The organism is Oxynema mangrovii CENA135, assembly GCF_016632315.1.
Classification (GTDB): domain Bacteria; phylum Cyanobacteriota; class Cyanobacteriia; order Cyanobacteriales; family Laspinemataceae; genus Oxynema; species Oxynema aestuarii.
In genome coordinates, this window is record NZ_JAEOXH010000001.1 from 2,758,707 (window position 1) to 2,816,377 (window position 57,671).

The window sequence follows — 57,671 nt, forward strand, 5'->3', positions numbered from 1 at the left end:
CGATCTGTTGCATGATTAGGGGAAATCCCCCCAACCCCCCTTAAGAAAGGGGGGCTTTCGATAAACAGGGTTAAATTTTTAACCGCAATAAGGTTCCTGGGGTGACGGGATTCTCGATTTTTGCTGCCGCGACTATGCCATCGCGGGATAAGACCCGTACTTGTCCCGACCCGTCAACGGCTGTAAAAATCGTGCCTGTTTCGACTTTTCGCAAATCTACGCTGCCCAACCACAGCCGAGCTTCGCCACGGCTCACTTGAGTGACGACGGCTTGGGCTGGAGTTTGGGGATTGTCGATGAAGTAAGGAGGACTGGAATCGTAGGGACTGCCGGGTTTGATTTCGTAACGCGGATTTTGATTGAAACCTTTGGGGATTTCGAGGACGATGTCTTGGAAAAGCTCCTCAACATCGGGCTGTTCTCTCCAGAGATAATAGGTCAAAATGTAGGTAAACAATCCGGCATGAAAACCGTTGATGACTGCTTCTCTGGCTAATTGGTCGGGGGCGGTCGCGGCTAAGACGACGCCTTTGGCGACGCCGCGACGATAGCCGTTGACAAATTCCGATGGCGACATCTGCAATCGGGACAACCACTGTTGCTGATAGGTCTTTTCATCGCTCGATACGAGGATGTTACTGCCGCCACTGCGGGAGCGCACTCTCGCTTCTCTCGTTGCGCCTCCCGCAAAGCAGCTATCTAAAACGACCGTGACATTTTCGGTTTTGAGGGCCGACATTAACAGGAATAGGGTATGACCCATAATATCTTGCACGGAGCCGCCTTGTTCGGGATAACCCGCAGGTAACTGACTGTCCACGGGGACAAAGGTGCCGTTTAATTCTCGGCGGCGTTCCGGTTCGGAGAGGATGGGGTTGGGGTCGGCGATGCGCGAACCATGTCCGGAATAGTGGTAAACAACAACGTCGCCGGGTCGAGCTTGTTTGATTAAATGCTCTTCAAAGGCAGTTAAGATCCCGGTGCGTGTCGCTTCACGATCGCCCACCACTAAGATATCTTTGGGGTTGAAGCCAAAGCGGTGTATTAACAGGTGACGTTGCAAGTCTACGTCGTTGAGACAGCCTTCGAGGGGTTGGTCGGGATATTGATTAATCCCGACGAGGAGGGCTAATTTACGCGGGGTACTTTGCGCGAGGACTTGGCCGTAGCGACGAGCCTGATGTTGAAATAAGGCACAGTTGAAGCCTAAAGACCCTAGGCTTAACCCTGCGAATTTGAGGAATTGACGGCGATTGAAAGGAGTCATGGGCAGTTAACTGGAGACTAAGGTAGAAGTTTGGCACCTCAGCCAGGTAGATGACGGATGATGAGGATCTATTCAGTTTTATCTAAGCTACTCGATGAATTGGGGAATGTCGAGGGGAATGTCGAGGGGAATGTTGACGTGAGCTGAAGGGGTTGGGGGGTTAAATATAGGGTGGCTCGCGGCAATGGATGAGGGAGAATCGCTCTCATTCCTTCCTAAGAAAGTAAGAATGGGGGACTTGAGGAAACGGTTCGTGATGTAGCCGACTCACGTTATTTATTTCCGGTCGAAATGGTTCGAGGGGAAGGCCGATCGCCAAACGATCGCCAAAAGTGCAGTACAAAATACTGACAAACAAAGAACAAAATACAGACAATTTTTACGAACCTATGTCATTACATGTGTAGTGAAATTTTTGAAATTGGTTCGGGATGTGGTATTTTATTTTAAATTGCTATAGTTGTATCTAATTCCAGCAATTTTCAAGGATTCCGAAATCGCCCCAGCGCGGCAAACCCTAGAAATTAGAGGCATTGAAGGCGATCGCCCTTCCGGAACTCCTCTGGGGAAGCCGACGGAAAAGCCCCCCTCTCGCGACACGAATTTTTTTCCCGGTTGTTAGGGGCGATCGCGCCGTTCGATCTCACGCAATTTTAGCTCGATCTGCAGCTCGATCTACAGTTCAATCTAAATTTAATTCCGGCATTGTTTTCTTCCAGGGCAACCCCTGATTGATCGCGTCAATTTGCATCTGTTCCATCGCGTTGACCTCCTTGAGATAGGGGCGTAGGATGTGGTCGAGACGGGCGTTATAAAAGCGGTGGAGACTGTGATTTCCGGTAGCGGGGAAACCGCGCCGTTTTTTATGCTGACCCCCGGCGCCCGGGTCGAAACTTTGAATGCCGCGATCGATCGCCCAGGCGATCGGGGTGTAATAACAGGCGTCGAAATGGAGACAGTCGATCTCGCGATCGCAGCCCCAATAGCGCCCGTAGAGGCGATCGCCCTTGGTCAGACAAAAAGACATGGCGATCGGGTCGCGCGGGTCGTTCTCGTCGTAAGCGGCCACCAAGAGCACCCGATGGCGAAAATTGTGGTACAGCTGCTCGAAAAACAGCTTATTCAGATATTTACTCCCCCACCAACCGAAGCGATCGCAGTGGTCGCTATAAAAGCGGTACATGCGCGAAAATAAAACATGGGGAATATCATCGCCGTGGAGCGTTTTCACCTCAATCCCCGCTTTGCGAACTGCCTTGCGTTCCCGCTTAATATTGCGGCGCTGATTGGCATTAAATGCCTGTAAATAGTCGTCAAAACTGCTAAATCCGCGATTTTGCCAAATATAACTGTGATGCAACCAGGGGGTGAAGCCGAACTTTTCGAGGGTGGGTCGCCAGTCCGGATCGACATAAAGGAAATTGCAACAAGAAATCTGGTGGCGATCGCAGAAGCGATCGATCGCGTTGACCATCACCCCGGTCAAATGCTCCTCATCCTCCCCCGGAGCGATTAAAAAACGATATCCCGTCGCCGGAGTCACCGGACTCATCCCCAGTAATTTCGGGTAGTAGTCGATGCCGAGACGGTGAGCCAAATCCGCCCACTGGTGGTCGAAGACAAACTCGCCGTAACTGTGACCCTTGAGATATAACGGCGCTGCCGCCACCAACTCGCGATCGCGCCAGAGTGTCAAATGGTTCGGCAGCCAGCCACTTTTGGCCGTAATGCTGCCGGAGGCTTCCATGTTGTGCAGCCAATCCCATTCAAAAAACGGCGTTTTCAACGGTTGCGCCAAAGCATCCCACTGTTGCTGGGGGACGTTGCCAATTTGGTCGAGCCAACGGACGGAAAGAGGGGCGATCGGTTCCACCATGAGACGAGTGTAAAGGTAGAGCGTGTCAAATTGTTTCTTATTTTAGGGATTTTTAGCGATCTCCGCCGCGATCGTCCCCAGACGGCTATTCGGTCTTCCGTTTGAGGCGATAGTGTAGAAACAATTCCCCCTCAACCTGTCGTACGTCGAGCAACTCCAGCCGTTTCGCCTCCGTCGCGAGCAATCCTTCCCCGTCCACTGGGGTCGGCGCCGCCATCCCGCCGACGAGTAAGGGGCAAACGGTGAGCCAGAGTTCGTCCAAAACATCCGCACTGAGGAGAGAACCGACCAATTGACCGCCGCCGAGGACGGCAAGACGTTCGATTCCCAACTCCGCCATTGCTGCCAGGGCGATCGCCCAATCGATCTCGCGATCGCTGCCTTCGGCGACCAAGAGGCGATCGAACCCGGGGCGATCGCGCCACAAGGTCGCCCCCGCTTGAGTGGAGACCAACCATCGCGGAATGGGCTGTTGGAAAAAGGGTAAATCCGGGTCGATCTTGCCACTGCCGGAGGCGACGATCTGCACGGGTTGGGGTGGTTTCCCCCGGGATTGGCGTTCGTCGAGTAAATCCGGGTCGAGTACCCGCATCGCCGTTCCTCCCGTTCGCAAGGTTCCGGCGCCGCCTAAGACTGCATCCGCCAGGGCCACTTGCCGTTCTAGATGGGCTTTGTCGTGAGGCGACCCGAACAGGACGGGCGATCGTCTGGCGTCGGCGATTTTACCGTCGGCACTCATGGCTAAAACAACGGTGGTGTGGGGACGTTTGGGGTGGGGTTGGCAGGTCATGGAAAGGCGGTAGGGGAAGGATTGTATAGAAATCAAATGATAGAGGTCAAAGCGGCGATCGCGATCGATCGCGATCGCCCCCGACTGAGATCCGCACGGCGATCGCCTGTTGCTCGTTTTCAAGTTATTGTATCGAACCTGTCTCCAGCCCCAACGATCGCCCGAACTCGCTAAAATACACTCGATTCACAACTCGATTGACAACAACAGGGAAGGAACCGACCATGGCACGAGATCCGGAAAAAGACACGATCCGACTGGGACAGTTTTTAAAGTATATAGCGATCGCCGGCACCGGGGGACAGGCGAAACTGATGATTCAAGGTGGAGAAGTCTCGGTCAACGGGGCGATCGAAACCCGGCGGGGTCGTCAACTTCACCACGGCGATGTTGTGACCGTCGGAACCCAAAGCTTTACCGTCGATTTAGAGGCTTTGTAAGTGCTTGCCAGTGCTTCTAAGTGCTTGCCAGTGCTTCGGCCAAGTTAACCGGGGGACGAACGCACCGCCTTGACCGGAAGGGTAATTTTAAATTCGGTCCGTCCCGGTTGCGCCGAGGTACATTCCAACTGTCCGCCGTGTCCTTCCGCCACGATTTGATAACAGGTGGACAAACTCAACCCCATCCCTTTTCCGACGGGTTTCGTCGTGAAAAAGGGATTGAATAATTGGTTTAAATATTGTTCGGGAATTCCCGGACCGTTATCGGCGATCGCAATTTCAATCCAGCCATTGTTTAACTGATTCGCCGTAATCTCAATTTTCGGCTCTTCCGCGATCGCTTCCCCGTTCTTTTTCAAGTTGTTTTCTAAGTGATTTTCTAAGTGTTTATATTTCTCCTGCAACGCATCGATCGCGTTCGTCAAGATATTCAAAAACACTTGATTGAGTTGACTGGGATAGCATTCTATTTTAGGAATTTCATCGTATTTCTTAATTACTTGAATATCCGGCAAGCCTTCGCCTAAATGCAAGCGACTTTGTAAAATCACTAACGTACTGTCCAACCCCTCATAAATATCGGCTTGGTTGAACTCCGAGCGATCGAGTTGAGAAAAGTCGCGCAAACTGGATACAATTTGACGAATTCGGCGGGTTCCATTTTTCATCGAATCGAGTAACTTCGGCAAATCTTCCCGAATAAAGTCTAAATCTTCTTGTTTTTCCTCCCAATCTTCCCCGGGGCGATCGACCAACTCAATCAACTCGCGCGCGTAATCTTCCACGTGATCTAAATTGCCGTGAATGAAACTGACCGGATTGTTAATTTCGTGAGCAATTCCGGCGACCAACTGACCCAAACTCGACATTTTCTCCGATTGAATTAACTTCGCCTGAGTTTGCTTTAACTCAAGGAGCGATCGCTCTAAAGCTGCTGCCTTTTCTCGTTCGCTTTCCGAGAGACGGCGCAAAGTTTCCAAATGACATAACTGAACTTGAGTGCGGATGCGCGCCAGCAATTCTGCTTTCGCAATCGGTTTGCTCAAATAATCGTTAGCGCCGGATTCCAAACCCATGACCACATCCGCCAGGCGATCTTTAGCGGTGAGCATAATAATCGGTAATTCGTCGAGACTGTAGCGTTCGCGAATTTGCTGACACACTTGATATCCGGTCATGCGCGGCATCATGACATCGAGTAAGATTAAATCGGGTTTAAACGAAGTCGCGAGCAATTCTAAGGCTTGAACCCCGTTAGAGGCGATCGCCAATTCGCACTCGTATAACGACAAATAATTGACCAGAACCTGACAGTTAATCGGTTCGTCATCGACGATCAAAATCTTCAAATCCCGACCGTCAAACTCGATTTCCGAGGGATGCGAGGGGTCGGACAGTTCCGCCGGAACGAGAGCATCACTCGTAGAAGTGGCGGCGACGGGGCGATCGCGATCGCCCCAGATCGGCGCCGCCAACACCGCCGGAGTCGAACCGTCGCGACTGGCAGGTAAGGTAAAGGTAAAGGTAGAGCCGACCCCAATTTGGGACTCTACCGCAATCCGACCGCCGTGGAGTTCCACCAGTTGCTTGGTGACCGCCAATCCCAACCCGGTTCCGCCGTATTCCCGGGCGGTGGACCCGTCCGCTTGCTCGAAGGATTCAAAAATCCGGTCTAATTTATCCGCCTCGATGCCAATTCCGGTATCGCGAATGGCGATTTCGACGGTTTCGGGATCCGAAGGATCCGGCGATCGCGCGCTGACGACGATCTTACCCGCGTCGGTGAATTTAATCGCATTACCAATCAAGTTATAAAAAATCTGTTGCAAGCGGTTTTCATCCGCCGCCACCGGGGGCAAGTTTTCGGGGAAATCGGCGACCAATTTTAACGGTTTGGCGCCAATTAAGGGGCGGATGAGAACGAACACGACCTCGACTAATTCGCGCAAGGCGATCGATCGCACTTGTAATTGCAAGTTGTTATGTTTGAGTTTGGCAAAATCGAGGATGTCGTTGACTAAAGTCGCCAGTCGCCGACCGGAGGCGACGATCGTTTCTAAGTTGCGCCGAGTCGCTTCGGGGAGTTCTCCGGTGGCGCCGTCGAGGAGGGATTGAGTAATGCCGATGATGCCATTTAGGGGGGTGCGCAGTTCGTGAGAGGTGTTGGCGAGAAATTCGTCTTTGAGTTTGTCGAGTTGCTGTAACGACCGATTCGCTTGTTTGAGGGCGCTTTCGCTCTCGCGCAAGGCTGCGGTTGCGCGTTCTACGGCGGTTTTGAGGCGCATGGGGGTGCTGACGAGGACGAAAGTGAGAGATCCGGCCACCAGGGCTAACAAGCCGCCTCCGAGCCATAAATTGCGGGAGATCGGGGCGTTCTCGGGCCATCCGCCGATCGGAACGGCGGCTAATTGCCACGAGCCGTTCGGCAGGGTGACGTTTAAAATGACTGGGGAGCGATCGAAGATCTGCGGATTGCCGAAAAAGACCTCGCCTTCGGCCCCGCGTCCATCTTTTCCGCGCAGGCTGTAGAGCAGTTGCTCGTCCCATTTGAGTAGTCCGGCTTCTCTAAATAAGATATCGCGATCGATGCCGATACTGACCATTCCCCAATAGGGACCGCTTTCGGGAGGGGCGCCGGGTGGCGTCAGGAAAATGGGGGTGCGGGTGATGAATGCCATGCCTCCTTTGACGAGTTGGACCGGCCCGGCGAGGACGGTGGATCGGGTGGCGATCGCCCGCTCGAATGCCTCTCTCTCTTCGGGGACGTTCATCGGATCGAAGCCGAGAGCTTCTTCTTGTCCTTTCAAGGGATAGAGATGGGTGGCGATGCTATTTTTAAAGAGCGCGGCGCTGGGAATCCCAGGACTTCGAGCGACCAAAACCCGCGCCAGTTCTTCAAAGGTGGGTTGGTCGATCTCGGGGTTGACCGTGCTGACGTAGGTGACGATCCCCCGGCTGAGAAAAATACGCTGGTTGAGTTCGCCTTCGAGACTGGCCCTCAAGGCGCTCAAGCGATTGAGAACGTCGGTGCGACTCCGTTGGATGAAGCGTTTTTGCTCCGATCGCTCTAACAGCGCTACGGCACTGAGAACGATGGCAACGGCACAACAAGCGGCAAGTGGGGGTAAAGTTCGGTTGGGAAAACGCGCCATAAGTTAAATCGAGCAGTCCAAGTTAGGGTTCCCAGCTTGCAGATGCCAGTTGACAGGTTCTACACAATAGTTAAGTAGTAGAGTTATGCTAACGAACAAGCAATGGCCACAGATGTTTGGGTGACTTCCTCCTCTAACTCCAATTCGCGATCGACCCATTTTCGGCGAAAAGTTAAGCGCTTAGAACGGGATATTTTACGCATGGGCGCCTTAGTCGAGCAATCTTGCCGTCTGAGTCATCAAGCCCTCTTTTACCGCGACTTATCCTCAGCTCAAGCCATTGCTTTGCTCGACAAACAAATCGATCGCTTCTACAAAGAAATTGAATCGGATTGCGTCGTCTTAATGACGTTGCAAGCTCCTGCGGCGATCGACTCTCGCCTGATCGGCGCCTTCATGCAACTGGTCAGAGATTTAGAACGCATTGGCGATTACGCCCAAGATATTGCCGAACTCGCCGTCAAACTCTTCCCCTATCCGACTCACGAATGTATGCTTCAAATTGAGGAAATGGCCCATCAAGTGCAGGCAATGTTAGCCGCCAGTCTCGTTGCTTTAGCGGATTTGGACGCCGAAAGTGGGAAGCGCATCAAAGAACTCGATACGATTGTCGATGAGGCTTACGATCGCCTTTACGACCGCCTCGCCCATCAACGAGATGTCAAAGGTGTTGTAGAACCTCTGTTATTATTAGCTTTGGTGATTCGCCATCTCGAACGCATGGCCGATCACGCGACCAATATCGGCCAGCGCGTCGCCTATATTGTCAACGGTCATCGGTGATCCCCGTTTGACTCGATCTCGATCGCTTGCACCGTCGATTGGCTCGAATGGCGATCGGCGATGGCGTTCGGTTGGCCGAAATTCTGTTTGACTGTGGCGTGGTTACAACTTCCCCTCTCAAACAACTTTTATTCTAATTTTTCAACCCTTCCTCAAAAGATAAATCTCTTCAAAATATTTTGAACAAGAGTTGCGACACCATAACGCTCTCGCCAACTTTCACGGCTTTAAAAATGCGTCCACCCCCCATGAACCCGTCAATTCTCTAGGAGAAACCCGGCGCTCTCCCGTTCTCATCGAGCATCTCTGCTACAACTTTACTAGGCGATCTCTTGAATGGTTCCGACTTTAACCCCTATTTTTCTAACTTTTTAAGTCGATCGATTCTCCCCCATCTGACCCCCGTAAAATCACAGTAATTTTCAAAAATGGCGCGAAAATCTCCGAGCGATCGCCAACCATCCTCAATCGATAAATTTAATAAAACCCCAAATAAATATAAAAAATACCCCTAACTTAACCCTTCCATTACTAAAGCTTTACCAAACCATAAGAAAAATAAATTATAACATTCATGATATTTTATTGAGTTCTATAAAGCCTCGAAAAACATCCTCAACCCTTGCCCTCTAGCACTAGAAACCATTACCGATTCGTGATAAGTTTCAGTAAGTTGCAGGTTAAAATTCAAATTAGCGTCGAGCGATCGCAGCTCATTGAAAAACCAGCAACAGTTCAACCCAAAACTTTTAGTGAAGGTGTGAGGATCGACTTATGTCAAGAGTGCTTTGGCAAGCTCTCCGACTAGGTTCGACAGCGATGAGTGCCGGATTTTTGCTGTCCGCCCCGGTTTTAGCCCAAGAGGTCTCAGCCGTAGGCAACCCCAGTCAGCCCAACCCCGCTTCCAGCCGGGAGTCTAACAACGTACTGCAAGAACTCAATCAATATTCCCAAGTCAATTTAGACACAGGACCGCTCGAACGGATCAACTCCGTTTCCAACTTGCAAGACGTCTCACCAACCGATTGGGCCTTCCAAGCGCTCCAATCTTTGGCCGATCGCTACGAATGTCTGCTCGCCTATCCAGACGGCACCTATCGCGGCAATCGGGCGATGACCCGTTACGAATTCGCCGCAGGCTTGAACGCCTGTCTCGAACGGATTCAAGTCCTGATCGACGAAAATCTCGCCAACCTCAATCCAGAGGACTTAGCCCGCTTACGGCGTCTGCAAGAAGAATTTAGTGCCGAACTGGCGACCTTACGCGGACGGGTAGACGCCCTGGAAGTGCGCACCGCAGAATTAGAAGCCAACCAGTTTTCCACCACGACCAAACTCGATGGCGAAGCACTGTTTGCCCTGGTCGATGCTTTTGGCGATCGTGGCGTCACCACCGCAGGGGGAGAAGACACCGAAACCTCCTTTGGCTATCGGGTTCGCTTGACCTTAGACACCAGCTTCTCCGGCAAAGATCGCTTGAGAACCCGTCTGCAAGCCGTCGATACCGCCCGCTTGGATGGCACCACCGGAACCGTCATGAGTCGCTTGGGGTTTGACGGCGAAGGCGGCGGAGTCTTGGAACTCAACCGCCTCGAATATCGCTTCCCCGTCGGCAATAATGCCCGCTTCTGGCTGGCAGGGGCGGGGATCGACCAAGACCACATTATCTCCCCGATCAACCCCTTATTTGAAAGTAGTGGCGGGGGTGCATTGTCCCGCTTCGGACGCCGCAACCCGACCATTTTCAGACAACCTGCAGGGTCTGGATTTGGGGTCGAAGTTAAAGCGGGAAATCTTCTGACCATCTACGGCGCCTACCTCGCAGACAACGCCGGAACGCCGACATCCCGCAATGGCTTATTTGACGGAGCCTATAGCGCCACCGGACAAGTGGTTGTCTCTCCAGTAAGCGGTCTTGACCTCGGCGTGGCCTACTCTCACAGCTACTTCCCCTCTGGAGAAGTCAACGTCTCCGGCAGCACCGGGAGTAATAACGCCCGTCGTCCATTTAGCAACGATGTCGCCACCAGCAGCAATAACCTCGGGGTACAAGCCAGTTGGGCACTCAGTCCCGTAACCATTTCCGGTTGGGCGGGCTGGTCGTTTGCGGAAGCTCGGGTCAGTGATGGGGCCGTTTCCGAAGGCGATACGGCAACGATCTTCAACTGGTTAGTGAACGTCGGTGTTCCCGATATCGGTAAAGAAGGTAGCCTCTTGGGCGTCCTCGTCGGTCAACCCCCCAAAGTGCTCGATAACGATGTTGACGGGGCTGAAGATGAAAGTACCTCTTTACATATCGAAGCCCTTTACAGATATCCGGTGACGGATTGGATCGATATTACCCCTGGGTTTTTCGTGATTACCAATCCCGATCACAATGACGACAATGACACGATTTGGGTCGGTACGATCAGAACTCGTTTCAAATTCTAAGTGAGCTGGCGAGTCTGAATAGAAAAAAGGGAACTCATTACGTTATTGTCGTGAGTTCCCTTTTTTCTATTCAATTTAAAGCCAAATTGAAACAACCCAAATTGAAACCCATAAATGCTTATCTAGCCCAAGCAGTACCCCGCCAAATCATTAAGAACAAAACGGCAGAAATAATAGCTGCTAAAATCCACTTGGTCGAACTTTCAAGTAATGCCAACCGTCGGTTAGATTGTAGTTGTCGAGCTTGCTGTTGGACTTGCTCTCGGGCTTGTGGAATTCTAGCGAGAACCTCGCCGCGCAGTTGTTCCGGATTGGTAGTATCGACAGGTAATCCGAGACGATTGAGTTCCGTCGCCAAGTTTTGCAAATCGGCTTGACTCCCCCCGCCGACTTGCTGTTCGATTTGTTCGAGTTGGGCGAGTTGGCGATCGGCTTGTGCGGCAATTTCTTGAGTATTTTGATTGTTGACGCGGACAGAATCGACAATTCCCAGAGGAACGAGTAAAAAACACAAAATTGCCAGCAGGAGAGAAAGCCAAGATAAAACCTTGACCACGAGGCTTTCTAAACCACTTCGGTTGTAATCTTCGCCAAAGAATACCAAACCGAGACCGAGCAAAGGAACGGGGATTCTTTCCATCAGTGCGCCCATTGTTTGCAATTCCCAAGCCGCATTCATAAATTGGGGTGGAATCACGGCTTGAAAGAAATCAAATAGGGCTAAGAGTAATAACCCGTAACCAATCAAACGAATGCGGGAGATAGATCTCAGTTGATCCGCACTAAAACGGAGGAGTTCATCAACCGATCGATTGATGTCATAACCTTCTGATTGACTCATAAGAATAGCACCTTGGGGTGAGGTGAAACAGACTGACAAAAATTTAAGAGGAAGGAAAAAGAGGTCGCCACTGTTGGTACCAGGAAAACCAAACGTTTTCTAAAGTTGAATAGGTTTGTTCGAGAGACTCTGGGTCAGTTGTGGCCGATAAAACTGTCCAAAGACAAGTAAAATCTCGGAGTTCCTGTTGGCCGATCAGCCATAGTAGAATCCGAGGAGGGGTTAAGTCATGGCTATTACGATTTTGGCGGAACTCATCCCCGGTTACGGTGGTTTCTCCACGGGGATTGATGCAAGCACTCAGATAAGCGCGATCGCCACTCGCCCATAACTGATAGGTACCTATATTTTCACGCTCGCGTACTGCTAGTGTACCAGCCAATGTCTGGGTCTTGAGATATTGCTTAATAAACCCCCTAACATCTCCTTCGGTTTGGACGATATAGTGCATTTGAATATCGACCGAGCGATCGTTACGAGAGTATTGATAGTCTCTGGCGGCAATTCGGTTGGAATCCTCGACCGTGGCGATCGCCGAACTGCTTTCAAGTTGCCAGCCTTCTAAGTTGACGGCATCGGGAAAATTAAACTCGCTAATCCGTTGGGTACTCCCCGGAACAAAAATTACTTTTATCGTCCCGAGTAGTACGGCGCAAAAGGTAACTGCCAGAAACCCGATTCTAATCGGTTGAGACCATATTTTCTCTTTTAGCACTGTTGCGAATCCTCTTTATCGGGAGGGGTTCTCAAAATAAAAAACCAACAAATCAGCCCAAAAATGAATACTCCTAAAATAGAAAACACGAGAGAACCATCGCCGTAGTGCCAGTATTCAAAGGCTTCTCGCGTGGAATAAGCCACGAGTAGTCCCATTAAGGCCACTCGTACCCCATTGACTACAAATCCAAGGGTAATGGCAATTAAGGGAAGCAAGATTTTTTGTTTCAAAGTTGTGGGAAACATAAATAAAAATAAGATGGCAATTCCCAAAATTTGAATCATGGTGCCATAACCGGAACACCCGGAGTACACTTCAATACTCCCGGTGGGGAGTTGGACTAAAACCCCGTCTCTTTGGACGGGAAAGCCCATATACCATAACAAAAGTGCGGAAAATTTTGCCGTTACGGGGGTGATGTCGTAAATTCCCAATAACAGACCTGTAGAAATCGAGATTAGGGACAGAATTAACAGTTCTTGCCAGTATTGTTTGAGACCTTTAAAGCCGGAGGCTAACAGAGCGAGTCCGAAAGCCGAGAGAAAGGGAGAAACTCTTAAAAAAATGTCGTATTCGGAAATTGAAATACTTTTGAGCAGGACGATCGTGAGAATCCCCAGTCCAACTAGACTGGAGAAGAGATCGCTTTGTAAGTTTAAATGTTTGGCTCTTTCCCGCAGTAAAAAGGCGGCGGCTCCCCAAAATAGAAAACTCGCTCCCAAGACGTCGATATTGTCCGATCTCCAAGTTAAGGTTAAGTGAATGGCAATTAAACCTGCTCCAATTGCCACTAACCAAGATCTCGGCTGTTGCAAGGTAGTAGACCAATTCATTGAATTTTCCCTCTAGTTTGACTGGAAGGCAGCACGGTCAAGGCTTAAGAATAATGGATTTGGCGCTGAAAATTCGGTCAAAATTTGACCTTCCACCCGGGCACTCGATCGCCCGAATTTACATTGAATCTCAACCCTAGCCTGAATGCTCGAACCTGTCTGTTTCTTCAATCCAGATTGCTAGAAGCACCCCAATGCTCTATGAATACTAAGGTATTCTAGTGCGCTTTTTTCACCGATGGAAGTTTGGCGATCGACTCCAAAGGAGTATCGCCCCTCGTCAATCCAGGTTAGTCGCGAAAAAAGGAGTTGGCAAATCTGCCAACTCCTAGGAGTAACTGAAGTTACAAGTCATATAACGGCGCGTGGTTGAGAGAAGCGCCTAGCTGATTTCGCCGGATTGTTTGTTGCGACGACGGCGGGCGATCGCCAAGCCAGCAGCACCCAGAGCCATCCCCCCAATCGTGAAGGGTTCGGGAACGGCTTCAGCCGTCACGGTGAAATCGTTGAAGTCCTTATCGCTACCGCGTCCTCTTACATCTTCAAAGGAAATGGACAGAGGACCGCTAAACGGATTCGCAGAAAGGAAGGAGCCTGCATTGCTTAATGCTACACCTTCGGTATTACCACTAGAACCAAAGACGGCTTGTTGAGAATTTTGGTAATTCAAACTGCTGGTACTGTAGACAGTGGCAGCCGCATTCCCTTTATAAGTACTGGTCAATCCCAGGGTGTAAACTTTTCCAGCCAGGAAGGTGAATGTCTTGGTTGTAGAATCGACCAAATTGGATGCAGTCCCTAAAAATCCGTTGGCCGAACCGTTATCAGAACCGTTTACTTCTTCAAACAGTGTCGCAACAGAAGATCCGAGGGAATCTACTTCAAAAATTTTCAGCGCCGAGGTAAACGCACCGTGAGTTTGGCTGAAGTTGAAGCGGACTTCCGTATCTTGCTCGAAACTGATTCCGTTGGCTCCAAACATAAACGCTTGTGCTGGAGCGGCGACACCGAGCATTGCGGTAGCAGCAACGGCGGCGGTCAAACCGGGGATAAATTTGTGTTGAGTCATGATTGCACTCCCTAATCTAGTTTCTAGTTCCTATGTTCCTATTATGATCCGTCCGTGGAGATTGTCTCCCCTGTCGAAGAATTCTTTATAGAATCTTCATAGCTTCCCTATTTTTACTAAGCTTGCACTAAGACTTATTCAACATACTTATTAGCTTATCTGAGTTGCAAGTCAAGTGCCTACGATCTCACTCATCCTTTCGTTGTGACTTCAGTCACAAATTGCCAGGAACCTTGTGTATTAAGGGTTTTCGAGTTTAAAGATGGAGTAATTTTAGTTAGAAACCTTGACGATCGCCCCACATCTCCAATCCGATCTCAGCCTTCAAAATAATTGAATTCATTCGTTATATCCGTGAAAATACGTATATTTTTTGAAGTTTTTATCTGAACAGTTAAAATAAGCTAGTTGATTTTACGGAATTGTCCAGTAAAGCTATAGCAAAAGAGGAAAAACTGAGAACGGGTGTAAAACGATCGCCAGCGATCGCGCGCCAGAGACGAACACCTCCATTCGGCTCGGATCGACCTGTTAATTTGTTTCAATTGTAGCAAATTCTACGATCCGGTACGATCCGCGTGGATAAAAGGCTAGAACGGATTTTAAGCATCGCCGATTTTATCTAAGTCAGCTACACTTTACCCAGTGACTTTTGCAGAGTGAGTGTTAATAAACCCTGTCCTCTCAACGGTCAAGATCGAAACTTCGGCAAGTCAGATCGATTTTGAGTGGGTGGGATCGGGGCAGTTGAAATTGGGCGTGGAAAGGGTGGGGGAATGAAGCGATCGCGTCAGAGCGCGACCCTGAGAGAGCCAGAGATTTGTACCGCTCGAGGAAAAAAACAACTGTAAATCGTTAAACTGATCGTGAGGCGATCTTTTCGAGGGAGAACCCCGTCTTCCCGAGATCCCCTCAAGAGATTTCCGGTTGTCGAAAAAGCAACTCGAATCAGAAAACAGCGAATAAACAGTGAATTGTATTGTTTTCAAGGCGGTACAGTGCCAAATCGTAATTTTTTAATTCCTCTGTTCGTCAGTCTGGGTTTGTGGACGGTTCCCGCACCGATGCAGGGACAGGCGTTACTGCCCTATACCCTAGAACTGGATGCGACTCAATTAGAACAACAAGGATTGATGCTCGCTGAAGAAGCAGCTCAACTGGCCAGATTTCAGCAATATGAATTAGCCTTACCCAGAGCTAAACTGGCGACGCAACTGGCGCCGCAAACCTCGCAAGCGTGGGCGATCTTAGGCAGTTTGTACTTACAAACCGATGAAGTCGATCGAGCCATTTCGGCATTGGAGCGCGCTCAAGAACTCGATCGCGAGAATCCCTCCATTTTCTTTGCGTTAGGTTCGGCGCATTTTCAAAAGCAACGCTACGCGCGTGCGGTGGAGCAGATTGAAGCGGGTCTAAAACTGCAACCGGACATTCCGGGAGCCTTATTCGATTTGGGTAATGCCTATTACATGCTCGAAAAGTTCTCCGAAGCGATCGCCCAATACGAACAAGCCCTGGAAAAAGACCGAACCTTCTGGCCCGCCGTCAATAACATCGGTCTGATCGAGTACGAACGCGGGGACATCGAGACGGCGATCGCCAAATGGCAAACAGCGATCGACATCGATCCCGAAGCGGCGGAACCTCAATTGGCAGTAGCGGTAGCCTGGTGGGCGCGAGGACAACAAGAACGGGGCTTACGCATCGGTGAAGCGGCATTACGCTTGGATCCGCGCTACGGGGATCTGGAATTTCTCAAAGAAAACCTGTGGGGCGATCGCTTGCTCGCAGATACGAAAAAATTCTTCCAAACCCCCCGAATTCAAGCAATGCTCGCACAAAGTGGAGTCAGCGCACCAAATTCTAACGTTCCCTAAAGACCGAGTGGGGGTTGCGGTGGGATCGACGAGAAGGGGATCGGGCTGAGGCGATCGGAGTCGCGATGGAACGTCGAATCTCCCCAGGTAGACGGGCGATCGTGTCGATTCGGAGTCGAAGCGGTGCGGCCAAAGCCAATAAACCAGTCTCGGCGAGCCTTCGCCTGCAATCGTATTTCTTGGCTGGCGCGTCACCGGAAACGCGAACGAGAGCTATTCTTTGCCCGTTTCTTTCGGCAGTAAAGCCGTAATCGAATCGACAAACTCTTGGTGGTCCACGACGGGCTTTGAGATGTAGCCGTCGGCCCCACTCTGATCCAGAAACGACTCGCGATCGCCCGCCATCGCGTGAGCCGTCACCAAAATAATCGGTAACTTAGCCGTTTTGGGGTCGGCTTTGAGCATCTGCGTAATTTTGATGCCATCGACCGCCTTTCCTTGATAAACACTACGCGAGAGGGAAACGTCCATTAAAATCACGTCGGCTTCTCCGGCATGAGCAATTTTCATCACCTCTTCCACATTTTCGGTATGCTTGACGTTTAAACCCCCGCGCTTGGTGAGGATCTTAGAAAACACGCGAGCATTGACTAAATCGTCCTCAACAATTAGAACGGTTCTCATGGCGCTTTCCTTTTAGCTCGATGTGTAGGATGCACTCATCAATCAGACTATCGATTTTGATAGTACGCTGACAAAGTGTCCTGAAACTTCCTATTCGCTAACAATAGCGTCATTGGACTCAAATTGCAGGACACCGTTGAAAGTTGGTTTGTTCAGGAACGGAAACTCATGGCGAAACAGTTAAACCTACTGTCCTCCGGACAGGTCATCCCGACTGCCTTGCACGCGGAAATGCAACAGTCTTACCTCGAATATGCCATGAGTGTGATTGTTGGGAGAGCCTTGCCTGACGTCCGCGATGGCTTAAAACCCGTTCACCGCCGCATCTTGTACGCGATGCACGAATTGGGTTTGACCCCCGATCGCCCCTATCGCAAATGTGCCCGCGTCGTCGGCGACGTGCTCGGTAAATACCACCCCCACGGCGATCAAGCCGTTTACGACGCGATGGTGCGCTTGATTCAAGACTTTTCCAGCCGCTATCCGCTTTTGGCGGGTCACGGAAATTTCGGCTCGGTGGATAACGACCCACCTGCGGCCATGCGCTACACCGAAACCCGTCTCGCCGAAATCGGCAATGAAGCTTTACTCGACGAGATTGGAGAGTCTACGGTCGAGTTTATCGGGAACTTCGACAACTCCCAACAAGAACCGACCGTTTTACCAGCCCAATTGCCTATTTTACTGCTCAATGGCTGTTCGGGGATTGCCGTGGGCATGGCGACGAACATTCCGCCGCACAATTTGGGCGAAATTGTCGATGGGGCGATCTCCTTGATCGATCGCCCGACCCTTTCCGACGACAAACTCTTCGAGTTGATCCCCGGCCCGGACTTTCCCACGGGAGGCGAAATCGTCGAAACCGACGGCATTCGCAGCGCCTACACCACCGGACGCGGCATCATCCCCGTGCGCGGCGTTACCCAAATTGAGGAAATCCAGGGGGGACGAGGGCGCCACCGCCGCACGGCGATCGTCGTGACCGAGTTACCCTTTCAAGTGAACAAAGCGGGCTGGATTGAAAAGGTCGCCGATTTAGTCAACCAAGGTAAACTCGACGGGATCTCCGACATCCGCGACGAGAGCGATCGCGAAGGCATTCGCGTCGTGATCGAACTGAAACGAGAAGCCGATCCCGACACCGTACTCTATCACCTCTACCACCAAACCCCCTTACAAAATAACTTCGGGGTGATTCTCCTCGCCCTCGTAGACGGTCAGCCCAAACAACTGCCCCTACGGGAGGTTTTACAGGAATTTCTCAATTTTCGAGAACAAACCCTCACCCGCCGCTACACCCACGAACTCGAAGAAACGGAAAATCGCCTGCACTTGCTCGAAGGCTTGCTCGCGGCGTTAAACCACCTCGACGAAGCGATCGCGATCTTACGCAACAGTCCCGATGGCAGCACGGCGAAAATTACCTTTCAAGAGCAACTCAACTTGAGTGCGGCGCAAGCGGATGCGATCCTGGCGATGCCACTGCGCCGGATTACCGCCTTAGAACGGCAGAAAATTGAGGAAGAACAAGCCCAACTCGAAGCCAAACGCAAAGAATTGAAGCGTTTGCTCGGCGATCGCCACGAACTGCTCAAAGAACTTAAAAAACACTTGCGTTCTCTCAAACGCAAGTATGCCGACCCACGACGGACGCGAATTATTTCGGAACGAGAAGCGGCGGCAGCTACGGCGAAGGCCAAACCGCGCCAATCGGGTAAAACCCGCGAAACTTCCGGCGGAAAAGGAAAAGCGGATGCGGGCAAAACCCGTAAATCGTCTCGTTCCCGTGCGACTCCCGCAACGGCAGAATTAGAACTGCCTCCAGAAGAGGCGATCGTCGGGTTTACCCAACGCGGCTACGTCCGGCGATTGTCCCCCGGAGCGATCGAACCGAAGGAAAACCACCGCCGCAAAACGGCAACGGTGGAAGAACTCGCCGCCAATGAAGATTTTTATACCCACAGCGAGTTAACGAAGACCGATCGCGAGATTTTGGTCTTTTTAACGACCGGGAAAGCCTATTCGGTGAAAGTCGGCGACATTCCACCGACCACGGGACGCAATGCGAAAGGAACGCCGTTGATTACGTTGTTGCCCCCGTCGGCGCAAGGGGATCCCGACGCGATCGCCGCCCACTTGATTCGCTCGGACGAACCGACAAGCACCAATTTGATCCTCTTAACCCAGCGCGGTCGGATCAAACGCCTGCCGCTATCGGAGTTCGAGAACCTCAGCGCGCGCGGGCTGACGGCGTGCAAACTCAAAAATGGAGATGCTCTGGAACGGGTCGTTCTCGCCCGTCGTCACCAGCAACTGGCGATCGCGACCTCCGGCGGTCGGTTGCTGCGCTTGGCGATCGACGACGAGCATTTACCGATTTCAACGCGCACCTCCCAACCCCAATCTGCCTTGCGCTTGGGTAAGGGAGAACACCTCGTCGGCTGCGTGGCCCTGCGCGATCGCGACCATCTGATCCTCGTTTCCCGCCAAGGTTACGCCAAACAACTGCCCCTCAATTTAATTCGACTCGCCAAACCCGGGGATTTGGGAATGCAATCGATGCCATTTAGATCGAGAGAAGACGCCTTGGCGGGCATTTTTTCCCCGCCGCCGGACAGCGATTTGATCGTGTTGACCGATAGCGATCGCCTCTTGTCCGTTCCGGTGCGATCGATCCCCGTCAAAGGCAAAGACGATCCCGGCGATCGCCTCTCCAAATTTAAAGCGAAAGAAGAAATCGTCTCTTTACTCAGTTCCGCCAGTACGATTTAAACCCGTCGAACGCTCCATTGAGCCTCTTTCCTCTCCCTACAATCCGCTTGCATTTCGATCGGGAGCCAATTTTGGCTCCCTTTTTCGTCCCCTTTTTTTGGTTGAGACACGCAAACGCGGCTAGAATAAAAAATGATAATCATTCTAAAAAAGGAGTCCCGACGTGTCTCAATTGAGAGTCCCAACCTCCTCCCAGTCAGAAACCCTTACGGAAATTGATGCGAGCCTAACCCTTTTCCAGAGACAGCGTCCTCGTCGCCTGCGTCGTAGCGAAGGGTTGCGACGCATGGTGTGCGAAACCAGCTTGAGCGTGGATAATTTGGTTTATCCCTTATTTGTTAAGGAAGGAGAAGGACAACCGGAAGCAATCCCCTCGATGCCCGGATGTTTTCGCTACCCCCTCGATCGGTTACTTAAAGAAATCGAACAAGCATGGGAATTGGGGATTGGGGCGATCGCCCTGTTTCCCGTCATCCCCAACGAATACAAAGACCGTCGTGGAAGCGAAAGCTACAATCCCAACGGGTTAATTCCCCGAACTCTTCGCGCCATTAAACAAGAATTTCCCCAAATGATGGCGATCTCCGACGTTGCCCTCGATCCCTACAATAGCCAAGGACATGACGGTATTGTTGAAAACGGCAAAATCCTCAATGACCAAACTGTAGCCGTCCTCGTCAAGCAAGCATTAACACAAGCAGAAGCTGGAGCTGATTTTGTTGCCCCCTCCGACATGATGGACGGTCGGGTAGGAGCGATCCGCCAAGCCCTCGATGCCGCAGGTCGGGCAGATGTCGGTATTCTCGCTTATACCGCCAAATATGCCTCTGCTTACTACGGACCGTTTCGAGATGCCCTCGATTCGGCTCCCCAGTTTGGGGATAAAAAGACCTACCAAATGGATCCGGGCAATGGTCGAGAAGCCCTTAAAGAGGTCGATCTCGATATTGAAGAGGGGGCTGACATCGTCATGGTCAAACCAGCCCTGGCATATTTAGACGTTATTTATCGCATCAAAGAGCATACCCACTTACCTGTTGCAGCTTACAACGTTAGTGGCGAATACGCGATGGTAAAAGCAGCAGCCCAATGCGGTTGGATTGATGAAAAAAAAGTGATGCTCGAAACCTTGACCTGTATAAAACGAGCGGGAGCCGATTTAATTCTCACCTATTTTGCTAAAGAGGTTGCGGCTTTATTAGCCGGGTAAATCCGTTGTCAATCGGGATATTTCCACGATCGCTCCATGGCGAATGGAGTGCGGTTATTGCACCTGCGATCTGAGTCCGATCGGTGAAGGGTTTGCAACTTTTTTTAGTTAATGAAGCTGCTCTATCGATCCTTTGAATTTCTGTCAAAATTGCATCACTACGTTGAGGAAAAGCAGACGATGGACGATCCAAACAAGAAAGTTTTATGGGTTCCCAAACGAGGGATGCCCATTACGATAATTACCGGATTTTTGGGGAGTGGGAAAACCACCTTGCTCAATCATATTTTGAGTAACAATAAAAACCTGAAAATCGCCGTTCTGGTTAATGAATTTGGCGACATCAATATTGACAGTCAATTGCTGGTTTCTATAGATGAGAATATGTTAGAACTGAGCAATGGCTGTATTTGCTGTACGATTAATGATGGTTTAGTCGATGCCGTCTATCGTATTTTAGAACGGAGCGATCGCATCGACTATATGGTAATTGAAACTACCGGAGTTGCCGATCCCCTGCCAATTATTCTGACCTTTCTTGGAACCGAACTGAGAGACTTTACCCGACTCGATGCGATCGTGACGATGGTCGATGCGGAAAGCTTCACACCAGATTGCTTTGACAGCGAAGCAGCTTTAAAACAAATTGCTTATGCAGATATCACCATTTTGAATAAAACTGATTTGGCAACACCGGAGAAAGTAGAGAGTTTGGAAGCTTATATTCGCACGATTAAAGAAGGGGCGAGAATTCTTCACAGTCAACATGGAAATGTACCGCTTCCCTTAATTTTAGATGTGGGTCACAACCAGCAAGAAACTTATGACGAGTTACTGGGAGAAGGCGATCGCCCGACGCACTCGGATAACGATCGCCAAGATCCTAAAGATCGCCATCACCATCACCACCATGACCACCATGACCACCATGACCACCGTCATTCTTCCCATTTAGATAATGATGGCTTTGTCTCGATTTCATTTGAGAGCGATCGCCCCTTCGAGGTCAAAAAATTTGAAACCTTCTTACAAGAAAGATTGCCACAAAATGTGTTTCGAGCAAAAGGGATTATTTGGTTCCAAGAAAGCGAGTTAGCCAATATCTTTCAACTGAGCGGTCCGCGCTTCGACTTGCAAACCGAGCAATGGAAAACGTCACCCAAAAACCAACTCGTATTTATCGGTCGCGATCTCAATAGAGAGCAAATCCGACAACAGTTAACGGACTGCCTGACCCGAACGCCCAGTTTACAGTAAGGGTCACTGACTTTCAGCAACCATTGCTTGAGAACCATTGCTCAATAACGATTGTTTCATCCCCTCACTCACCGATCGCTTATGAATTTCTCTATTTCACCGGACGGGATTGACGCCAAACCGACGCCAAACCGACCGCCGTCTCCGGTCTCCGAAGCGCAGATGCAACAAGCTGTGCGAACCCTTTTACTGGGGATGGGAGAAGATCCCGATCGCGAAGGCTTGCGAGATACGCCAAAACGAATGGTTAAAGCGCTGCGCTTCTTAACTTCGGGTTACCAGCAATCTTTAGACGAACTGCTCAACGGTGCTATTTTTGAGGAAAATACGAATGAAATGGTGTTGGTACGCGACATCGATCTGTTTAGCTCCTGCGAGCACCATATTTTACCCATTCTCGGGCGAGCCCACGTGGCGTATATTCCCAATGGCAAAGTCATTGGTTTGTCTAAAATTGCCCGTATTTGTGAAATGTATGGCCGTCGCCTTCAAGTTCAGGAGCGACTGACACAGCAAATAGCAGATGCGTTGCAAGGATTGCTCAAACCCTGACTGCCTGACACATCTTTTCTAATTGACAGTATGACCAGGTTTACAAACAATGGAGCGAACTCGATCAAACCAGATGTGGTCATAATAGTGATGCTTGGCTTTGAGGGAGGCGAAACAAGGTTGAGGGTCATTGGGTAACAACGCAACGCAAGGCAGCAAAGTCCGTCCTTTATGAATTACCCCTCGCAGCCAGCGGAGTCCAATTTTGAGATAGCTTATACCACGTCGCCAATGCGGATCTACCTGTTGCCTGAAGCCAGCGATCTGCACCGCCATGCCTTGGGAGGTAGCAAACAGCAAGGCAATAGCAGCGACCAGATAAAGGCGTTCAAGGGCGGCAGCAGAGCGCAAGCGTGAGTCTTCTAACTCAAAAGCACCCGACTTGCTATCCAAAAATAATTCCTCTACCTGAAACCTTTTGGCATACTGCCAGAGTGTCTGCAAGCTCGGAGGTTCATCAGTGACCACTGCCCAAGATTCTTTAGCTCCCTGTACCGTTGCAATGACTAAGTTACAGCGATGCTCGCCGTCAAGCCACAAGCCCACATTTTGATAAAGTCTGGCTTCGCCGAGGGGAGGATAAAGCGTCCCAACCTTCAAAGGATAACGTCTTGTGGTGTGGATCAAGACATCACAGGGTAATCGCAGACAGTAATGCCAGTGGCTGTGCCGTAACCATTTCATTAATTCATGATTGGCAAAGCCTCGGTCGGCTAAGAGCATCACATCCTGATGATGCCGCAACAGCCATCGAGCACGGCGCAAAACCGGTTGGTACTCCTCAAAGGCAACAGTGGCACTGCCATGTTCTAGGACTCGCCACAACAAGGGAACCGCCCGTCCACAGCACACTACCGACAGGTGAATCATGCAAAAGCGCTCCCACAAAACCGTCGTATCCAAGGCTAAATACAATCGCTGTTGCTTCCATCCACTCAGAGCCGCTAGCACCAACGGTAAGTAAATCGCCATCACGCGAATGCGGTTATTGTCCATAAATCGTTGCCAGCGCCGCTCCGTACTTTGCGCTTTCTTCGCTCGACTCAACACATATGGCTCCCATGCAGCCAGATTCAATTCTCCGCTATAGAGCAAGGCACTCACCATCCATGCCAGCGCTTTTAAGTGGCGCCAATCGCAGACGCGGCTATGTTGACTTAATTGATTGAATAGTTGACCATACAAATGGGTAGAGGTTCTCATGTGTTTAGGCTGTTGTGTGGTAACTCTAGCTTCTCATGATTCTCTACCCTCTTCGCTCATGTCCTCGTGCTTCTTGGCTTTCACCTACTTCTGTCAGGCAGTCAGGCTCAAACCTCAAGGGGTTGCAGTTGTCGTGGAAGCCACCCACATGTGTATGGTGATGCGCGGGGTGCAAAAGCCCGGTTCGTGGACGGTGACCAGTTCGATGCAAGGGGTGTTTGCGGAGGATGCGAGAACCCGACAAGAATTCATGGATTCGATCCGTCATCATCCATCGTTTCATTAACGATTGGGGCGATCGCCTGACCAATACCATCGGTCGAAATCGATCGGGTTGAATACGTTGTTCAAGCGAACGCCCATTCAGATAAAACCGTTGAGAAAAAAGACCTGTAGGTTTGATATTGTCCAAACTTGCAGGTTTTTTCTACAGGGTCGGAACTTTTAAGTCGATCGCGAATTGCAGGTGCAAAATCTCGTCAACCTTACCCGCCGCATGGGGTCGGGATCGATCGCCCGATCGGTCAAAAAGTGGTTTGCATTAACAGTAAAGAGACTAACCGCCACTGACCGGAGGAATCAAGACGACTTCATCTCCGTGTTGGAGGGGGGTATCGGCGCTGACGAATTGCAAATTGACGGCGAAACGAGTCACCGGACGCCACCGTTCCAATTCGGGATGTTCGCCGACGAGGCGATCGAGGACGGTGACGACGGGGGTATTCGGGGGCAACTGTAAGGTTAATTGTTCGCAATTGTAAGCTTCTTGGTAAGCGGCAAATAATTTGAGCGAGATGGTTATCGAAGAATCAGTCATCGCAGCAGGGAAACAGACAGTTATTTTTTAAGGATACGCAAGGGAAGATCGCCGATAACAGTGGAGACATGGACAGGCGATCGCGATCGCTCGGCTAAAAGCACCCTAGACAATCGAACGCAACGCAGTACAATTGCGACACAATCGCGGCGGAGATGACGGCGGGCGATCGCCTTGCTCCCGCGTCAACAACGAGCGGATTGCTCCCGACGAAATCACCCCAAACTTGGGGAAGTGTTTCCGAGAGCAACTTACTGTCAACTAAGCCGATAGGATCCTTCCTAGTATCGACCTCTCTGGACTATGAAACAACGCTGGCTGTTAATTTTACTCTTTGCCTTGACGCCCACCGTGGCTTTGGCGCAAGCCGAACCGGAAGCGCCCCAAACCCTCGTCAATCAGATCGATGCCATTTTCACCCCGATTGTTAACACGATGGCATCGGTTCTTTTATTCGATGTTTTTAGCGTTCCGCTCATCGTTCTCTGGCTAGTTGCGGGGGCGATCTTCTTTACCTTCCGCATGGGATTTATCAACTTGCGCGCCTTCAAACACGCTTGGTTCGTGATTGCAGGACATTACGACGATCCGGCGGAAGAAGGCGAGGTTACCCATTTCCAAGCTCTCGCCGCCGCCCTTTCCGCCACCGTAGGATTGGGAAATATTGCCGGGGTGGCGATCGCCGTTTCCGTCGGCGGACCGGGTGCGATGTTCTGGATGACAGTAGCCGGGTTATTCGGAATGACCAGTAAATTTGTCGAATGTACCCTGGCACAAAAATATCGGATCCACCTGGGTAACGGACAAGTTGCAGGCGGTCCGATGTACTACTTATCCAAAGGGTTGAGCGAACTGGGTCTGCGTCCTCTAGGTAAGTTTCTAGCGGCTTTGTTTGCAATTTGCTGCATTGGGGCGGCATTTGGAGGCGGGAATATGTTCCAAGCCAACCAATCTTACGTCGCCGTCGCGGGAGCTTTCAGCCAATTATTCGGGGAAAATACGACCCTGCCGAGTTGGATTTACGGGGTCGGCATCTCGATCCTCGTGGCGTTGGTCATTATCGGTGGAATTCGACGAATTGGCGCGGTCGCTGCCGCCTTGGTGCCGTCGATGTGCGCGATCTACATCCTGGCTTCTCTTTGGATTATTTTAGTCAACTTACCTGCGGTTCCCGGTGCTGTTGGCAGCATTATTTCGGAAGCATTTCTGCCGAAAGCGGTTGAAGGCGGCTTTATCGGGGTGTTAGTGCAGGGGTTGCGCCGTTCGGCGTTCTCCAACGAGGCGGGATTGGGTTCGGCGGCGATCGCCCATGCTGCCGCACGCACTCACGAACCCGTGCGCGAAGGGATTGTCGCCTTACTCGAACCGTTCATCGATACGGTAGTGATCTGCAACATAACTGCCTTGGTCGTCGTGATTACCGGGGAATATGCAGACAAGTCCACGGCGCCGGGAGTGGAAACGACGGCGGCAGCGTTCGGTACAGTCATCCAGTGGTTCCCCTTGGTGTTGGGATTGGCGGTGTTCTTATTCGCGTTCTCGACGATGATTTCCTGGAGTTACTACGGCGAACGCGCCTGGACTTATCTGTTCGGCGAACAAACGATGATTGTTTACCGTTTGATGTTCGTGGTTTGCGTGTTTATCGGGTCGGTGGTCAATTTGGGTGCCGTTCTCGATTTTGCCGACATGATGTTATTTTCGATGGCTTTTCCGAACATCCTCGGCGCTTTCTTGCTCTCGAATAAGGTGCTAGACGATCTCAACGATTACATGGCCCGATTGAAGAGCGGCGAAATGCCAGTGTTTAAGTAATCGGTCGGGTGGGAAAGAGGGTTTTTCTCTTTCCCCTCGTTCCCCACTCCGGTTAGGGGGTTTCGCCTGCGTGGTAGGAACTGCGAACGAGCGGTCCGGAGCGAACGTGGGAAAAGCCCATGTCGCGGGCGATCGCCCCGAGGCGGTCGAACTGTTCGGGGGTCCAGTAGTGGCGCACGGGCAAGTGTTCCAAAGACGGACGCATGTACTGCCCCAAGGTCAGGCGATCGCAGCCCACGGCGCGCAAATCTTGCAAGGTTTCGATAATTTCCGCTTCGGTTTCGCCGTGACCGAGCATCAAGCCGGATTTGGTCGGCAGGCTCGGATCGCAGTCTTTGACGTAGCCCAGGACGTCCAGGGAGCGATCGTATTTCGCCCCCCGACGCACGGGGCCTTGCAGGCGCCGCACGGTTTCGATGTTGTGGTTGTAACACGCGGGTCGAGCGGCGACGACGGCAGCGATCCGATCTCGTTGTCGCTCGAGCGGCGATCGCCCCGGCTCCTGTCCGCCCCAAAAATCGGCGGTCAGCACTTCGATCTCGGTTTGGGGACGGCGATCGCGAATTGCTGCCATCGTCGCTACAAACCGACCCGCCCCCCCGTCGGCGAGATCGTCGCGGGCGACGCAAGTTAAAACCACGTAGCGCAAATCGAGTAAGTCCACGGCTTCGGCGACCTTCTGCGGTTCGTCCGGATCCAAGGGCATCGGCGCGTGACCTTTATCGACTTGACAAAAGGCGCACGAACGGGTGCAAATCGGCCCCATGAGCAGGAAAGTCGCCGTTTTGCGGCTGTAACATTCCCCTCGGTTGGGACAGCGCCCTTCTTCACAAATCGTGTGAATTTGACGCTGTTTGATAATTTTTTGAACCGTAGAAATTTCGCTGGCTTTGCCGATGCCTTTTTGGCGCAACCACGGGGGCATCGCCGCAATTTCGGCTTTGAGGCTAGAGGTCGTATTGGCGTTGGAGACGGTGCGATCGGTGTTGAGAGACATACAATCTGGCTGGATGAGTCGGCTAGGCGCGGTTCAACCCGCCTAATCTCAGGACATTTTAGCCTAAGCGGCGATCGCCTATCGGTTCCCGGTCGCGCGGCAGGGGCGATCGCGCATTTTGCTCGATCCGATCTTTCAATCGGTTATGCTTGCCCGTATCGGAGGGCTATTCTAGTGTAGGGAGATTAATCTAGGGCACAGACCCACCCCCTGCCCCCGTGCGCCCAACACATACAGATCGGCGCAAACGGACAAGCGCGGTCAAGATAGATTAATCTATAAATCTATCATCCAAGCTAAGGCGAGCTATCTCAAATCGCCTCTCGGATGAGACGCAGACCGATCGGGGTCTGACTAAGCGGTAACGCGATCGCAAAAGCTTTCACTCACCTGCAGAGGAGTCACTCGTGGCAAACAAAATCCTGGTTATCGATGACAGTAAGGTCATCCAACGGATGGTCAAAGAAATGTTACCCGCAGGCAATTTTGAAGTCTTAGAAGCCAGAGACGGGGAACAGGGACTGAAATTAATCCGTTCTGAAAATCCCAACCTGATCATGCTCGACTTCCTCTTACCAAAAGTTAGCGGTTGGGAAGTGTTCCAACAGCTCCATAAAATGTGGAACACTCAGGGAAAAATGACCCCCCTCGTGTTAATGTCGGGGCGAAAAGAGGAAGTGACCGAGAAAATTTCCGAACCGTTCGAGTTTTTTGAATTTATCGAAAAACCTTTCGAGAAAAAGTCTCTGATCGAAGCGATTAAAACTTCAATGGCGAAAGCCAAGAAGTGGCCACCAAAAGGGGCGCCGAAGGCAGCTCCCGCAGGGTCGGCGGTCGGCGGGTCGGAGGAAATTAAGGCGATCGAACAGAGAATGGCGAAGATGCAGGCCGAAATTGACGCTCTGAAGAAGCAAAACGCCCAAATTCTCAACTTTATTAAGCAAAAGCTTAAATAGTTGCTCGGTTTCCAGCGATCGCGGCGAACGGCTGACAGGGATTTCACGGGAAAGCCCCGAAATGTCGATCGCTCCTGCCCCCTTTCGATCTCAATGACTCTAGATTCTCTATTTGTCGCCCAACTGCATCGGTCCGCAACCCGGTTGAGCGATCGCTTGCAGCAGTTTTCCCGAGTCCGCGTCCTCGTCGTCGGCGACTTGACCCTCGACGAGTTTCTGACCGGACAAGTCGAGCGCATCTCCCGCGAAGCCCCCGTCCCCATCGTCCGTCACGAAAGCACCCGACAAGTCCCCGGTGGAGGAGCCAATGCGGTTTACAATTTGGCGAAGTTGGGTGCTCAAGTTAAAGTAGCCGGGTTGGTCGGTGAAGACGAACCGGGTCGGGCGTTATTGAGCATTTTTGAAGGAGTAGGCATTGATACGAGCGGGATTTTGCGCGATCGCGATCGCCCCACGGTCACCAAAACCCGCATTTCGGCGCATTCCCGCCAGTCCGTCACCCAGCAAATCGTGCGCATCGATCGCAAATCCGACGCCCTCCCCCATCCCGACTTGCAAGCGCGACTCGCCGACTACATCCGCCAGCAGCATTCCGCCGTCGATGCGATTCTCTGTTCGGACTACGGCGATGGCGTCCTCACCTCCCGGACGATAGAGGCGGCCCTCAAACATCCGTTAACCGTCGTCGATACTCAAAAGCACCTCGACCGCTACCGAGGCGCCAGTTTATTTACCCCCAACTTACCCGAAGCCGAACAAGCCCTCGGTTACAAGATTGACACCCTCGCCACTCTCGAACGCGCCGGAGGCGATTTACTCGATTTGACCCAAGCGGACTATATTTTGATCACGCGCGGCGAACAAGGGATGAGCATCTTCGATCGCGCCGGAACAGTCGCTCACATCCCCGCCTTCAATCGCACCGACGTCTTCGACGTTACCGGAGCTGGCGATACGGTGGTCGCCGTTCTCACATTGGGATTGGCCGTGGGTGCGACCCCCTGGGAAGCCGCCGTTTTAGGCAATTTAGCCGCCAGTTTGGTCGTGCGCCAGTTCGGAACCGCCACGACCACGATCGCCCAAATGCAAGAGGCGTTGTTCGAGTTGGTTCACGGAGATAGAACGAACCCGTCTTGAGTTGCTCTACGGAAACAAGGACGGTGGTCTTAGATACTCGTTAGCCAATTTAAAGACTGTTGAATGTTAAACATTAACAGCCCGGTTTGAGAGGAGACCATCGCCAGAACATCAAACAATAAATGACGGCCATCCGGTTACCCCAACGCTCTCGATGTTTCTATTCTGCTTCTATTGGGTCTTGTAGGGATTTGATAAGCCAACCTAGAGAAGTAGGGGTTTGGTAACCAAACCCCTACAAGATTTTTTGATATTTTCTCGATCGAAACTCTCTTAAGGTTCTTTTACCACCAGTTGACCCCGACTGTCGATCGCCAATGGAGTATTGGGAAAATCGCTTTCGATTAAATTGCGAAGGAATTGAACCGAACGGAAATATTGGTCGATATAGGGGATACCCGGTTCTTGGATATAGACGGGAATCACCTTCCCCGCAATTAAATTTCCTTCGATATCTAATTCCGTTTCTAAAATTAATGAATAACTGAGATTTCCGCCTGTGGATAAGGTTCGATATCCGATAAAATTCCCTAAAGAATAAGCGATTAATTTGCCTTTATAAAGTTCTAAAGCTCGGGGAACGTGCGGACCGTGACCCAAGACTAAATCGGCACCTGCATCGATCGCCGTCCGGGCGAAAGCAACCACATTGCCGCGATTTTCTCCGTAAAATATCTCGGTTCGATCGCTCACGTGGACGGCGCCGGAACCCTCGGCGCCAGCGTGCATGGAAACGATGACAATACTCGCATTGTTTGCAGCTTTTTCGACTAAAGTTTTGGTTGCGGCTAAATCGAGAAGGGAATTGTGAGCGTCGTAAGGACTAAAAGCAATAAACGCAACTGGAATATTTTTAATCGTTAAATAAATAATTTCGTCTTTTTCCCCTAACGGCGTTATTCCTACTGCTTTTAAAGTGGCGATCGTCTCTTGAATCCCGACTTCGCCAAAATCAAAAGAATGGTTATTGGCTAAATTAAGAACGTCAAACCCAACTTCTTTTAAGATTTTGGCATAGGCGGGAGGATTGCGAAAAGCAAAGGTCATCGAACCGCTTACATTTTTGGCAGAAAAAGGATGCTCGGTCAAGGTACTTTCAAAGTTGCCAAATAGAAGATCGGCACCTTGTAAATAAGGTTTGACCGATGCAAATAAGCTGTGAGGATCTTGCGGGAGTTTATGACTGGGAAAGTTGGTACCGGGAACGATATCTCCAACCGCTTTGATGGTAATAGAGGTGCTGGGAATGGAGGCTTGGAAGTTATTGACAACTTGGCTGTAGTCTGCAATCAGTTTTTCTTCCGCTAAGGGTTGCAGGGGAGTTACAGAAGTTGGGCTTTTTAAGGGGTTTTTAGGAACAGAAAGGGTGACGCTGGCTAAGTTTTCTTCGATCGCCGAAAATAAGGGCAAAGGATCCTGTCGATCGGTCGTGGCGATCGCCCCCCAACTACTGCCGATTAACAAACTCGAAAGTCCCAAGAGTCCTACCACAAAATAGGGCATTTGTAATCGGGTATTGCGCTTATTTTTATTTCTTTTGCGATCGGAATTTACCTGGGGCGATCGCTCATTTTTCTGTGGAGAAAGACCCCCTGCAAGGACGGTGCGATCGCCGATTTTTGATGATTTCTTGACAGAATTCTTGAGTTCAAATGCTTGATGCCATACTGGATTTTGAGAACCGCGCGGACGTCCGTAAACGCGAACCGAATCGATAGTTTTTAAATCTAATTGCAGCAAGCATTTGCGAATAAATTGCACGCAATTTCCGGGGGAAGGTACGCGATCGCCCTCGATTAGAATATGGAGGCCACGCTCTTTTCTACGAACTTGAGCACAGAGGCGATACCCTTGCAAAACCCGATTGAGAAGAGTGGCAATCGCCGTTGGATCGCCTTGCTTAGCTAACGCAAAAACTTGTTCGTTTCCCACCGTTGTTTCCTCACACTGCGCGATCGCTCTACCCATCATACGAGTGGAGACGGAGGATTCGGACAAAAATCACTTAACTTTTCTAAATATTTAAAATTTCCATGCTTTAGCCCTCGGTTACGGTATTTTAAAAATAGACCTCTTGCACAATGGTCAAAAGCTCCATTTTTTAATGGGCTTGCTTCCCTAATTGGGCAAGAAGACTAATGGTTGTTATAACTTCAGAAAATTTGCCTGCATGACCTCGACCCCTACCCCATCTCAACAGAGAACTGCCCGTCGCATCTTGATTACAGGCGGGGCAGGTTTTATCGGATCGAACTTCGTTCACCATTGGTGTCGTCGCTATCCGGGCGATCGCGTCGTGGTTCTCGATGCCCTCACTTATGCAGGCAATCGCGCCAATTTAGCGACCCTCGAACGACTTGACAACTTTCGTTTCATCGCGGGAAATATTTGCGATCGCGCCCTCGTCGATACCCTTTTAATTGACGAACAAATCGATACCATCGCTCACTTTGCCGCCGAATCTCACGTCGATCGCTCCATCCTCGGTCCCGGCGCCTTCATCGAAACCAATGTCGTCGGAACCTTCACCTTACTCGAAGCTTACCGCCAACATTACACCCAAAATCGAGAGCTAATTTCAGACAGAGGGGGTCTCTTCCTTCACGTTTCCACCGATGAAGTATACGGCAGTCTCGGTCCGAACGACCCACCCTTCAGCGAAACTACGCCCTACGCCCCGAATAGCCCCTATTCTGCCTCCAAAGCAGGCAGCGATCACCTTGCCCGCGCCTACTTTCACACCTACAATATCCCCACGATTATCACCAACTGCTCCAATAATTACGGTCCCTATCATTTCCCCGAAAAACTGATTCCGTTAATGTGCATTAACATGCTGTTGGGGAAAGCATTACCCGTTTATGGTGACGGTCAAAATATTCGCGATTGGCTTTATGTCGAAGATCATTGTAGTGCCTTAGATACGGTGATTCACAAGGGGAAACCTGGGGAAAATTATAATATTGGCGGCAATAACGAAGTCAAAAATATTGAGTTGGTAAAAATGTTGTGTCAGTTAATGGACGAATTGGCAGTAGATCTGCCCGTCAAACCCGCAGAAGACCTCATTACCTTTGTGAAAGACCGTCCCGGACACGATCGCCGCTACGCGATCGACGCCACAAAAATTAAGACCGAGTTGGGATGGCAACCGTCCGTCACCGTGGAAGAAGGATTGAGAAAAACGATCCGATGGTATCTCGACAATCAAGCTTGGTGGCGACCGTTACTTTCGGAAGAATATCAAGCCTACTACCGCCAGGTTTATGCTTAATGGTCTTCAATTGTACTCAGTTTGGATGATGCGATCGCGCTGTTGCACGTCGAGTCATCCTTTTGGGAAGCCTCGGCGATATGTCGAAAAATGCCCTAAATTTTCATCGCTGCGACATAGGAAGTTCATATTGATTCGTTTTGATGAAGATACGAACTTATTGATTGAGGAGAAAGACCGATGTCTTTCAATGTTGCTAAAACAATCAATTTCCTTTTAGAAGGAAGTTTAGAAATTTTTAGCCCTAACCACGATAACTATCCTGCGATCGGAATTCAACCGTTTACTGGTGAAATTTGGCATCCTAAAAAGGGAGAAGATACCAAGTCTTAATAAAAATAACGATTGGTTGATATCTCTTGATTTCTGTTTGCTTATCCTAATCTAGTTTCCTGTAAGACATACCCATCCATTCCAATCACCCGAACGAATTAGAGTGAATTGTTAAAGATTGATTTGGGGTTCTCCTCTCCAATCAATCGCGCGCTCGCTCTAGTTCGTTTTTCTTATGATTTTAAATTTTAGATTTTAGATTTTAAATTTTAGATTTTAAATTTTAAATTGAAAGGATAAATCTTTTTTGGGAGGGGCGAGCCAGATCTAGGGCGACGGCGGGCAAGATGGGCGCACCACACAGAGGCGTTGAGAATTTAGAGTTGAGATTCCCTCTACGCCTGACTCCCGAGACGGGGATTCTACCTATTTTTACCGTGAACACCGATCCGGGCGATCGCCGCAGAATGCCTACAATTGAGCTGTAACGGTTATCGGGTCAGAAGCCAGCTTATGCAACCTAATAATCCTAATTTATTTACAGAAAAAGCTTGGGCGGCGATCGCCGCCACCCCGGAACTCGCCAAACAGGCTCAACAGCAGGAACTTCAAAGCGAACATCTCATGAAATCCCTGCTCGACGGAGCCGGATTGGCAGCCAATATCTTTAATAAAGCTGGAGTTCCCGTCCAGCAACTGCGCGATCGCACCGAACAATTCATCAACCGCCAACCCAAAGTAAGCGGGTCGAGTTCCGTCTTTCTCGGACGCAGTCTCGACACTCTCCTCGATCGCGCCGACGAGTATCGTAAAGCCTATAAAGACGAATACATTTCCATCGAACACCTCGTCTTAGGCTTTCTCAAAGACGATCGCTTCGGGAAAGGACTCTATCAAGAATTTCAACTCGACGAACAAAAACTCAAAACCACGATCGCCCAAGTGCGAGGGAGCCAAAAAGTGACCGATCAAAATCCCGAAGGGAAATACCAAGCCTTAGAAAAATATGGCCGCGATCTCACCGAAGCCGCGCGTCAAGGCAAACTCGACCCCGTGATCGGTAGAGACGACGAAATTCGGCGGACCATTCAAATTCTCTCCCGGCGGACCAAAAATAACCCCGTCCTCATCGGCGAACCCGGCGTCGGTAAAACCGCGATCGCCGAAGGACTCGCCCAACGCATCATCGCCGGAGATGTCCCCCAATCCCTCAAAGACCGTCGCCTGATCGCCCTCGACATGGGCGCCCTCATCGCCGGGGCTAAATTTCGCGGCGAATTCGAGGAACGCCTCAAAGCCGTCCTCAAAGAAGTCACCGACTCCAACGGCAATGTCATCCTGTTTATCGACGAAATTCACACCGTCGTCGGCGCCGGAGCTACCCAAGGGGCGATGGATGCGGGGAACTTGCTCAAACCGATGCTCGCTAGGGGCGAACTGCGCTGTATCGGCGCCACGACTCTAGACGAATATCGCAAATACGTCGAAAAAGACGCCGCCTTAGAACGCCGTTTCCAACAGGTTTACGTCGATCAACCTTCCGTCACCGACACGATCTCGATCTTGCGCGGTTTGAAAGAACGCTACGAAGTTCACCACGGCGTTAAAATTTCCGATAATGCCCTCGTCGCCGCCGCGTCTCTGTCCAGTCGCTACATCAGCGATCGCTTTCTCCCGGATAAGGCGATCGACCTCGTAGACGAAGCCGCCGCTAAACTCAAAATGGAGATTACCTCCAAACCGGAAGAACTCGACGAGATCGATCGCAAAATCGTCCAACTGGAAATGGAGAGGCTATCGTTAAAAAACGAAACCGACACCGCCTCCCAAGACCGCCTCAAACTCCTCGACAAAGAGATCGAAAACCTCAAAGAACACCAACGCACCCTCAACAGTCAGTGGGAATCGGAAAAAGACACGATCGAAAACATTCAAACCATTAAAGAAGAAATCGATCGCGTCAACATCGAAATTCAACAAGCGGAACGCAGCTACGACCTCAACCGCGCCGCCGAGCTCAAATACGGCAAACTCAACGAGTTACAAAAACAACTCGAAAACGCCGAACGACAACTCGAAGCCAATCAAAAAGGCGGTCAAACCCTGCTGCGCGAAGAAGTCACCGAATCCGACATCGCCGAAATTATTTCTAAATGGACCGGAATTCCGATTAGTAAATTAGTCGAATCGGAAAAAGAAAAACTCCTGCACCTCGAAGAGGAACTACACCAGCGCGTTGTCGGTCAGGAAGAAGCGGTAACCGCCGTCGCCGATGCGATCCAGCGATCGCGCGCCGGACTCGCCGACCCCAACCGTCCCGTCGCCAGCTTTATCTTCCTCGGACCGACCGGGGTGGGGAAAACGGAACTCGCCAAAGCCCTCGCCGCCTATTTATTCGATACTGAGGAGGCGATGGTCCGCATCGACATGTCGGAATATATGGAGAAACACGCCGTTTCCCGCTTGATTGGCGCGCCTCCGGGATATGTCGGTTACGAAGAAGGCGGACAACTCAGCGAAACGATCCGGCGCCGTCCTTATGCGGTGATTCTGTTCGACGAAATCGAGAAAGCGCATCCCGACGTGTTTAATATCATGCTGCAAATTCTCGATGACGGACGCATCACCGACGCCCAAGGTCACACGGTGGACTTCAAAAATGCCGTGATTATCATGACCAGCAATATCGGGTCTCAGTACATTCTCGATCTGGCGGGGGACGATTCCCGGTACGAAGAAATGCGATCGCGGGTTATGGACGCCATGCGCGGCAATTTCCGCCCCGAATTCCTCAATCGCATCGATGAAGTTGTGATTTTCCACAGTTTGCAGAAACATCAATTGCGTCAAATAGTCGAACTCCAACTCGGTCGCTTGGCGCAACGCTTGGCGGACCGCAAGATGTCGATTCAACTCTCGGAAGGGGCGATCGATTTCTTGGCGGAAGTTGGCTACGACCCCGTTTACGGCGCCCGTCCCCTCAAACGCGCCATCCAACGGGAGTTGGAAACCCAAATTGCTAAAGCGATTCTACGCGCCGAATTTAACGACGGCGACTCGATCTTTGTCGATGTCGAAAACGAACGCCTCTCGTTCAAACGTCTCCCGTCGGAGTTAGTGACGACCTCTCGGTGACATCCTCCCGAAGCTGAATCAAAGATTACAGCGCGGGCTTCCCAGTCTCACGATTGGGTGTTCCTGCCCCGCGCCACTTATCTAGGTCATCGACCCCCGACAGACCGACTTGACAGGCGGTTTCCGTTCCCCAGAGTCCCTGGGATACTACGTTTTCTTGTCCACGATGCAAAACCATCTCTGCTGCAGCATGGTCGCGATGAGTCCGATACCCACACTCAGGACAATGATGCTCTCTGACTTCCAACCCCTTGCTGACCGTAGCCAGGCAGTTGGGACAGGTTTGACTGGTACCGTTGGGGTTGACTTGAGCAAAGTAGACTCCCCGTTTCCAGCACACCCATTCCGTCAGAGACAGAAATTGTCCAAAGGCAGCATCTACACAATCTTTTCGCAACATCCCTCGCGTCAAGCCTTTGACGTTGAGGTCTTCTGCAAAGATAGTTTGCGCCCGGTCGCAAAGCTGATGAGCCGTTTTCAGATGGAAATCTCTGCGACGGTTCGCAATCCGATGGTGCATTCTAGCCACTTCGATTTGTGCCTTCTCCCAGTTTTGAGAACCCTTCTGTTTTCGTGATGCTCTGCGTTGCAGCAATTTCAGCTTGCGTTGCATCGACTTGAAAAACTTAGGGCGCTCTTGGAAAGAGCGATCGGAAGCGGTCAAGAATCGCTCCAATCCCAGGTCAATCCCAATCGCCCGACCGTGAACCGGGGCATCGGGAACCGATATATCGGATTCAATGGTGACGACGACATACCATTGCGTCCCCCGTATCCTGGACAGTACCCTTACCTGTTTCACCTTGAACCCGTTAGGAATAGGGCGATGCAGGTTGATGGGTACTTCCCCGATCTTTGGCAACTTGATTGTGAAGCCATTGATGGGATTGCCCTTGAATTGGGGAAACACAAAGGATTTGAATTGACCGAACTTTTTGAAACGCGGAAATCCATATCCCCGTTTCTGAAATGCTTCCCAGGTATCGTGCAGTCTGCGAATCGTAGTCTGCAACACCTGAGAATGCACCTGACCCAGATGCGGGAATTGCTTCTTTGCTTTGGGCAGGTTGTTCTGCTGACGATGGTAAGACGGAAACGGTTCATCGGCGGGAATGATGTATTCCTTTTCCAGCGAGCATCGGTCTACCGAACACTTACGCGAAGCAATCCAGTCTTTGAGTTCGCGTAAAGCGTAGTTATATACGCCTCTGCATGTCTCAAGCCACGACCGCAGTTCAGTCTGCTGCAAGGCGTCTGGATCGATTCGGTAAGTGTAGTTCATGGTCAGCATAGCCGGAGTTTACCAAAGGCTATCGCTGCCTGTAAATGCTGGTCTCATCCCCATCGTAGGGCTTGGCCCTTCCCGTAGGGTGGGGATGACACCAGCTCGGGGAGTCCATGGATCCCGACGCTGATGCTTCGCATACAGCGCGGGACTTATCGCTCCCCGAACCCCTCAAAAGTTAAAACCTGTAGGGTGGGCAAAATTTGCCCACCCTACAGGTTTTTTATTCTTCGATGCGGATGGCGAGACTCGAACTCGCAAGACTTGCGTCACACGCCCCTCAAGCGTGCGTGTCTACCAATTCCACCACATCCGCGCGGTGATTTGCTGCGATTTACTATTGTATCGCATCCGGATCGTACTTTAACACATCTATCGGCGATGCGATCGCCTTTTTTTGAAAATTTCGTGCATTTTTTCAGAAAATCTATATTATTTTAGAATTGTATTACTACAAACAAAAGCTCGAATACTTAGTAATTACAAGAAAAACTTAATCTAAAATCTAAAATTTAAAATCTAAAATCATAAATCTTCCTTGCGATCGCCTCCGTGATACGATAATCGGTTAGGCACCGGACGCCCAGGCGATCGGGCGCATCACGAGCGGGTTCGATCGGATCCGCTATTCATTTCTCTCATTTCTTTTCACCCACGAGTCAACCCCAGCGCGATAGTAATGCAATTTTCTAAAATTCTGATTGCCAACCGAGGCGAAATCGCCCTTCGCATCCTCCGCACTTGCGAAGAAATAGGGATTGCTACTGTTGCCGTTCACTCCACCGTTGACGCCCAAGCCCTGCACGTCCAACTCGCTGACGAAGCAGTTTGCATCGGCGAAGCCCCCAGCAGCAAAAGCTATCTCAACATTCCCAATATCATCTCTGCCGCCCTGACCCACAACGCCACCGCCATTCACCCCGGTTACGGCTTTTTAGCAGAAAACGCGCGCTTTGCCGAAATTTGCGCCGACCATCAAATCTCCTTCATCGGTCCGACCCCGGACGCCATCCGGGCGATGGGCGACAAATCCACTGCTAAAGAAACCATGCAACGGGCGGGGGTTCCCACGGTTCCCGGTAGTAACGGCTTGCTCACCGACGAAAAACAAGCCCTGTCCGTCGCCCGTAAAATTGGCTATCCGGTGATTATCAAAGCCACCGCCGGGGGGGGCGGTCGCGGGATGCGTCTGGTTAGAAGTGAAAGCGAATTGCCGAAATCATTTGCCGCCGCCCAAGGGGAAGCGGAAGCGGCGTTTGGTAATGCGGGGGTTTACATGGAGAAGTTCGTCGAACGCCCCCGCCACATCGAGTTCCAAATCCTCGCGGACAATTACGGCAATGTCATCCACCTCGGCGAACGGGAATGTTCGATCCAGCGACGGCACCAAAAATTACTCGAAGAAGCTCCCAGTCCGGCATTAACGCCGGAATTGCGCGAAAAAATGGGTTATGCGGCGGTTCAAGCGGCAAAATCGATTCATTACACCGGGGCGGGAACGGTGGAATTTCTCCTAGATGCGTCGGGAGAGTTCTATTTTATGGAGATGAACACCCGGATTCAGGTGGAACATCCGGTGACGGAAATGATTACGGGGTTGGATTTGATTGCCGAACAGTTGAGAATTGCTCAAGGGGAGAAGTTGCAGTTGACCCAAGAGCAGGTGCAGTTACGGGGTCACGCGATCGAATGTCGGGTGAATGCGGAAGATCCCGATCGCAACTTCCGGCCCCATCCGGGACGAATTAGCGGCTATTTACCGCCGGGAGGTCCGGGAGTACGGATGGATTCCCACGTCTATACGGATTATGAGATTCCGCCTTACTACGATTCCCTGATTGGGAAGTTAATTGTCTGGGCGCCCGATCGCCCCTCGGCTATCTGCCGCATGAGACGGGCGTTACGGGAATGTGCGATCACGGGATTACCGACGACGATTTCGTTTCACCAACGCATTCTCGAAAATGACGATTTCTGTCGGGGGGATGTGTATACAAATTTTGTGGAGCAATTGATGAGTAAAGAGTAGGGATTGACGATGCGGGCAAGATGCCCGCACCAGCCACAAAATCTTGACGTTCTCAATCTACAATCTACAATCCCTTGCCCTAGAACTCCTACATCATCATGGTCAGAATCCCTTGCTGACCTAGCAGCAGTTCGCGCAGCAAGCTGAAAATGCCGACCCAGAGAATGGGGGTAATATCGACGCCGCCGAGGGGAGGGATGAGTTTGCGCGTGGGAATTAAAAAGGGTTCGGTGGGCCAGGCGATCAGATTCCAGGGGAGTTTGTTGAGTTCGACTTGTGGATACCAGGTGAGGACGATCCGCAAGATGAACAGTAAGGTCATGACCAGTAAAATGGGGCCGACAATCCAAGAGGCGATCGCTGCTGAACTCATGAGTCAAATATTTAAGTTTTGTTACCGCTATCGACTTCTATTTTAACGGGCGATCGCCCCTAAAAATTGCCGCAAACCGGGAGATGGGCGATCGCGGGGGAAAAACACCAAAAATCAGGTAATTAAAGCCTTCTCGTCCCTTAAAACCCCGGCTGTCGGTCGTAATTTTCGGCGATCGTCCCGGTCAAACGGCGAGGGGATCGTCCGGGGGATTTCTGAAAAATAGGCTTCTCAACGGGGTAAAACTTCACTAAAATTCAAAAAAGGCAATCTTGTGATTGAGGAATTTAACAACGATGACACCTTCTTTAGCGAATTTATTTTGGAGTCTGTTTTGGGGCGCTTTAGTTTTAGGCGCGATCTTCGGCGGTTTGTTCTTCATCAGCCAAAAAGACAAAATTCAACGCCGTTCCTAAACCGCGCTCGAAACCGATCGACCTCAAGTTGCGGCAGGGGAGGAGAATCGCGCGTCCTCTCCGACCGAGAACTTGAGGTTTTTTTGTAACCCGGGGAGAAATCCGCCTTCGAGGGGCGATCGCGCGACCCGATACAATGAAGCCAAACCGGATCGCAGCAACGATGCGGTGGAGATTTGAACGCAGACTCGCTACCATAGGACAGGTAGTAGGAGAGAGGCGATGGTCAATTTTAGTCTCAATTTAGCGAGTATTGTCGGCATCGCGATCGCCATTGGCGGGGCCTTGCTTTACGCCGTGCGATCGTGGCGTCCGGAACTATCTCGGGATTACGATTTATTCTTTGCAGCAGTTGCGTTGCTCTGTGGCGGGATCCTCTTCTTTTACGGATGGCGCTTCGACCCGATCATGCAATTCGGTCAAATCCTCTTAGGGGGATCGGCGATCTTTTTCGCCTACGAAAATGTCCGATTGCGGGGGGTGACCACCGCGCAAGCCAAGCGACAGGCGCCGATTGTCGATGAAGACCGACCCGTGAGCCGCGTCTACCGCGTCGATGCCGAACTCGACGAGATCGAACCCTACGACGAAGGTCCCGTGCGGCGTCGCATCAAAGGCTCTCAAGATCCGCGCAACAGTCGCAGTACCTACTACGACGACGACGTGCGTCGGCGTCCTCCCACCCGACGACCGAGTAGTAGTTCTGCCGCCGACAGCCGCACCCGCAGACGTCGCCCGCGATCGCCCGAACCCCCGAATAACGGGTATTACGACGACATGGATGCCTCGGTCGAAAGCGAAGATCCCAACAGCAGCGATATCCCTCGGGCCAGTACCCGGCGCACGAGTACGACATCGAGAACCCGCCGCCGTCCGCGACCGACCGACGACGTCGGATCCGAACGTCCGCCGCGCCGTCCTCCCCAACCGCAGGACGAACCGAGTCCGAGCGAGTATGTCGATTATCAACCGATCGACCCGAACGAGGATGAGGAAGAAGACAATACCGGGAATTTCGATTACTAAACTCCACAGGCGAATTCGGTGCTTTTTGGGTATTTCACAAATGGCAAGAGGCGATCGCGTAGGGTCTCCGGAGGAGAATCGCGCAACGCCTCCGTTGTGACCAAGACACTGCGCCACTGGACGCGCCGGGGTCTGAGTCTCGCTTGTGGCGCGATCGTGGCGGGGTTGCTCGGCGCTTGCGAGTCCCCCCAAGTCTCCCTAGCGCCGAGTTCGGTCAACAGTCGCTACACCGACTCTCAACCCGCCTTAAGCGCCAACGGTCGTTTTTTGGCCTTCGTCTCCAATCGCAACGGCAGTCACGACATTTTTATGTATGACTTGCAAGAACGGCGGTTTTTACAGCTCTCCGGCTTAAACCGACCGGACGCGATCGCCGAAAGTCCGAGCCTGACGAACTCCGGACGCTACCTCGCCTACGCGATCGCCAACCGTAGCCGGGGGGCGATCGTCGTCTACGATCGCATCACCCAAGGCTCCCAAGTCGTCTACCAAGCCGATCTCGGCGGCATCCGACGCCCGAAAATCAGCCCGGAAGGTCGCTATATCGTCTTTGAAAGCGGACGGCGCGGTCAATGGGACATCGAAACCCTCGATCGCGGTCCGGCGATCGAACTCGACCTCCTCGACGGACAAACTCCGGGAACCTCCGTCAGTTTCCCTTAGCCGTTTCCCTTCCCCCTCTTCGATCTCGTGAAGCGCTTAACCCTCATTCCCCTAGTCGCCTTAACCAGTCTGCTGACAAGTTGCAGCACCTACCCACGCCTCTTAAACTTTCCCTTCGATCGCGGCGGTCGCGGTTTGAACTCCCCCGCCGACGAACTCCACCCCAACATTAGCGGTCGCTTCATCGTCTTCGCCTCCGACCGCTTCGGACGCCAAGATATCTATCTTTTCGACGGTAAAACCCGCCAACCGATCGACGTACCCGGACTCAACAGCTTAGACGCGATCGCCGCCAACCCTTCGATTACCCAAGACGGACGTTACATCGTCTTCGCCGGAACCCGCGAAGGTCGCACCGACGTTTATCTCTACGATCGCCAAACCCGCCAACTGCAGAACTTCACCGACAACTTAAACGCCGAAATCCGCAACCCGACCATTAGCGCCGATGGCAGCACGATCGCCTTCGAGTCCAGCGCTAACGGACAATGGGATATCCTCGTTTACGAGCGTTCTGGAAAACCCCTCGATATCCCGATCGCGCCGCGCTAATCGTCGGGGGGAGAATTAGAGCCGATTTTCGATCGCATATTGTCGTAAAGCTGGGGGTAATGTATAAAAACTATCTAGTTTGGCGATCGCGCCATTTTCCAGCAACATTGGTAAATTAATGGGTTTGCTTTGTGGCGTTTCTATACAAATAGCCATCTAGCCTTCCTACGGGATTGTCGTTCCTAGTGCGATCGTGGAAATCGGCGAAGAATTAGAAGATATATAAAACCTCCGATCTAGGTGCGACGAAGAGGCTCGCGATCGCAACACCCAACTTAAATACTCGAGAGCTTACGATCGATTTTTACTGTCACTTCAACTTTACTGAAATTTTTTCTGTTCACTTTTACGCGCTAAGAATTCTCCGACGAAGGCGATCGCCCCCGACCCGATAATTAACAGCGCACTCAACGCATTAATATCCGGTTTCACCCCGGTTCTAATCCGACTGAAAATTTCTAACGGTAAGGTTGTCGCGCCACTACCCGAGGTAAAACTGGCAATTAAAAAATCGTCCATACTGAGGACGAAAGCGAGGAGACATCCCGAAATAATTCCCGGCATCAATTGCGGTAATAACACCTTAAAAAAGGCTTCTACTGGCGTCGCTCCTAAATCGAGAGCCGCTTCTTCTAAATGGGGGTCTAAATCGGCCAAGCGGGTAGTGACCACTAAAGCAATATAAGCCAAACAAAAGACAATATGAGCGGCAACGATCGTCCAGACGCTCAAACGAATCTGAACCGCCGCTAAAAACACCAACGTGGCGACGGCGATCGCAATATCGGGAATAATCATCGGCAGGTAAGAAATCCCGATATATAAACTTTTTCCTGGAAAGCGATAGCGAGCTAACCCGACCGCCATTAACGTACCGAGAATGGCCGAAAGAAACACCGCACAAAAGGCAACCGTCAGGCTATTTTGCAGCGCGCGTAAAACCCGTCCGTCGCTCAACAATTTAAGATACCACTCCAAGGTAAAGCCTTCCCAACTGGCGCTGTACGCCGAGGCGTTGAAACTGTAGACCGTCAGCACCAAAATCGGCAAATACATGAATAAAAACATGACTCCGGCAAAGACGAATTGCCAGGAGACGCGAAATTTAGGTTTGCGCTGCAGCATATCTTCGGGCATTTCCTCCTGTAGCTCGATCGGTGTCTCTATCATCGGCGAAATTTCTCCATTTGGTAGATTCACGGGATCACGATAGCAAGCTCGAACGATCGCCCCCCTCTGCTTTTCGGGGTGGCGGTTGCGAACCGTAAAGGCGAGCGCCTTCGGTCGAAACGACTAAAAACCATCAAGTTTTCGGCTTCGCTTCTCCAAATCGAATTAACAAGGCGATCGCGACGCTGACGAATAAAATCAATACCATACTTAAAGCCGACCCAAAGCCCCAATTTTGGGTAGCTCCCAGGAATTGATTGTAAATCAGCCGAGAAACGGTCATGCTCGACGCCCCACCGAGGAGCTCCGGATTGACAAAATCCCCCAACCCACTGATAAACACGAGTAACGAACCCGCCGCAATTCCCGTGAAACATTGCGGGACCGTCACTTTCCAAAAAGCTTGCACGGGATTGGCGCCCAAATCCGCAGCCGCTTCGAGCAGTCGGCGATCGAGTTTTTCCAGCGACGCATAGAGAATCAACACCATGTACGGCAAAAAGCTGTAAGTCATGCCGACGATCACCGCATTACTGGTATTGAGAATATTAATAGGCGGTAAGCCGATGCTGGTGACGATCGAATTTAACACTCCGGTCCGTCGCAAAATCGTAATCCAAGCGTAAGAGCGCAACAGAGAAGAAGTCCACAACGGCAAAACGAAGGCGAGCAAAATTAAATTGCGCCACCGTCGCGGGGACAGTAACGCAATCCAGTAGGCCACGGGAAATCCGAGTAACAAACAAAATAGCGTAGTTCCCGTTGCGAAAAACAGCGATCGCCCGATCACTTGCAAATTGAGTGGCTCGAAAACGCGGAAATAATTATCCAATCCCGAAGGAATGACCAAATCTCCCGGACGAATATCGGGAACTAAACTCAACTCGAAAATGACTAGGGTGGGAATCACCAATAACAACGCCAGCCAAATCCCCGGCGGGCCTAATAAGACCAGAGGGCCGAGTAATTTAGCCGACAGGCGATCGATTCCTCCTTCAGACCTCGAACCCGAAGGGGTTGGTGGAGATGGTTTAGAAGACACAGCCACAAATTTACCCCGAATGTTAGATGTTAGATTTTAGATCTAAGATTTTAGATTTTAAATTTTGGGGCGATCGATCGCCCCAACCCTCGACTCCAACCCTCGGCTCCAACGATTTGAATCCAAGAGTTTCAATCCCATTAACTACTCGTCAACCGCGTCCAGTAAAGATCGTAAATCTCCGCCGCTTTGCCCACAGGTTGGATACTTTCGCTTTTTTCGAGCGCTTCTTCGGGAGGAAACAGAGTCGGATTGTTGCGAATCTCCTCGGGGAGTTGTTGGAACGCGGCTCGATTGGGGGTGGCAAAACTCAACCGTTCGGTCATCGACGCGGCGACATCCGGTTCGAGCATAAAATTAATCCATTGATAAGCCGCATCCGGATTCGGTGCAAATTGGGGAATCACTAACGTATCGCCCCAAATGGAAGAGCCACTTTTTGGCAAAACATAGTCTAAATCCGGGTTTTCTTCCATGACCAAACTGGCATCTGCCGAAAAGCACATCGCCGCGAGCAGGTCTCCGGTAAGAATTTGCGGGCGCCACGCATCGGTGGTAAACGAGGCGATCGCGGGTTTGAGGTCGGCCAAATGTTCGTAAGCCGCGCGAATCTCGTCGGCATCGGTGGAATTGTAAGAATAGCCCAAACTCCGCAACGACGCGCCCATCACCTCGCGCACGTCGTTAATCAACGTAATCCGCCGGGATAATTGATTGCGCTGTTCCCATAAATAATCCCAATCTTCGGGAGGGGGGTTTAATTGTTTGGCATTGTAGACCAGACCCGTGGTCCCCCAACTAATCGGCACGCTGTAACGATTTCCCGGGTCGTAGAGAGGATCTTGAAAGCGGGGAAACAGGCGGTCGAGACCGACGAGGCGATCGAGATCGAGTTGCGTCAGTAAATTCAACCCCGCCATCTTATTGACCATGTAATCCGACGGGTAAATGATGCTATAGGACCCACCCCCTCCCGCCTGGATTCTGGCGAGCATCGAATCATTATCGGAAAACACGTCAGCCACTACACTGATGCCCGTTTTTTCGCGAAATCGCTCTAGAAGCTCGTCATCGGTGTAGCCCGCCCAGGTATAGATATACAGTTTATTTGGATCCGTCGGCGCGGTCGGTTGGACGTTGGCCAACGTCCAGCCACAACTCGACAGGGCCAATCCAGAAAGCGCCGCCGAGGACGCCTTGAGGAACTGACGTCGCGTTCCCCCGCCTCGGGTCAATTGGGAAGGGCGATGTGAATTGAGAACAGTGGGAGGCACTATCGTCTTTAATTGATTGTTAACAGAATAGGGAAGAAGGGTTACTAAGAGCGGATGACTTTCGTCCGAGCTAGACTCAACGGCAGACCCGCTCGAAGGGAATGTTCGGTTTGATTAGCCTTTCGCCTACTAACAGTAGCGTACCAATTGTTGAAACGCGAGAGTCGGGCCGAGTTCTCCGGTCGTGTAGAACGTGGGAATCTGGCTTAACCGTGGCTTAAAGCGATACTGTCCTCCGGCAGCCATTGAATGTAAATGGGGGTTTCTGCGGAAGGTAAAGGCTCGTTACTATTGCGCTGTAGCACGGTGAGGCGATCGCCGCCCGTCAACTCCACCAAATAATGGACGTGCGCCCCCAAATACATAATATTTTTTAGCCGTCCTTCAAAACAGTTCCCCTCGTCTTCAATCGGCGACAAACTCAAATTAATTTTCTCCGGTCGGACGCTGACCACCACCGAACTGCCGTTCCCCTGCCACGGATCGTCGAGTTCCACGGAGATTTTCAAACCGCTCGTGGTACGAATTTGTAAAGTGGTGGCGTTTGTTGATTCAATCCGTCCGGCTAACAAGTTCGTTTCGCCGATAAAATCGGCCACGAAAGCCGTTCGGGGACGTTCGTAGATGGCGCTAGGCGTGCCAATTTGCTCGATTTTGCCCTCGTGCATGACGGCGATGCGATCGGACAAGCTCAAGGCTTCTTCTTGATCGTGAGTCACCATCACGAAGGTCAAGCCCAAATCCCGATGTAAATTGGACAGTTCGACCTGCATTTCCTTGCGTAATTTCAAGTCCAACGCCCCTAACGGTTCGTCGAGTAAGACCACCGCCGGACGGTTGACCAACGCCCGCGCCAGGGCTACCCGTTGCTGTTGACCGCCGGAAAGCTGCGAGGGAAAACGATTGGCGAATGACTCCATTTTCACCAAGTGTAAGGCATCTTTAACGCGCTGTTCGATTTCCGCTTTACTTTGACGTCCGATGCGCAAGCCGAAGGCGATATTTTCGGCAATGCTCATGTGGTTGAACAGGGCGTAACTCTGAAATACCGTATTGACGGGACGGCGGTAGGGAGGAACCTGATTCATCGACTTGCCGCGAATCATCACTTCTCCCGCCGAAGGGGTTTCAAATCCTCCGATCAAGCGTAACGTCGTGGTTTTCCCGCAGCCAGACGGCCCGAGAATGCTAAAAAATTCTCCTTGTTGGATATCGAGATCGACGCCGCGCACGGCTGTTTCGCCATCGAAGACTTTAAAAACTTTGCGTAATTCGACATCCAAGATGCCATCGCGATCGCTCGTATTTTCTCCGGTGTGGGTAGCAGTCTGAAACGTCATGGCTCTTTGCAGGCGATGATGCCCCTCTGTGGTTGGATCTGACTTGGGTTTATTCTATCCGTCGAATTTAGCTTTCGTAAGCTTTCCCTTGGATTTCCCCTTGCAGCCGTGTAAATTCCTCAGTGTAAAGCGCGAATCCCGTAACGGAAGGAGAAGCCCGCGCCGTACCGCTTAGCAGTCGGCGTCGGGAGTACGTCAGGTTGACCCAAACCGCCGCGCATCCTACGAATGAACGCGAAGCGTCATTCGCTAGTTAGCGGCGGACGGAGTTGGCGCGGGTTATCCTGATTCTCGATGTACTTCAGGAGAGTTTCGATATTGGCCCGTCCGACCGTCGTAATCAGTCCGTAGGCCCGGTTCCAGAAATAAGGCTTCCAGTAGAAGGGGCGTAGCTGCTGCGCAAACTCCTGGCGCATTTTTCGGGCTGATACCGACTTCAAGTTTTTCACAAAGTCAGAGAGCCTAACTGTGGGGTCAACCTCGAACAGCAGATGAACATGGTCAGGCTCCCCGCCAAACTCAATCAACTCTCCTCCCCACTTGACCAACAAATCGGTGAATATCACCTCCAGCCTGTCCAGCATCTCTGGGTTCAAGCATTGGTGACGATACTTCATTGATAAGACCAAGTGATAGCAAAGCCTATAAGCACTGTGATTCCTCGTCTTCAGGGTCGTAAAATCCTGTTCCATGCTAGAATTACTTCATTATGAGCAAAGCTATTGTACGCACTGACAAATGGGGCTTGCAACCATCGCCAGAAGTGAGACTTCATCTCTTAGCCACGGTTGAAGAGTACCGGGCTTACTGCAAAGCTCTGAGCTATGTGGTCATGGGCCACTGGCCGGAACTGGTTGCAGCAAAAAGCTTCTGTGCGGCAGTAGAAAAGCTCATTCATCGCACCAGCAAGAATCCAGATCCGAAGTATCTCTATTTCGAGAAGCGGTTCTACAAATTCCCGTCCTACCTACGTCGTGCTGCTATCGAGTTGGTGAAAGGACAGGTCTCTTCCTATCTGACTCGATACCGAGAATGGCAGTCAGGAGTTCGGAAGCGTCGGGATGCTAAGCCACCTGCTTTTAATGTGGATGCCGAATGTTATCCGGCACTCTACAAAGGGCAGTTGGTGAAGTTCGATGCTCACCTGCTGGTGGCCTGGATTAAGGTTTGGAATGGCTCTGATTGGGTCTGGGCAGAAATTCCGATTGCCAGCAAACGGCATCGGCATCTAATCGGCTCCATCAAGTCTCCCTACCTAGTCATTTCCCAGAAGCACTGCCATCTGGCAGTACCCTTCGGAATCGTCCCGCCTAAGCGGGAAACTGATGTGGTGTGCGCTGTAGATGTGGGAATTAACACCCTGGCTACAGCCTCGATTGTTTGTCCAGACGGCACTGTATTGGCACGGAAGTTCATTCATCCGGCCTCTGACATAGACGAAGTCGCCGCAGCCGCTGGAACCTGCGTCCAGCGGAACGGCGACCGTCGAGACAAACAGGCCAACATCATCCGACAAAAGGCGCGAAAGACCAAAACGTTGCACCGTGGATTTGCTAAGACTCCGTACCGCAAGGCAAAAGGCATCAACGCCAACATTGCCCAGCAGGTATCTCGGCAAATCGTCAATTTTGCCCTGGAGCATGGAGCCAGTACGATCGTCTTTGAAAACCTGAAGGGCTGGCGTCCCAAAGGCGGCATGAAGCGGTCAAACCTGAAGCAGAGGTTTCATGGCTGGCTGCATCGCCGTCTGGTGTTACTGACACAGGAGAAGTTTCAGGAAGTTGGGGGTAAAACCGAGTATGTTTATGCTCGGGGTACGTCCTCTTGGGCTTTTGACGGCAGCGGCAAGGTGCGACGCTCTAAAACTCAGTACGAATTAGCGACATTCGCCAATGGGAAGCGGTACAACGCCGATCTGTCAGCAAGCTACAATATCGCGGCTCGATACTTGGCTTACAAACTGAAGCTGACCCGCCGAAAGGACGGGCAGGTAGCGAAAGGCCGAAGTTCCTGCGCTACACCGAGAATGCCGGTCACCCTCTCTCTACTATGGGATTGGGAAGCCGCTTATGAACGCGAAGCGTCATGAGCGGAGCATTCACAAATGTCAAATCATGCGGTTTTCTTCAAAGCCAAACTCAACATAGTGTCGAGTTGCTGCCATCCGATCGCTCCCAAAAGCAGCTTGTAAATCTGGGTGACGGTTGAGATAACTTGCTGCATCAAATAAATCCGTTCCTCGACCTTCCGCCGCACCAAAACGAATATAATGTTCCGTCGCCAACTCGGTATTCGACCCAAAAGTTTGGATAAGATCGCCCCAAGAAGCGAGATAACTCAATTCGTCAAACGTATCTAAAGCACGATTTTCTGCTATCCCAAATTGCGTATAGTGTTGGTCGGCAGCCCCTAAATCGAACCCGAATTCAGTAATTAAATCTCGGTGAGAGGCGAGATATTGAAGGGAATTGAAGGCCCCACCACCCATATTCATAGGGTTGAGCGTGTCGGTAGAGAAAACTGTAAAGCCTAGTAAGTTCGAGGTCCGATCGGAGCCGATCTCGCCCAATCCCGTGACGGCTCCCGTTTCTAAATTGACTGAATATAAAGTGGTATTAGAAACAGCGAAGGCTCGATTATCTCCTTGAGCAACCGAGAGAATATCAAAACCGCCGACGGGATCGAAATCGACTCCCAAGTTGCCAACGGTCACTTGAGTGCCGTCGTTAGGAGGACTTTGCAAGATCAGGGTATCGAGCAGGGGGTCAATATTGTAGAGTTGGGTCGAAGTGGTGCCGTCAAAGGAGTTGGTGTATGCGGCGGCGGTGATATTAGGATTAACCCCTGCATTCGGATCGCTTCCCTCGAAGGCGAGCATTCCGTCAAGAATGACTTCCCCCGTATCAACATTAATTCGGAAGTTTTGGTCGTTATCGCCGACTAAGCGCAGACGGTCGGGAACGGGATTGAAGTCGAAGCCAGAGACGATCCCGGCTTCAAAGGGTCGAGAGAGGGTACTGACACGGGTAGCTTCGGTGGTACTACTTCCGACGGTGTTGGGATCGATTCTGTAAATATGATTGGCCGTACTCAAGGCGTAGATCGAGCCATCGGCAGGACGGCGATCGATGCCGAGTAATGCGCCTTCAACTCCGGTAACGGTGGTACTTCGGACTTGTGTAGTATTGCTGCGATTGAAGGAAAGAAGGGTGTTGTTGTCGGTTAAGGCGATAAATGTTTCCACGATCTTTGTTTTGCGTACGGTTTCCTACAGCAACCAAGCACGATTGACGATTTCAGGGGGGTTAATTCTGACCCAGGGTGGGTCTGCCAATCCCATCACAGATGAATGGGTCAGTGAAATCAGCAACACGACTCGATCGCATATCTGTTCGTGAAGGAGTACGAACAGAAGCGCGAATTGGATTCAAAAATCCAGAAAAAATGCAAATTAGTTAGAAACCGTCACAGCCGTTGAATGAGTATGGGGGTGGAGTTATGCTGTTGGGGGGCACTTTCATCCTCGATCGTAATCGCGATAGCTTTGACCAGATCGTTTTGTTGAAAGGGTTTCGGTAAGATCAAGGATTGGGTTTCGCGACCGAGACCGTCGGTGGTGAAGACTTCGGTCAAAATGGCATTATGGCGATCGGTGGTGAATGGCGCCCCGGGTTGTAAGACGGTCCAGAGAACGTATACTTTTCCGGGAGCTAGGGGAGGTAAGTTTTCAACCCGCAGATGTCCGGTGAGGGTTTGGCGATCGATGGATACGGTGACTTTGGGTGAAAAGTTTAAGGAGGTGGCGGGTTGAAGGGAGAAGATGAGGGCATTAGAGGGTTGGTTGATTTGAGTTTTTTGAAGTTGGAGCGATCGCCACAGCAGGTAATTGCTGATGCTCAGTCCGACAATAAAAGTTGCGGCGACGATTCCTAGGGATTTAACCCAGATCGGCAGAGGTGGGGTCGGGACGCGGCGATCGCCCTTGGAAAAGCGTTGTTGTCGGGCGGTGCGCGCAACCGTGGAGCCATCAAAACTGCTCATCACTCGATCGCGAAGATGAGGTGAGGGATCGATAGGTTCGGGAAAGTAAGCAGTTTCTAGAGCTTGCTGACTTTGCTCGATTAATTTGATGATTTCGGGATCGTCGAGACAAGGTGCAAGCAGAGCACTTTCCGCTTCGTCGAGGTCGTTGAGAACGTATCCGGCGATTAAATCGTGCAGTTGTTCGGGAGGAATAGACGAACTCATGGCTTTACCGATCTCCCAACCGATCTTGCAAGTTGTGACGCAACTGGATCAATCCTCGTCGCATCCAGGTTTTCACGGTACCGAGGGGGATGTTGAGTTGTTTGGCGATTGCACTTTGACTCAATCCGTCGCGATAGGCTAAATGGAGGACTTGCTGTTGTTGTTCGGAGAGGCGCGATAGGGCGTTTTGAACCTGTTGGGTCGATTCTTCTCGGTCAAGTTGGCGATCGGGGCGATCGCTACTGGGATGGAGGTCGAGGTGATGAATCGATAATGTATGTTCGGTTTTGGCGCGCGATCGCAGCAGATCTAAGCTGCGCGATCGCGTCAAAATTCCTAGGAAAGTTCTCAAAGAGCCTCGTTGTGGGTTATAAGAACTCTGGGGCAGATTCAGAAAAATATTATGGGTTAAATCTTCTGCATCTTGGGTGTTCTTGGTTGTTTTTAAGGCGATCGCATACACAAACCCTGCATGGCGACTGTAAAGCATACCCAAAGCTTCGCTCTGCCCTTCCTGAAGTGCGAGCCAAAGTTGGGTGTCTGAGAGTTCAGCCCCCATATTGTTTGTAATGCGCGCAGCAGATTCGCATTAATGAATTGGTCACCCTGAGTGCGATCGCCGTTGATAGCGACTAGACATCAATCTATCAAACTTTATTCCCTACAGCGATCGCGTGGCTTGCATCAACTTTGAGACAATTTTCGCAATATTCCAGGCATCGTCCCCGCCGCGATGGTGGGTCCCTTCCAAAGGCAGGCCCAGCCGTTGGAGGGCTTCATCCATCCCGACCGGGGCGCTCCAGCCCAAGAGGGCAGCACAAAGGACTTTAATATTGAGGTGGCTGATGCCGAAGGGATAGCGCACTTGTCGGGATCGACATTGGCGCTCGAATTGGCGGCGGTCGTAATCGCCGTAACTCGCCCACAGGCGCGATCGGCTCTGGTACTGGCGTTCGAGGGTACGACAGGCATCTTTAAAAAAGAATCCGCCCTCAACTTGAGCTTGAGTCAAGGTGGTCAGTTCCTTGCAGAAGGGGCTGACGGTGGAGCGTTCCGGCTTGACGAGGAGGGAATCTTTGCTCAGGGGTTCGCCGGAGGCGAGATCGAGCAAGGCGATGCCAATTTCGATGATTTCGCTCTCGGCGTCGCCGGGGGGTTGTCCGGCCCAACAGGTGGACTCGACATCGATGATTAAGAGGCGATCGAAGGATTTAACCACGGGAGGGGGAATTTAGGGAGTTTGAGTGGCCGTCAGTTGGGCGATCGCGCGATCGAGGCGCATGGCGTGGGAGGCTTTGAACAAGATGCGATCGCCCGGTTGGGCGAACTCGCGCACCCGTCGCGCTAGATGGTCGTGGGCGTCGGCTTCGTCCGGATCTAAAATTTCGACAAATGGCAATCCGATCGCCCCCGCCGCCATCGCTTGGGCTTGGGTCGCTTCGGCAAAAATAAATAAGGCATCGAGGTGGACTTGACGGGCGATTTGACCGACTCGTTCGTGAAATTGAGCCGATCGCTCTCCCAGTTCTTTCATGGTGCCTAAAACGGCAATTTTGCGGCGACCGGGGGTTTGGGCGAGCAGTTCGAGGGCCGCGCCCATCGATTCGACCCCGGCATTGTAACTTTCGTCTAAAATCGCGATATCGTCGCCGATTTCGTAGCGGCGCGATCGCCCTTCGGGCAGTTCCACGGCGATCCCTTTTTCTAGCGCTTCCAGGTTCGATCCCAAGACTTGGGCGACGGTGAAGGCGGCGAGGGTATTGAGGGCGTTGTGACGACCGGGAAGGGGCAAGGGGATGCGGTGACCGTTGACGAGCAAGGTTTGCGGGTCGGGCAGTTCGCCGCGCACGTCGCCCCCGTCTAAGCCGTAGGTCACGGTCCGTCCGGACCACACTCGAGCTGCGGTGTCGAGCAAGCGGGCGTTATCGTGATTGAGGATGGCGATCCCGTCCGGGCGCAGGTGTTCGAGCAGTTCGCATTTGGCTCGGGCGATCGCCGCTTCCGACCCCAGGCGTTCGATATGAGCGGTACCGACGTTGGTAATGACGGCGATCGTCGGGCGCGCAATTTGAGTGAGTAAGGCGATTTCGCCGGAGGCGCGCATCGCCATTTCGATGACGGCGTACTGGTGCGTCCCTTGCAGTTGTAACAGGGTTTTGGGAACGCCGATCTCGTTGTTGTAGTTGCGCTCGGTTTTGAGAACTTGAGCGCCGCTACAGGCCGCTAAAACGGCGGCAATCAGTTCTTTCGTGGTGGTTTTGCCGACGGATCCGGTGACGCCGACGACGGGAATACTAAAGCGATCGCGCCACTCCCGGGCGATCGCCTGATAGGCTTCTAAGGTATCGTTGACGGCGATCGTCGGCCATTGCGGATCCCCTCCCGTCCAGGACTTCTCCACGATCGCGGCGATCGCCCCTTTCGTCAATGCAGTTTCTACGAAGTCGTGACCGTCAAACCGATCGCCGCGTAAGGCGAGAAAGACCTCGCCGCCGTGCAAGCCGCGCGTATCGGTGACGATCCCGTGCGGCGATCGCCCCAACAGCCCCGGATCGAGACGGTTCGCGATTCCTCCGGTCACGGCGACCAATTCACTCACACTCAAAAAATCGCCCATCTGGCCACCCATTCCAATCACACTCCAATCGCATTCGATTGTATTATCTCAATGGTATGGCCGGGACGGTCTGCTCAGGATCGCCTTTCCCCTCAGATCGGAGCTTTGCCCATCGCGATCGTCTTTCTCCTGGGGTAGAATAAAGATTTAAACCTCTTTTTTCTTTTTTGTTCGGGGCAATCGTCGGCCTTGGCGACGGGGGCCGTCTCGAAAGCAGGCGCTTTCCGCTCGCCGACTCCAAAAGAAAACCCCCCTTCCAGAGCGCCAAAGCGCTACAGTAGGAACCGAAGAGATCGCCCCCCACCCTGGGGAGACTCGCCAAAGATTTACTAAATCTTTAAAGAAAAATCGGGAGTTAAGCGACTATGCTTTACTAAGTCTTTAGAAAAAAAACGCGCAAAGGAATACCTTTGACAGTTAGGCTATTAAGTAGAACTTTGACAGATTATAGCCAAAATGTCTCCGGACTAAAAAATAGTCCTCGAACCACTCCCTCATTCAGATGATAACCATTCAGGAAGCATTTGAAAGGGTCATAGATAAAGCTATATCATAAAAATCCTGTCGTGTCGTGCAAAGATCGAACCTTTCTCGGTTCGGTCGTCATGGGTGAGTGAACCGCATTCGTATATTTGAAATTGATTTAACCAAAATCCTATCAGATGTAACCCAATTCCGTGGGCGGGGGTCATAGAGAATGAATTACCGAAGCGATCCGTTTAACCGAAGAAACACCCCTGAAGAGCAGCGACTGTACGATCACCTGCTCTCCTGCGTTCGGACAGAAACCCCCGATCGGTTGACCGAACGGTTTAAAGCGTTATTTATCGATGGGACGGGCTATCCCGATGCCGAAATCGCCGCCGCGATCGATCGCTTGGTCAATTCCAAAGAAGCCCAAGAAGAGTTTCAATATATCCTCAATCGTTGCTGCCATATTTTAATCAATCGCTGGCAGACCAACAGCCAACATCAAAAAGCGATTCCGCAACTGGTTAATTTATTTGAAGGTTCGAGCTTAAAATTTTCCCAACCCTACTATCAATCGCGACGAGGGGCGCGGCTGCAAGAATTAGTCAAAGAGTTCAGTAATAGCGAGCATTACTTGACCTTACAGAGACTGGCGCGAGTCGTAGACGATTCGGAAAACGAAGTTGAAGAGAACGAAAAGCGCCCCCTCGGGAATTACATTCGCCGTTATCCATATTTGTACAGTCATTGTCTGCTCAGCGATCGCAGTTCTTACGAACACCAACAAACCGTTCGCAAAATTCAAGCGCAACAGCAACGGCAATTTGAACTGCACCTGTCCCAATACGTCACCTACCAAGTCCGGCGCGCCCAATTGGCCCGTCATAGCGGTTTGGATAAAGCCCGCAGAATTTTAAAACCGATCGCCAACCCCACCTTATTGAGCGATCGCGAACTGTATCACTCCCTCAAGCAGTTTGTGGGAAAAGCCGAATGCGGTTATACTTACCGCGATTTGGCTCACAGCTTCATCACCCACAGCAGCGAAGTCCAAAGTTACGGCGAATTCAAAGCAGAACTTTACGATTACCTGATTACGACGACCCATTGCGATTACGGAAAACGCCTGTTTAACGAACGCTTGAGCAAACAACTCAAAGGGACGCTCCCTCAAAGTGACGGGCAGAAAGTCAGTGATTTCTTAATTGTGAGAACCTGTAGCCAACTGCTCAACTTCCTGGTCGTCGAAAGTATACAACGTCCCAATCACTTCGTTTTCATCGACTTAATCTCCAACATCGGCCCGATCGCCACCACCGGACTGCTGCTCAAGATCGTGCTGTTGTGTCGTAAAGTCAAACCCTATTTAGAGAAAAAATTCTCGATTCTGTTCAACCATTACGAAAACTCCACCGACGACGCGATCCAATGGTTGATTAAAATGCTCGAAAATCTCAACGTCGCCCTCAGTACCAACTTCGGCGCGGTGGATCTGTCCTTCATCAGCCAAATTGCATGATGCGGACGCGATCGCGAGGGTCTGAATTAGGATAGAAACAGACCCTCTGAGTTGTTCGATTTGATGAATCCGCGAGGTTCCCATCCTGCACGACCCGACACCGACGGCGATCGCACCGATCTCGACCGCCAACTCGACGAAGCGATCTTCACCTTTGCCGACATCCAAGAAGATCTCAACTACAAACAAGCGAAAGACTCCCTGCGCCACCTGTTGGCGACCCTCGACCTCACCCCGGAAGAACGGGCCGGATTAGAAGGCGAAATCGAGAGTTTGGGGACGATGCTCGATAAATTAGAAGAGAGTATCGTTCAAATTGCCGCGTTCGGCATGGTGGGACGGGGAAAATCTTCGCTTCTCAACGCCTTACTCGGTCAGAACCTGTTCGAGACCGGACCGTTACACGGGGTCACCCAAAGCGCCCAAGGGGCGAACTGGCGGATCGATCGCGCCCCCTTGGCGGGAGGCGACGGCGAAATTGCCCAAGTGACCCTCACCGCCACCAGTGGCAACGCCCTCGTCGAACTGATCGACACCCCCGGAATCGACGAAGTAGACGGGGACACCCGAGAAGCCCTCGCCCGGGAAGTCGCCGCCAGTGCGGATTTAATCTTATTCGCGATCGCCGGAGATTTAACCAAAGTCGAATACGACGCCCTCTCCCAACTGCGCGAAGCGGGCAAACCGATCTTGCTCGTCTTTAACAAAATCGACCAATATCCCGAAGCCGACGCCCTCGCCATTTACGAGAAAATCCGCGACGAACGGGTGAAAGAGTTACTGTCCCCGGAGGAAATCGTCATGGCGGCTGCCGCCCCCTTAACGGCTGAAGCCATCCGCCGTCCCGACGGGACTCGGACGGTGCAGATGAAGCGGGGTGCGCCGCAAGTAGACGCCTTAAAGCTCAAAATTCTCGAAATTCTCGATCGCGAGGGCAAGTCTCTGGTCGCCCTCAATACGTTACTGTACGCCGGGACGGTCAACGAGCAGATCGTCGAGCGCAAAATGCAAATCCGCGATCGCAGTGCCAATCGGATTATCTGGAATGCGGTCATGACGAAAGCGTTGGCGATCGCCCTCAATCCCCTCACCGTGGTGGACGTACTCAGTGGGGCGGCGATCGACGTAGCCACGATCCTGACCTTGTCGCGACTCTACGGCATTCCCATGACCCAAACCGGGGCGGTCGATCTGCTGCAAAAAATCGCGATCGGCATGGGCGGGATCGGCGCCAGCGAACTGCTCGCCACCTTGGGACTGTCTTCGCTCAAAGGATTGTTGGGGGCGGCGACCGTGGGAACGGGAGGGGCGGCCCTGGTGCCTTATCTGTCCGTGGCGCTCACTCAGGGCAGCGTGGCGGGTTTTTCTTCCTATGGCATTGGCCAGGTCACTAAAGCGTACCTGGCCAATGGAGCCTCTTGGGGCAATGACGGCCCGAAAGCGGTCGTCAGTCGGATTATTGCCTCCTTGGACGAAACCTCGATTATGGGTCGCATCAAGGAGGAGTTGCGAGAGAAACTATCAGCTCGCCGGGGCTGAAGAAAC

General features: G+C 51.6%; 47 protein-coding genes, 1 tRNA gene and 2 pseudogenes. 23 read left to right on the forward strand and 27 right to left on the reverse strand.

Features of this window, described 5'->3' with window-relative positions:
* Window positions 1-70 precede the first annotated feature (70 nt).
* The 3 genes from JJD41_RS10770 to JJD41_RS10780 form a co-directional block, all read right to left on the reverse strand.
* The gene (locus tag JJD41_RS10770; RefSeq protein WP_200665920.1) at window positions 71-1,267 is read right to left on the reverse strand and encodes a caspase family protein; all 1,197 of its coding nucleotides are present in this window, start codon (window positions 1,265-1,267) and stop codon (window positions 71-73) included.
* A gap of 682 nt (window positions 1,268-1,949) precedes the next feature.
* Complete coding sequence (locus tag JJD41_RS10775) at window positions 1,950-3,143, reverse strand: GNAT family N-acetyltransferase (protein WP_200665921.1); 1,194 nt, start codon at window positions 3,141-3,143, stop codon at window positions 1,950-1,952.
* Between the two features lie 85 nt (window positions 3,144-3,228).
* A complete protein-coding gene (locus JJD41_RS10780) occupies window positions 3,229-4,056 on the reverse strand; it encodes a RibD family protein (RefSeq protein WP_370583783.1) in 828 nt (275 codons plus the stop codon).
* 101 nt (window positions 4,057-4,157) lie between these two features.
* Between JJD41_RS10780 and JJD41_RS10785 the strand changes: the two genes are divergently transcribed.
* Window positions 4,158-4,373: an RNA-binding S4 domain-containing protein gene (locus tag JJD41_RS10785; protein ID WP_200665922.1), complete on the forward strand. Its 216-nt coding sequence runs from the start codon at window positions 4,158-4,160 to the stop codon at window positions 4,371-4,373.
* A gap of 44 nt (window positions 4,374-4,417) precedes the next feature.
* On the opposite strand, the gene JJD41_RS10790 is transcribed toward JJD41_RS10785, so the two are convergent.
* A complete protein-coding gene (locus JJD41_RS10790) occupies window positions 4,418-7,525 on the reverse strand; it encodes an ATP-binding protein (RefSeq protein WP_200665923.1) in 3,108 nt (1,035 codons plus the stop codon).
* Between the two features lie 102 nt (window positions 7,526-7,627).
* On the opposite strand from JJD41_RS10790, the gene phoU reads away from it, so the two are divergent.
* Together phoU and JJD41_RS10800 are read left to right on the forward strand one after the other, a co-directional pair.
* The gene (gene phoU, locus JJD41_RS10795; protein WP_200665924.1) at window positions 7,628-8,308 is read left to right on the forward strand and encodes a phosphate signaling complex protein PhoU; all 681 of its coding nucleotides are present in this window, start codon (window positions 7,628-7,630) and stop codon (window positions 8,306-8,308) included.
* 819 nt (window positions 8,309-9,127) lie between these two features.
* Complete coding sequence (locus JJD41_RS10800) at window positions 9,128-10,741, forward strand: iron uptake porin (RefSeq protein ID WP_234488583.1); 1,614 nt, start codon at window positions 9,128-9,130, stop codon at window positions 10,739-10,741.
* 118 nt (window positions 10,742-10,859) lie between these two features.
* Here the strand turns inward: JJD41_RS10800 and hpsJ-A are convergent, their stop codons facing one another.
* From hpsJ-A to JJD41_RS10820, 4 genes are all read right to left on the reverse strand, one after another.
* Window positions 10,860-11,582: an HpsJ-like protein, cyanoexosortase A-associated gene (gene hpsJ-A / locus JJD41_RS10805; protein WP_234488584.1), complete on the reverse strand. Its 723-nt coding sequence runs from the start codon at window positions 11,580-11,582 to the stop codon at window positions 10,860-10,862.
* Window positions 11,583-11,625: 43 nt separating this feature from the next.
* Window positions 11,626-12,297 carry a cyanoexosortase A system-associated protein gene (locus JJD41_RS10810; RefSeq protein WP_200665926.1) on the reverse strand — a complete coding sequence of 224 codons (672 nt, stop codon included), beginning with the start codon at window positions 12,295-12,297 and terminating at the stop codon, window positions 11,626-11,628.
* Window positions 12,291-13,133, reverse strand: coding sequence for a cyanoexosortase A (gene crtA / locus JJD41_RS10815; RefSeq protein ID WP_200665927.1), 843 nt, complete (start codon window positions 13,131-13,133; stop codon window positions 12,291-12,293). Before crtA ends, JJD41_RS10810 begins: the two co-directional genes overlap by 7 nt.
* 382 nt (window positions 13,134-13,515) lie before the next feature.
* On the reverse strand, window positions 13,516-14,202 hold the full coding sequence (locus tag JJD41_RS10820) for a PEP-CTERM sorting domain-containing protein (protein ID WP_200665928.1): 687 nt from the start codon (window positions 14,200-14,202) through the stop codon (window positions 13,516-13,518).
* A gap of 998 nt (window positions 14,203-15,200) precedes the next feature.
* On the opposite strand from JJD41_RS10820, the gene JJD41_RS10825 reads away from it, so the two are divergent.
* Entirely contained in the window at window positions 15,201-16,079 is an 879-nt protein-coding gene (locus JJD41_RS10825) for a tetratricopeptide repeat protein (RefSeq protein ID WP_370583784.1), read from the forward strand.
* A 213-nt stretch (window positions 16,080-16,292) separates the two neighbouring features.
* On the opposite strand, the gene JJD41_RS10830 is transcribed toward JJD41_RS10825, so the two are convergent.
* On the reverse strand, window positions 16,293-16,703 hold the full coding sequence (locus JJD41_RS10830; protein WP_168568184.1) for a response regulator: 411 nt from the start codon (window positions 16,701-16,703) through the stop codon (window positions 16,293-16,295).
* Window positions 16,704-16,871: 168 nt separating this feature from the next.
* Between JJD41_RS10830 and JJD41_RS10835 the strand changes: the two genes are divergently transcribed.
* From JJD41_RS10835 to folE, 4 genes and pseudogenes are all read left to right on the forward strand, one after another.
* A complete protein-coding gene (locus JJD41_RS10835) occupies window positions 16,872-19,475 on the forward strand; it encodes a DNA gyrase/topoisomerase IV subunit A (RefSeq protein WP_200665929.1) in 2,604 nt (867 codons plus the stop codon).
* A gap of 214 nt (window positions 19,476-19,689) precedes the next feature.
* The gene (hemB, locus tag JJD41_RS10840; RefSeq protein WP_200667229.1) at window positions 19,690-20,685 is read left to right on the forward strand and encodes a porphobilinogen synthase; all 996 of its coding nucleotides are present in this window, start codon (window positions 19,690-19,692) and stop codon (window positions 20,683-20,685) included.
* 180 nt (window positions 20,686-20,865) lie between these two features.
* A complete protein-coding gene (locus JJD41_RS10845) occupies window positions 20,866-21,942 on the forward strand; it encodes a CobW family GTP-binding protein (RefSeq protein ID WP_200665930.1) in 1,077 nt (358 codons plus the stop codon).
* 81 nt (window positions 21,943-22,023) lie between these two features.
* Window positions 22,024-22,491: pseudogene (gene folE, locus JJD41_RS10850) on the forward strand (GTP cyclohydrolase I); the annotation flags it as partial.
* A gap of 21 nt (window positions 22,492-22,512) precedes the next feature.
* Here the strand turns inward: folE and JJD41_RS24755 are convergent.
* Complete coding sequence (locus JJD41_RS24755) at window positions 22,513-23,697, reverse strand: transposase (protein ID WP_234488498.1); 1,185 nt, start codon at window positions 23,695-23,697, stop codon at window positions 22,513-22,515.
* A 106-nt stretch (window positions 23,698-23,803) separates the two neighbouring features.
* On the opposite strand from JJD41_RS24755, the pseudogene JJD41_RS10860 reads away from it, so the two are divergent.
* Window positions 23,804-23,983: pseudogene (locus tag JJD41_RS10860) on the forward strand (GTP cyclohydrolase I); the annotation flags it as partial.
* 270 nt (window positions 23,984-24,253) lie between these two features.
* Here JJD41_RS10860 and JJD41_RS10865 read toward each other — a convergent pair.
* A complete protein-coding gene (locus tag JJD41_RS10865; protein WP_200665932.1) occupies window positions 24,254-24,514 on the reverse strand; it encodes a MoaD/ThiS family protein in 261 nt (86 codons plus the stop codon).
* 303 nt (window positions 24,515-24,817) lie between these two features.
* On the opposite strand from JJD41_RS10865, the gene JJD41_RS10870 reads away from it, so the two are divergent.
* Window positions 24,818-26,329, forward strand: coding sequence for an alanine/glycine:cation symporter family protein (locus tag JJD41_RS10870; RefSeq protein ID WP_200665933.1), 1,512 nt, complete (start codon window positions 24,818-24,820; stop codon window positions 26,327-26,329).
* A gap of 52 nt (window positions 26,330-26,381) precedes the next feature.
* Here JJD41_RS10870 and lipA read toward each other — a convergent pair whose 3' ends face one another.
* Complete coding sequence (gene lipA / locus JJD41_RS10875; protein ID WP_200665934.1) at window positions 26,382-27,326, reverse strand: lipoyl synthase; 945 nt, start codon at window positions 27,324-27,326, stop codon at window positions 26,382-26,384.
* A 407-nt stretch (window positions 27,327-27,733) separates the two neighbouring features.
* On the opposite strand from lipA, the gene JJD41_RS10880 reads away from it, so the two are divergent.
* Together JJD41_RS10880 and JJD41_RS10885 are read left to right on the forward strand one after the other, a co-directional pair.
* Window positions 27,734-28,282: a response regulator transcription factor gene (locus JJD41_RS10880; RefSeq protein ID WP_370583785.1), complete on the forward strand. Its 549-nt coding sequence runs from the start codon at window positions 27,734-27,736 to the stop codon at window positions 28,280-28,282.
* Between the two features lie 93 nt (window positions 28,283-28,375).
* Window positions 28,376-29,419 (forward strand): bifunctional heptose 7-phosphate kinase/heptose 1-phosphate adenyltransferase, encoded by a 1,044-nt coding sequence (locus tag JJD41_RS10885; protein ID WP_200665935.1) that lies wholly within the window; start codon window positions 28,376-28,378, stop codon window positions 29,417-29,419.
* A 273-nt stretch (window positions 29,420-29,692) separates the two neighbouring features.
* Here JJD41_RS10885 and JJD41_RS10890 read toward each other — a convergent pair whose 3' ends face one another.
* Window positions 29,693-31,417, reverse strand: a complete 1,725-nt coding sequence (locus JJD41_RS10890) for a CapA family protein (protein ID WP_234488585.1) — start codon at window positions 31,415-31,417, stop codon at window positions 29,693-29,695.
* Window positions 31,418-31,589: 172 nt separating this feature from the next.
* On the opposite strand from JJD41_RS10890, the gene rfbB reads away from it, so the two are divergent.
* From rfbB to clpB, 3 genes are all read left to right on the forward strand, one after another.
* Window positions 31,590-32,693: a dTDP-glucose 4,6-dehydratase gene (gene rfbB / locus JJD41_RS10895; RefSeq protein ID WP_200665937.1), complete on the forward strand. Its 1,104-nt coding sequence runs from the start codon at window positions 31,590-31,592 to the stop codon at window positions 32,691-32,693.
* A 180-nt stretch (window positions 32,694-32,873) separates the two neighbouring features.
* Window positions 32,874-33,026: a hypothetical protein gene (locus tag JJD41_RS10900; protein WP_200665938.1), complete on the forward strand. Its 153-nt coding sequence runs from the start codon at window positions 32,874-32,876 to the stop codon at window positions 33,024-33,026.
* Window positions 33,027-33,479: 453 nt separating this feature from the next.
* Complete coding sequence (gene clpB, locus JJD41_RS10905; protein ID WP_200665939.1) at window positions 33,480-36,101, forward strand: ATP-dependent chaperone ClpB; 2,622 nt, start codon at window positions 33,480-33,482, stop codon at window positions 36,099-36,101.
* A 25-nt stretch (window positions 36,102-36,126) separates the two neighbouring features.
* Here clpB and JJD41_RS10910 read toward each other — a convergent pair whose 3' ends face one another.
* Both JJD41_RS10910 and JJD41_RS10915 read right to left on the reverse strand, forming a co-directional pair.
* The gene (locus tag JJD41_RS10910) at window positions 36,127-37,392 is read right to left on the reverse strand and encodes an RNA-guided endonuclease InsQ/TnpB family protein (RefSeq protein WP_200665940.1); all 1,266 of its coding nucleotides are present in this window, start codon (window positions 37,390-37,392) and stop codon (window positions 36,127-36,129) included.
* A 228-nt stretch (window positions 37,393-37,620) separates the two neighbouring features.
* Window positions 37,621-37,702: transfer RNA gene (locus tag JJD41_RS10915), tRNA-Leu, on the reverse strand.
* A 363-nt stretch (window positions 37,703-38,065) separates the two neighbouring features.
* Between JJD41_RS10915 and accC the strand changes: the two genes are divergently transcribed.
* The gene (gene accC, locus JJD41_RS10920) at window positions 38,066-39,415 is read left to right on the forward strand and encodes an acetyl-CoA carboxylase biotin carboxylase subunit (protein WP_200665941.1); all 1,350 of its coding nucleotides are present in this window, start codon (window positions 38,066-38,068) and stop codon (window positions 39,413-39,415) included.
* Between the two features lie 88 nt (window positions 39,416-39,503).
* On the opposite strand, the gene JJD41_RS10925 is transcribed toward accC, so the two are convergent.
* Window positions 39,504-39,788, reverse strand: a complete 285-nt coding sequence (locus JJD41_RS10925) for a YggT family protein (RefSeq protein ID WP_200665942.1) — start codon at window positions 39,786-39,788, stop codon at window positions 39,504-39,506.
* 296 nt (window positions 39,789-40,084) lie between these two features.
* On the opposite strand from JJD41_RS10925, the gene JJD41_RS10930 reads away from it, so the two are divergent.
* The 4 genes from JJD41_RS10930 (at window position 40,085) to JJD41_RS10945 (ending at window position 42,445) form a co-directional block, all read left to right on the forward strand.
* On the forward strand, window positions 40,085-40,204 hold the full coding sequence (locus JJD41_RS10930; RefSeq protein WP_168568171.1) for a photosystem II reaction center X protein: 120 nt from the start codon (window positions 40,085-40,087) through the stop codon (window positions 40,202-40,204).
* Between the two features lie 222 nt (window positions 40,205-40,426).
* Complete coding sequence (locus JJD41_RS10935) at window positions 40,427-41,230, forward strand: Ycf66 family protein (protein WP_200665943.1); 804 nt, start codon at window positions 40,427-40,429, stop codon at window positions 41,228-41,230.
* A gap of 96 nt (window positions 41,231-41,326) precedes the next feature.
* Window positions 41,327-41,893, forward strand: a complete 567-nt coding sequence (locus tag JJD41_RS10940; protein WP_200665944.1) for a TolB family protein — start codon at window positions 41,327-41,329, stop codon at window positions 41,891-41,893.
* A gap of 27 nt (window positions 41,894-41,920) precedes the next feature.
* Complete coding sequence (locus JJD41_RS10945; RefSeq protein WP_200665945.1) at window positions 41,921-42,445, forward strand: TolB family protein; 525 nt, start codon at window positions 41,921-41,923, stop codon at window positions 42,443-42,445.
* A gap of 15 nt (window positions 42,446-42,460) precedes the next feature.
* Here the strand turns inward: JJD41_RS10945 and JJD41_RS10950 are convergent, their stop codons facing one another.
* The 6 genes from JJD41_RS10950 to tnpA form a co-directional block, all read right to left on the reverse strand.
* The gene (locus tag JJD41_RS10950; RefSeq protein ID WP_200665946.1) at window positions 42,461-42,601 is read right to left on the reverse strand and encodes a hypothetical protein; all 141 of its coding nucleotides are present in this window, start codon (window positions 42,599-42,601) and stop codon (window positions 42,461-42,463) included.
* 165 nt (window positions 42,602-42,766) lie between these two features.
* Window positions 42,767-43,615, reverse strand: coding sequence for an ABC transporter permease (locus JJD41_RS10955; RefSeq protein ID WP_200665947.1), 849 nt, complete (start codon window positions 43,613-43,615; stop codon window positions 42,767-42,769).
* Between the two features lie 133 nt (window positions 43,616-43,748).
* Entirely contained in the window at window positions 43,749-44,663 is a 915-nt protein-coding gene (locus JJD41_RS10960) for an ABC transporter permease (protein WP_168568163.1), read from the reverse strand.
* A 134-nt stretch (window positions 44,664-44,797) separates the two neighbouring features.
* Entirely contained in the window at window positions 44,798-45,931 is a 1,134-nt protein-coding gene (locus JJD41_RS10965; protein WP_200665948.1) for an ABC transporter substrate-binding protein, read from the reverse strand.
* A gap of 206 nt (window positions 45,932-46,137) precedes the next feature.
* Window positions 46,138-47,271: an ABC transporter ATP-binding protein gene (locus JJD41_RS10970; protein WP_200665949.1), complete on the reverse strand. Its 1,134-nt coding sequence runs from the start codon at window positions 47,269-47,271 to the stop codon at window positions 46,138-46,140.
* A gap of 242 nt (window positions 47,272-47,513) precedes the next feature.
* On the reverse strand, window positions 47,514-47,963 hold the full coding sequence (gene tnpA, locus JJD41_RS10975; RefSeq protein ID WP_234488586.1) for an IS200/IS605 family transposase: 450 nt from the start codon (window positions 47,961-47,963) through the stop codon (window positions 47,514-47,516).
* Window positions 47,964-47,980: 17 nt separating this feature from the next.
* Here tnpA and JJD41_RS10980 point away from each other — a divergent pair, with 17 nt between their 5' ends.
* Window positions 47,981-49,360 (forward strand): transposase, encoded by a 1,380-nt coding sequence (locus tag JJD41_RS10980; RefSeq protein WP_200665950.1) that lies wholly within the window; start codon window positions 47,981-47,983, stop codon window positions 49,358-49,360.
* An 18-nt stretch (window positions 49,361-49,378) separates the two neighbouring features.
* On the opposite strand, the gene JJD41_RS10985 is transcribed toward JJD41_RS10980, so the two are convergent.
* The 5 genes from JJD41_RS10985 to JJD41_RS11005 all read right to left on the reverse strand — a co-directional run bounded on the left by JJD41_RS10985 (window position 49,379) and on the right by JJD41_RS11005 (window position 54,118).
* Window positions 49,379-50,515: a DUF4394 domain-containing protein gene (locus JJD41_RS10985; protein WP_200665951.1), complete on the reverse strand. Its 1,137-nt coding sequence runs from the start codon at window positions 50,513-50,515 to the stop codon at window positions 49,379-49,381.
* A gap of 221 nt (window positions 50,516-50,736) precedes the next feature.
* The gene (locus tag JJD41_RS10990) at window positions 50,737-51,519 is read right to left on the reverse strand and encodes an anti-sigma factor (protein ID WP_200665952.1); all 783 of its coding nucleotides are present in this window, start codon (window positions 51,517-51,519) and stop codon (window positions 50,737-50,739) included.
* Window positions 51,520-51,523: 4 nt separating this feature from the next.
* Window positions 51,524-52,078 (reverse strand): sigma-70 family RNA polymerase sigma factor, encoded by a 555-nt coding sequence (locus tag JJD41_RS10995; RefSeq protein WP_200665953.1) that lies wholly within the window; start codon window positions 52,076-52,078, stop codon window positions 51,524-51,526.
* A 102-nt stretch (window positions 52,079-52,180) separates the two neighbouring features.
* Complete coding sequence (locus JJD41_RS11000; protein ID WP_200665954.1) at window positions 52,181-52,738, reverse strand: 3'-5' exonuclease; 558 nt, start codon at window positions 52,736-52,738, stop codon at window positions 52,181-52,183.
* A 12-nt stretch (window positions 52,739-52,750) separates the two neighbouring features.
* Complete coding sequence (locus JJD41_RS11005; protein ID WP_370583787.1) at window positions 52,751-54,118, reverse strand: UDP-N-acetylmuramoyl-tripeptide--D-alanyl-D-alanine ligase; 1,368 nt, start codon at window positions 54,116-54,118, stop codon at window positions 52,751-52,753.
* A gap of 715 nt (window positions 54,119-54,833) precedes the next feature.
* On the opposite strand from JJD41_RS11005, the gene JJD41_RS11010 reads away from it, so the two are divergent.
* Both JJD41_RS11010 and JJD41_RS11015 read left to right on the forward strand, forming a co-directional pair.
* Window positions 54,834-56,126 carry a hypothetical protein gene (locus tag JJD41_RS11010; protein ID WP_200665955.1) on the forward strand — a complete coding sequence of 431 codons (1,293 nt, stop codon included), beginning with the start codon at window positions 54,834-54,836 and terminating at the stop codon, window positions 56,124-56,126.
* A gap of 63 nt (window positions 56,127-56,189) precedes the next feature.
* Entirely contained in the window at window positions 56,190-57,665 is a 1,476-nt protein-coding gene (locus JJD41_RS11015) for a GTP-binding protein (protein ID WP_200665956.1), read from the forward strand.
* Window positions 57,666-57,671: the final 6 nt, after the last annotated feature.

What these genes read in the sequence shown, in the direction of transcription:
- JJD41_RS10770 (WP_200665920.1), bottom strand. Translation starts at nt 1,267, where the DNA reads ATGACTCCTTTCAATCGCCGTCAATTCCTCAAATTCGCAGGGTTAAGC.
- JJD41_RS10775 (WP_200665921.1), bottom strand. Translation starts at nt 3,143, where the DNA reads ATGGTGGAACCGATCGCCCCTCTTTCCGTCCGTTGGCTCGACCAAATT.
- JJD41_RS10785 (WP_200665922.1), top strand. Translation starts at nt 4,158, where the DNA reads ATGGCACGAGATCCGGAAAAAGACACGATCCGACTGGGACAGTTTTTA.
- JJD41_RS10790 (WP_200665923.1), bottom strand. Translation starts at nt 7,525, where the DNA reads ATGGCGCGTTTTCCCAACCGAACTTTACCCCCACTTGCCGCTTGTTGT.
- phoU (WP_200665924.1), top strand. Translation starts at nt 7,628, where the DNA reads ATGGCCACAGATGTTTGGGTGACTTCCTCCTCTAACTCCAATTCGCGA.
- JJD41_RS10800 (WP_234488583.1), top strand. Translation starts at nt 9,128, where the DNA reads ATGAGTGCCGGATTTTTGCTGTCCGCCCCGGTTTTAGCCCAAGAGGTC.
- hpsJ-A (WP_234488584.1), bottom strand. Translation starts at nt 11,582, where the DNA reads ATGAGTCAATCAGAAGGTTATGACATCAATCGATCGGTTGATGAACTC.
- crtA (WP_200665927.1), bottom strand. Translation starts at nt 13,133, where the DNA reads ATGAATTGGTCTACTACCTTGCAACAGCCGAGATCTTGGTTAGTGGCA.
- JJD41_RS10820 (WP_200665928.1), bottom strand. Translation starts at nt 14,202, where the DNA reads ATGACTCAACACAAATTTATCCCCGGTTTGACCGCCGCCGTTGCTGCT.
- JJD41_RS10830 (WP_168568184.1), bottom strand. Translation starts at nt 16,703, where the DNA reads ATGAGAACCGTTCTAATTGTTGAGGACGATTTAGTCAATGCTCGCGTG.
- JJD41_RS10835 (WP_200665929.1), top strand. Translation starts at nt 16,872, where the DNA reads ATGGCGAAACAGTTAAACCTACTGTCCTCCGGACAGGTCATCCCGACT.
- JJD41_RS10845 (WP_200665930.1), top strand. Translation starts at nt 20,866, where the DNA reads ATGGACGATCCAAACAAGAAAGTTTTATGGGTTCCCAAACGAGGGATG.
- JJD41_RS24755 (WP_234488498.1), bottom strand. Translation starts at nt 23,697, where the DNA reads ATGAGAACCTCTACCCATTTGTATGGTCAACTATTCAATCAATTAAGT.
- JJD41_RS10865 (WP_200665932.1), bottom strand. Translation starts at nt 24,514, where the DNA reads ATGACTGATTCTTCGATAACCATCTCGCTCAAATTATTTGCCGCTTAC.
- JJD41_RS10870 (WP_200665933.1), top strand. Translation starts at nt 24,818, where the DNA reads ATGAAACAACGCTGGCTGTTAATTTTACTCTTTGCCTTGACGCCCACC.
- lipA (WP_200665934.1), bottom strand. Translation starts at nt 27,326, where the DNA reads ATGTCTCTCAACACCGATCGCACCGTCTCCAACGCCAATACGACCTCT.
- JJD41_RS10885 (WP_200665935.1), top strand. Translation starts at nt 28,376, where the DNA reads ATGACTCTAGATTCTCTATTTGTCGCCCAACTGCATCGGTCCGCAACC.
- rfbB (WP_200665937.1), top strand. Translation starts at nt 31,590, where the DNA reads ATGACCTCGACCCCTACCCCATCTCAACAGAGAACTGCCCGTCGCATC.
- JJD41_RS10900 (WP_200665938.1), top strand. Translation starts at nt 32,874, where the DNA reads ATGTCTTTCAATGTTGCTAAAACAATCAATTTCCTTTTAGAAGGAAGT.
- clpB (WP_200665939.1), top strand. Translation starts at nt 33,480, where the DNA reads ATGCAACCTAATAATCCTAATTTATTTACAGAAAAAGCTTGGGCGGCG.
- JJD41_RS10910 (WP_200665940.1), bottom strand. Translation starts at nt 37,392, where the DNA reads ATGCTGACCATGAACTACACTTACCGAATCGATCCAGACGCCTTGCAG.
- accC (WP_200665941.1), top strand. Translation starts at nt 38,066, where the DNA reads ATGCAATTTTCTAAAATTCTGATTGCCAACCGAGGCGAAATCGCCCTT.
- JJD41_RS10925 (WP_200665942.1), bottom strand. Translation starts at nt 39,788, where the DNA reads ATGAGTTCAGCAGCGATCGCCTCTTGGATTGTCGGCCCCATTTTACTG.
- JJD41_RS10930 (WP_168568171.1), top strand. Translation starts at nt 40,085, where the DNA reads ATGACACCTTCTTTAGCGAATTTATTTTGGAGTCTGTTTTGGGGCGCT.
- JJD41_RS10935 (WP_200665943.1), top strand. Translation starts at nt 40,427, where the DNA reads ATGGTCAATTTTAGTCTCAATTTAGCGAGTATTGTCGGCATCGCGATC.
- JJD41_RS10950 (WP_200665946.1), bottom strand. Translation starts at nt 42,601, where the DNA reads ATGGCTATTTGTATAGAAACGCCACAAAGCAAACCCATTAATTTACCA.
- JJD41_RS10955 (WP_200665947.1), bottom strand. Translation starts at nt 43,615, where the DNA reads ATGATAGAGACACCGATCGAGCTACAGGAGGAAATGCCCGAAGATATG.
- JJD41_RS10970 (WP_200665949.1), bottom strand. Translation starts at nt 47,271, where the DNA reads ATGACGTTTCAGACTGCTACCCACACCGGAGAAAATACGAGCGATCGC.
- tnpA (WP_234488586.1), bottom strand. Translation starts at nt 47,963, where the DNA reads ATGGAACAGGATTTTACGACCCTGAAGACGAGGAATCACAGTGCTTAT.
- JJD41_RS10980 (WP_200665950.1), top strand. Translation starts at nt 47,981, where the DNA reads ATGAGCAAAGCTATTGTACGCACTGACAAATGGGGCTTGCAACCATCG.
- JJD41_RS10990 (WP_200665952.1), bottom strand. Translation starts at nt 51,519, where the DNA reads ATGAGTTCGTCTATTCCTCCCGAACAACTGCACGATTTAATCGCCGGA.
- JJD41_RS10995 (WP_200665953.1), bottom strand. Translation starts at nt 52,078, where the DNA reads ATGGGGGCTGAACTCTCAGACACCCAACTTTGGCTCGCACTTCAGGAA.
- JJD41_RS11010 (WP_200665955.1), top strand. Translation starts at nt 54,834, where the DNA reads ATGAATTACCGAAGCGATCCGTTTAACCGAAGAAACACCCCTGAAGAG.
- JJD41_RS11015 (WP_200665956.1), top strand. Translation starts at nt 56,190, where the DNA reads ATGAATCCGCGAGGTTCCCATCCTGCACGACCCGACACCGACGGCGAT.